Consider the following 57,671-nt stretch of genomic DNA (forward strand, 5'->3'; position numbering starts at 1 on the left):
GCTGAACGCCGTTACCAGCAGTCCCTGACCATCGACGAGGAGTTGGGCGACCGGGCGGGCGTGGCCACCAGCTACGGTCAGCTCGGCATGCTCGCCGAGCTTCGGGGCGACTACGTCGAGGCTGAACGCCGTTACCAGCAGTCCCTGACCATCGACGAGGAGTTGGGCGACCGGGCGGGCGTGGCCACCAGCTACGGTCAGCTCGGCATGCTCGCCCAGTATCGGGGCGACTACGTCGAGGCTGAACGCCGCTACCAGCAAGCCTTGACCATCAACGAGGAGCTGGGCAGCCGTGCCGGCGTGGCCACCTCAATCAGCCAGCTCGGGGCGCTGAGTAGCGAAACAGGTGAACCCGCCGAGGCGGTGGCCTTCCACTGCCAGGCCCTCGTGATACGGCTCGAGATCGGCGTTCCCCAAGCCGGTTTCGATATCGCTCGACTCCGTGACCTCCTCGGGAAACTCGGCGAACACAGATTTTGCGACGCAGTCGCCACCGTCCTCGATGAACAATCGGTGCAGGCGCTGACCGCTCTACTCGATCAGGCAGAAAGTCCTGAACAAGAAGGCGGCTCATAGAGTCCCGTCCGACGCGGCAAACCCACGAACCGCAGTCTGTGCACTGATCCGGCTCCCCTTTGGAGGCTGGCAGCGACCGAGGCTGCGATCCCGGAGAGCGCACACGGTGCAGTGTCAGCCTTCACCTGAGCCCGTGCCCGATGCAGCGGCGAACACGCCGACCAGCGAAGGTCCAACTGCGGATGCCGCGACGAGGGGCGTGGGCGTAGGGTGCGGTTGATGGTCGGCGATGCGTGGAGGGCTCGGTCTTCGTCTCCCTCATCGCTGTTGGTCGGGCTTGCGAGAAACCCGGCAGCGCCGATCGACGTGCTGCTGCGGCTGGTGGAGTTGTGGCCGGAACAGGCATGCGAGGGGCTGCGGCGCCGCCGCGAGCTGCCGCCGCCGGTGCGGGACGTGATGCTGCGTCATCCCTCACCCACGATCCGCGGCGCGCTCGCCAGCCACCCGCAGGTCGACCCCCTGGCGCGTGCTCACCTGCTGGCCGATCCGGCGTGGCGGGTGAGACATCGCGCGTTCGGCCGACCCGGTCAGGCACCGCTGCCGGACGACGTGCTGGTCAGGTTGTTGACCGAACTCGACGATCCCCCCTCCGACGTGCCGTTCAGCCGCGAGGAGTTGATCGACGAGTTGTTCGGCGCGATGGGGTACGACCGACGTCTGTTCCGGTTGGCCGCCGCGCACCCTCGGCCGGGCGTGCGCCGGTTCGCGGCCGGCTCCGCGATCTGGCTGGACGAGCGGTCGCGCCGGGCACTGCTGGAGGATGAGGTGCCCGAGGTGCGGGCGGCCGCCGTGGCGTCCGACGCGCGCCGCCACCAGGTGATGGAGCCTGCGGATCTGCCGGACCAGCACTGTCACGGATTCTGGTCCGTGCTTCAGCGTCCACTGTCCCCGGCGCTTGTCGATCAGGTGCTCGCCAGCGGCGACGCGGCCGCGCTGCGGGTGATGGCCGAGAACCCGAGCGTCCCACCGGACGTGGTCGAGATGCTGCTGCGCCACCCCGACCCGTCGGTCCGGCAGGGAGTCGCCGGCCGCGTCGACCTGAGCGGCGACCAGCTTGTCAGGCTCTCCACCGACCCGGCGGTCGAGGTCCGAACCGCGGTATCCACCCATCCCGGCCTCAGCGAACCGCAGCGGGCCAGCATCGACATCGACGTGACCACTGTGCCGGACGACGGCCACTTTGGGTCCGCGGACGTGCGTTGCCGCGAGATCCCTATCCCGACGGCACCGCGCCGGAATTCAGCGATGTGCTGCGCTGGGCACGCTCGGTCAACCCGCTGCTACGCCGCCGAGCGGCCCGTAACGCCGAGTTGCCGGGGGAACTCGTCACCGTCCTCGCCGAGGATCCCGACCTGGGCGTACGGGTCCTGCTCGACCAGCACCACCCGCGCTGCTGCTGCGCTGCTTCCTCGAGTACCACTGCTGCGGCCGGGGCCGGTTGAGCGAGCTCCCGCAGTTTCCCACCAACGGGTTGGCCCGTTTCTCCGACGACCCCCGACCCAACGATACGACGGCTCGTCGCCCTCGATCCGCACGCCGACCCGGAAGTCGTCGATCGATTGACCACCGACCCGAGCGCCCCCGTGCGGCAGGTGATGGTCAGCAGCCCACGGCTCCCGGCACCGCGGATCGTCGCGCTTCTCGATGATCCTGAACTGGCCGAGGCCGCTGCGGCCAACCCGGCCCTGCCGGTCGATCAGATGCAGCGCATCCTGGACGGGATGCCCGTGGGCTGACACGAGGCGACCGACGCGTACGCCGGCCCGGCCCCGACCACACGTTCATGCCGAGTGCTGATCCCATCAGCGGGACGGTCAGCTGTGTTTCAGGCCAGCGAAGATGACCGCGAGCGTACGGGCCTGCAGAGGCTCGTCCCACCCGCCGTGCAGGGCACCTTGGCAAACGCTCGCGAGGAGTGCCATCACTTCGGGTAGCCGTACCGGGGCGGCGACGGTGCCGGCGGCCTGGGCCTGTTCCAGCAGCCGGGCCACCGCCTCCTCGAGGTGACCGACCGCGTCGGGCAGCCGGATGTTCACTCCGGACCCGGCGAGCAGGTCGACGACTGTCTTCTTCGCCGCGGCCTGGGCCACCAGGTGGGCGAAGAAGGCGAACAGGTCCCGCTGGGCGGCGTCTTCGACGAGCTGTGCGAGCAGTCGCTTCATGATCGCGGCGAGCAGGTCGTCCTTGGTGGGGAAGTGGCGGAAGACCGTACCGATGGCGACGCCGGCCCGCCGGGCCACCTCCTCGGTGGAGGCTCGGGCGCCGAACTCGGCGAAGACCGCCTCCGCGGCGTCCAGGATGCGTGCGCGGTTGCGCTGCGCGTCGACGCGCAACGACGGACCCTCTACCAAAATGAGTCTCCACTCACTATTATCGGCACAAGTCGAGTGCTGACTCATTATCGGGGAGGACGACCGTGACACCAAGAGCGATCTTCGACAGCATGCGCGCCCAGTGGCTCGCGAACCAGCCCACCTTCGAGGCCGACCTGCTCGCCGACGACGTGGTGATCGAGACACCGTTCGCCGCGCCCGGGCACCCTACGCGTACCGAGGGGAAGCAGCGGGTGCTCGAGTACACACAAGGGAGCCAGGCGGTGTTCCCGGTCCGGTTCGACGACTGCCGCGACGTGGTCGTGCACGAGACCGCTGACCCCGAGGTGATCGTGGTCGAGTACGAACTGGTCGGCACTCACACAGTGACCGGGATAACCGCCTCGGCGCCGTTCATCGGGGTGCTGCGGACCCGGGACGGCAAACTGGCCCACTGGCGCGAGTACCAGCACACCCTCGCCATCGCTCAGGCCGTCGGTCAGGCATAGGCCCGGATCGACGACGATAAACCAGATGCACCCGGCGCCTCAAGGATGGCTGCCGGGCATGGTGGTCGTGGCGTGGCGGTGGCCGCTGCTGGCCGCCGTGGTCTCGCTGGCGGGGATTGGACGTGGCTCGTCGCGCCTGGTAGGCAGGCGGGTGTGCGCATCGTCTCCCTGCTGCCGGCGGCCACGGACATCGTGGCCATGCTTGGCCTGACCGGGCGTCTGGTCGGGCGTACCCACGAGTGTGACTGGCCGCCGGGGACCCTGGCCGATGTCCCGGCGGTGACGGCGACCTCCCTGCCGGAGGCCCTGACGAGCCGGGAGATCTCGGCGGCGATCACCGGTGACGCGCACCGGGGATCATCGCTGTACCAGCTCGACGTCGCCATGCTGGAGGCCCTGAAACCGGATCTGATCCTGACCCAGGATCTGTGCGATGTTTGCGCGGTCTCCTATGAGCGGGTCAACGACGCGGTTCGCCTGATCGATTTCGACACCACTGTGGTGTCCCTGGAGGCGCGGACCATCGCCGGGATCCTGGACACGGTTGATGCCGTGGCCGCGCTGACCGACACCGAGGGCAGGGCGGCGGAGATCCGAGCCGACGCCGGGCGTCGCCTCGCCGCGTTGCCGGGGTCGGTGGCCGGCGCGCCGACGGTGCTGTTCGTCGAGTGGCTCGACCCGTTGATGCCCGGCGGGCACTGGGTGCCGGAGCAGATCGCCTATGCGGGTGGGCGGTCGCTGCTGCTCGGGCCGGGCGCGCACAGCACCCCGCAGCGGTGGTCGGTGGTCGCCGACCTGGCTCCCGAGGTGGTGGTGTTCGGGCCGTGCGGGTTCACGCCCGAGCGGACCTTCGACGAGCTGTCGGTGGCGGCCGCGCAACCCGGCTGGGCGGACCTGCCCGCGGTTCGTCAGGGGCAGGTGTGGGTGGTCGACGGGCCTGCCTACTTCAACCGCCCCGGCCCGAGGGTGGTCGACGGCGCGGAGATCCTCGCCGGCATCCTCGCTGGCCGTCCCGACTCCCGCGCTCGACAGGTCCCCCTCGACGTCGGTTGACACTGCCGCGCCCGACCGGCACGGCGTCGACGGGGGTGCCGTCGATGCTGACCCGGCCGAGGACGTCAGTGCCCCGGGAGGTCGTCGTCAACACCGAGCAGCACGACCTCCAGTCGGCGCGGGCCGTGCACTCCCTCGACCCGGTTCAGCTCGATGTCGCTTGTCGCGGACGGGCCGGAGATCCAGGTCTGGGGCGCGCGTGGGTCCAGCCGGGTCAGCGCCTCCGGCAGCAGGCCGACGACCTGGTCGGCGCGGACGACACAGATGTGCCGGTCGGGCACCAGGGTGAGCGCTCGTCGCCCCTGCGTCGGGCCGGCGTCGAGGATGATGGTGCCCGTGTCGGCGACCGCCACGGCACAACCGGTCAGGACCGCGTCCATGGCGTCAAGCTCGGCCGGTGCGAGTGGGGGAGCGTCGCGCCGCACCTGTCCGGCAAAGCCGGCCAACCAGTCGGCGGGCACATCGGTGGGGACGGCGAGCCGGTCCACCTCGGCCAGCAGCCCGGCCAGGGCGCCGAGGCCCCGGTGGACCGTCGCCCGGTAGTCCTCCAGCCGGTCGACGAAAACCTCGACCAGGTCGGGGCGGTCGTCGGCCCGACGGTATCGGCGGGGCACCCGTACCGGTGGCGGGTTGTCGGCCAGGGCCGTCCGGAGCCGCGCCAGGATCTCGTCGCGCGCGTTCACTGCTGCTCCCACCACTCCCGAAAGGTCTGCGGTGCGGGCAGCGGCAGGTCCCGCGAACGGGTCCACGCCGAGGCGGGCCAGGGCAGCCGGCGCAGCGTCCGCGCGCCGGTGCGTCGTTCGCGGTACGCGCCGAGTGGACCCGCGCCCGTGCGGGCCAGCCGCAGGGCGGCGGCCCAGCGTCGAGGGTTGCGCATCACCCAGGCCAGGACGCGCATGGCGGCCCGTTCGGCGAGTGGGTGCGGCGCCTGCTGGCGGAGGTGGACCAGGATCTCCGGAATGTTGATCTTCACGGGGCACACGTCGTAACAGGCGCCGCAGAGCGTCGACGCGTACGGCAGGGACGCGTTGTCGGCCACCCCGGTCAACTGGGGCGACAGGATCGCGCCGATCGGCCCCGGATACACCGAGCCGTACGCGTGCCCGCCGGCCCGCTCGTACACCGGGCAGACGTTGAGGCACGCGGAGCAGCGGATGCAGGACAGCGCCGGCCGCCCGACCGGGTCGGCCAGCACCGCGGACCGGCCATTGTCGACAAGGACGACGTGCACGGCCTGCGGGCCGTCGCCGGGGGCGACGCCCGTCCACATCGAGGTATACGGGTTCATCCGCTCACCGGTCGAGGACCGCGGCAGCAGTTGCAGGAAGACCTCCAGGTCGGTGAAGGTCGGCAGCAGCTTCTCGACGCCCACGACGCTGATCAGTGTCTCCGGGAGGGTGAGGCACATCCGCCCGTTGCCCTCGGACTCCACCACCACGAGCGTGCCGGTGTCGGCGATGGCGAAGTTGGCGCCGGACACGGCGACCCGGGCCGACAGGAACCGTCGTCGCAGGTGGGCGCGGGCCACCTCGGCCAGGGCGGCCGGCTCGTCGCTGAGGTCGACCGGCGCGTCGGGCATGCGACGCTGGAAGATCTCCCGGATCTGTGTCCGGTTGTAGTGGATCGCCGGCACCAGGATGTGCGAGGGGGTGTCGTCGCCGAGCTGCACGATCAGCTCCGCCAGGTCGGTCTCGTACGCGGCGATCCCGGCCGCCTCCAGGGCCTCGTTGAGTTCGATCTCCTGGGTGGCCATCGACTTGACCTTCACGACCTCGTCGGCCCCGGTGGCCCGGGTCAGCTCGACCACGATCCGGCAGGCCTCGGCCGCGTCCCGGGCCCAGTGGACGGTGGCGCCGGCGGCGGTGGCGGACGCCTCGAACTGCTCCAGCAGCTCCGGCAACCGCCGTTGGACGTCCGCCTTGATCGCGGCGCCGGCGTCGCGCAGAGCCTCCCAGTCGGGCACCTCGTCGACGACCCGGGCGCGCTTGCCGCGGATTGTGCGGGTGGCCCGGTGCAGGTTGGCCCGCAGTTGCGTGTCGGCGACGGCCGGCTTCGCCGCGGTGGGGAAGGGCAGCGGCGTGCGGATCCGCCCGCCTCCGGTGGCCGGTGCGACCGGCCTGTTCACGAGGCGGCTCCCGTCGCGGCGAGGATCTCGGCGTAGTGCAGGGCGCGTACGCCGCAGCGGTGGCGGTCGAGGCCGCCGCCGATGTGCGCCAGGCAGGAGTTGTCGGCGGCGGCGAGCACCCGTGCCCCGGTCTCGCCGACCCGGGCGCACTTGTCGGTGAGCATCGCGGTGGACACGTCCGGGTTCTTCAGGGCGAAGGTGCCGCCGAAGCCGCAGCACTCCTCGGCGTCGGCCAGCTCGACCAGCCGGATCCCGCGCACCTCGCGCAGCAGTCGCAGCGGCCGGTCGCCCAGTCGGAGCAGTCGCAGGCCGTGGCAGGTGGGGTGGTACGTCACCGTCTCCGGGAACTCGGCGCCGACGTCGGTGACGCCGAGGACGTCGACGAGCAGCTCGGACAGCTCGTAGGTGCGGGCGGCCACCGACGTGGCGGGCGGGTGCAGCCGCGGGTACTGGTCGCGGATCATCGCGGTGCACGAACCGGACGGCACGACGACGGCGTCGTACGCGTCGAAGACGTCGACGTAGTTGCGGACCATCGGCATCGCCTCGGCCCGGTAGCCCGTGTTGGCGTGCATCTGCCCGCAACAGCTCTGGCCCGTCGGGAAGTCGACGGTGTGGCCGAGCCGGCGCAGGATGCGGGTGACCGCGATGCCGGTGGCGGGATAGGCGATGTCGTTGACGCAGGTGATGAAAAGAGCTATCCGCATGGCGGTGTCGACCCGCCTTGACTGTGTTGGTGTGAGCGAGTACACACTGGCGAGCAAGATCCTATCGGAAACGGCTCTGCCGCCACCAGGCACCGGAGGATGGTTCGTGAGATTCATGCGCGTCGGGCCCGTCGGGCGGGAACGCCCTGTCCTGTACGTCGACGGGCGGCACCTCGACCTCTCGTCGCTGACCGCCGACATCGACGCGCAGTTCCTCGGCGGCGGCGGCATCCGGCGCGTCCGCGAGGCCACCGACCTGCCCGAGATCGACGTCTCCGGTCAGCGGGTCGGCGCGCCGGTCGCCCGTCCCGGTGTGGTCCTCTGCGTCGGCCAGAACTACGCCGCGCACGCCGCCGAGTCGGGTGCCGAGCCACCCACCGACCCGATCATCTTCTACAAGGCGCCCAACACGGTCGTCGGCCCCCACGACGACGTCCTGATTCCGCGTGGTTCGACGAAGACCGACTGGGAGGTGGAGTTGGCGGTGGTGATCGGTCGGCAGGCCCGCTACCTCGCCTCGCCGGCCGACGCTCTCGGGCACATCGCCGGGTACGTGCTGTCCAACGACGTCTCCGAGCGGGACTTCCAGCTCGCCGTCTCGGGTGGTCAGTGGTCGAAGGGCAAGTCCTGCGAGACGTTCCAACCGCTCGGCCCGTGGCTGGTCACCGCCGACGAGATCGACGACCCGCAGGCGTTGCGGCTGCGCTCCTGGGTCAACGGTGAGCTCCGCCAGGACTCCAGCACGAAGGACATGATCTTCGACGTGGCGTACCTGATCTGGCACCTGTCCCAGTACACGGTCCTGGACCCGGGCGACGTCATCAACACCGGCACCCCGCAGGGCGTGGCGCTCTCCGGCCGGTTCCCGTACCTGGCCGACGGCGACGTGATGGAGGTCGAGATCGAGAGCCTCGGCCGGCAGCGCAGCACGCTGAGAGCTGCCTGATGGCGGTGTCTGTCGACGCGCAGGACTACTCGGGAGGGGAGAGCGGCATGCGGTGTGACGGTCTGGTGGCGGTGGTGACCGGAGGTGGCTCGGGGATCGGCCACGCCTGCGTGCGGGCGTTCCTGGCCGCCGGCGCCCGGGTGGGCGTACTGGATCTGGACCTGTCGGGTCTCCCCGAGGACCCTCGCGTCCACGGCGTCCGCGCGGACGTGGCCGACCGGTCCTCCCTCGATGCGGCCGTCGCCTCGGTCGCCGACACCTTCGGCGGCATCGACATCCTGGTCAACAACGCCGCCATCTCCGCCGTGGGCACGGTGGAGGACAACGACGACGAGCTGTGGAGCAGGGTGCTCGACGTCAACGTCGCCGGCGTGGCCCGGATGAGCGCCGTCGCGCTGCCGTACCTGCGCCGGTCGTCGGCCGCGGCGATCGTCAACATCTCCTCGATCGCGGCGACCGTCGGCCTGCCCCAACGCGCCCTGTACTCGGCGTCGAAGGGCGCCGTGCACGCCCTCACCCTCGCCATGGCCGCCGACCTGGTGACCGAGGGGGTCCGGGTCAACTGTGTCGCCCCCGGCACCGTGGACACGCCCTGGGTGGCCCGCCTGCTCGCCGGCGCGGCCGACCCGACGGCGGAGAAACGGCACCTCGCGTCCCGCCAGCCAACGGGGCGGCTGGTGACCGCCGACGAGGTGGCCGCCGCCGTCGTCTACCTCGCGTCGCCGGCGACCGGGTCGGTGACCGGGTCGTCGCTCCCGGTGGATGGCGGCATGTCCGGCCTGCGACTACCCGCTCGGGTCACCTCCGCGCCCGCCCCCGGGGGACCGGGCGCGGTCGGCTCCTGAGGGGTCCGGGGGCGCGTGACATGATTGCGCCATGGGGAAACAGCAGGACGTCGGCGAGCCCGACCGTCACAGCGGGTCCGACGTCGCCGACCACCGTCCGATCGGTGGCAGCGCGGACGCACGGCTCGCCCTCGCTCAGGACCCCAACACGCCACAGATGACGCTTATCGACCTGGCGTCCGATCCGTCGGCCGTGGTCCGTAAGGCGGTCGCCGCTCGGGCCGACGCGCCCGCACAGGCCCTGCGGCCGCTGACCCGGGACCATGATCGTCAGGTGCGGGAGGCTGTGGCGAGCAACCCCTCGGCCTCGATCGCCAACCTCATGCGTCTGGTCAAGGACGCCGACCGGTGGATCCGCTGGGCGGTCGCCGGCAACCCCGCGTGTGACGAGTCGATCCGCCGGGTCATGTCCGAGGCATCGGACAAGGAGCTTCGCGGTCTCCTCGCGGAGCGCCGGGACCTGGAGCCGGAGCTGGCCGCCAAGCTTGCCGACGACGTCTCACCCGAGGTGCGGGAGCGACTTGCCAGCCACACCCACGACCCGGACGTGATCACCCTTCTGCTGGCCGATCGCACCGCACGCGTACGCAAGGGGTTGGCCCGCAACCCGCGGACCACCGCCGCGCAGCGCAGCGCGCTCGCCGCGGACCCGGTGGTCGACGTCCGCGTCGCGCTGTTACGTGCGGTCGAGCTGGGTGAGGCGGACCTGGCGCTGCTGCTCGACGACCGCTCGGTCCAGGTCCGCCTGGCCATGGCCACGAGCGAGCTCGTGCCGGCGCACATCCGGCAGGCACTCGCCCGCGATCCCGACGAGATGGTGGCCAGCGCGGCCCGGGACTTTCGCCCGGGGTCCGGCACCTCCTCGGCGGTCCGGGCTCCCCGCATCGCGCACCGGCCCTCCACCGCCGGCGCGGGCCGTCGCGGCGGCACGTCGCGGTAGGGCGGCGCCGGCCTCGCAGAGTGCAGCACCTGTACTCAGGATGGTCTCCAAACATTCACAACTGTCGTCCCGATCCTCTCTAGGCTGCGAATGTCCAGTTTTGGGCGTATGTCGGCAGGAGAGGACCAGCGGTGCGTATCAGAAGACTCAGGTCAAGGTTCGTGGCGATGGCCGCGACGGTGGCCCTCGCCGTGGCGGGTGAACCACTCGTCGGCGGTACGGCACACGCCGCCGAGCCCTCCCAGTTCAACGTCGTGGGCGGTGCGATCCGACCGGCGACCGGCACCCCCGTGCCCGCCTCCGGAACGCACGCGTCGCTGTGGAGCAACTCCCATTACGCCACCACGAGCGTCAACGGCTCCGGGCGGGTGCTGATCGGGGCCATCGGTGACAACTGCCAGGGCTGGCCGACCGTACGGGTGAGCGTCGACGGCGTCAGTGTCGGCCAGACCACAATCGTCAGCGCGACGAGTTACGGCACGTACCCGGTCGGCGCGGCGGTCGGCGCCGGCCAGCACACCGTGCAGATCCAGTTCGTCAACGACTTCCGGGACGACGCCTGCGACCGCAACGTCCACATCGCGTACGCGCGGATGGAGACCGCCGGCGCCACCGACACGACGTTCAGCTTCGCCGTCCTGCCGGACACCCAGCAGGAGGTGCTCAACAGCGGCGACACCCGCTTTCTCAACCGCACGAACTGGCTGGTGCAGAACCGGTCCGCGCTGGACCTCCGCTTCGTGACCTCCTCCGGTGACGTGGTCAACTGGGACACCCCCGACCACTCGCAGTACGTCATCGCCCGCACCGCGATGCGGCCGATCGAGAACGCCGCCATCCCGTACGCGCTGGCGCTGGGCAACCACGACACCCAGGCCCCCGGTCCCGGCGGCTCCGCCCGCGACCCCGCCCGCACCCGCGAACTCATCCGCGACACCAGCGTGTTCAACAGGTACTTCACGGTCAGCCAGTACCGGGCGGTCCGGGGACAGTTCGAGGCTGGCAAGGTCGACAACTCGTACTCGACCTTCGAGGCCGGTGGCGTGCAGTGGATGGTGCTGACCCTGGAGCTGTGGCCCCGGGTCGCCGCCGTGAACTGGGCCAGGAGCGTCGTCGCCGCCAATCCCCGGCACAACGTCATCGTCGTCACCCACGACTACATCGACGGCAACGGCAATATCGAGCAGAGCGCCGGCTACGGCGAGACCAGCCCGCAGTATCTCTTCGACAACCTGGTCAAGCAGTACGCCAACATCCGGTTCGTCTTCTCCGGTCACACCGGCATCGCCGGCAACCGGGTCGACACCGGAGTCCACGGCAACAAGGTCTACTCGTTCCTCCAGACGTTCCACTCCAACAGCACCAACCCGGTCCGCCTGGTCGAGATCGACACCGCCGCCAACTCGCTGCGGACCTGGATCTACGCGCCGCACAACAACCGGTCGTTCACCGCGTACGACAGGTCGTTCACCGGCATCGGGGTGGTCCGCTGACCCGTACCCCGTTCTGTGCTGTGGCCTTGGCGGTTGGCGGCGGAGCAGCCGCCTCAACCGCCGAGGCCCGGCAGCCGCATGGTGAAGTGCGTGGCCCGGAGCGGCCCGGACCATCCGGTAAGCCCACGGTGATGACGTGTTAGGTTAGCCTGCCCTAATCCGCCGTCCCGGAGTTGCCCATGACCGCATCGACCCGACAGCGGGACAGCCGCCAGTGACAGCGACCGAGATCACCGGTGGCGTGGTGCTCCGTCGCGCGCTCCGTCGACAGCGCCGTCGGGTCGTTCTCGGCGTCGCGCTGCTGTGCACACACCAGGCCGCCGAGGCCCTCGTCCCGGTCGCCATCGGCGTCGTCATCGATCGTGCGGTCGCCACCGGGGACGGCGGCGCGCTGCTGCTCTCGCTCGCCGGCCTGGCCGGCCTGTTCACCGTCCTCGCCTTTGCCTACCGCACCGGCGCCCGGCTGGCGTACGCCGCGGTCGAACACGAGGCGCACGCCACGCGGGTCGACATCGTCCGCAGCGCCCTCGACCCGCGCGGACACGGTTCCGGCATGCGCGACGGAGAGCTGCTCTCCGTCACGGCCTCCGATGCCGAGCTGAGCGCGCTTGTCGTCCGGGTCGCCGGGCTCACCGCAGCGGCGTTCACCGCCATCGTGGTCGCGGCCGTCGCGCTGCTCGTCGTCGACATCCCACTCGGGCTCGGGGTGCTCGTCGGCGTACCCCTGCTGGTCGTCGCCCTGCACCGGATGGCGCCGCTGCTCACCCGGCGCAGCACCGCGCAGCAGGAAGCCCTCGCGGCCACCACCGCGCTCGCCGTCGACCTCGTCACCGGCCTGCGCGTGCTGCGCGGCATCGGCGCGCAGGACCATGCCGCACGCCGGTACGCGGGCGCCAGCCGCCACGCGCTCGACGTCACCCTGCGTGCCGCGACCACCAAGGGACTGCACCTGGGGCTCACCACCTTGGTCAACGGTCTCTTCCTCGCGGCGGTCGCCGGTGTCGCGGGCTGGCTCGCGCTCCAGGGCCGGCTCACCATCGGCGAACTCGTCGCCGTCGTCGGGCTGGCCCAGTTCATCGCCGAACCGGTGCAGACGCTCGGGTACTGCGTGCAGTTGTTCGCCATGGCCCGCGCCTCCGCCGGTCGGGTCGCCCGGGTGCTCGGTGCCGCGCCGGCCACCCGCCCGGGTAGCGCCGGGCCGCCGGCCCCGAGCCCGTCGCGGCTGGCCCTCGACGGGGTCCGCTACGCCGGCCTGCACGACGTCAGCCTGCACGTCCGCTCCGGTGAGGTTCTCGGCGTGCTCGCCTACGATCCGGGCGACGCCGAGGCGCTTGTCACGCTCCTGTCCGGCGGTGTGCCCCGCCCGGACTACCGGGGCTCGCTGTGCGTCGACGGCGTGCCCGCCGACGAACTGCACATCGACGCCGTACGCGCCGCCGTCCTGGTCGAGCAGCACGACGTGGCACTGTTCGAGGGGACGCTGCGCGCCAACCTCAGCGCCGGGGCACACGTCGATGACACGCTTCTGTGGTCGGCTGTGCGTGCCGCCGCCGCCGAGGACGTGCTCGCCGCGCACCCGCACGGGCTCGACCGCCTGCTCACCGAACGGGGGGCGAACCTGTCCGGCGGGCAGCGGCAACGGATCGGGCTGGCCAGGGCACTCGTCGCCGATCCGCCGGTGCTGGTGCTGCACAACCCCACCACGGCCGTCGACGCGGTGACCGAGGGGCTGCTCGCCGAGGGACTGGCCGCGGCTCGCGGCGCGGCGGACCGCGGCACCGTGCTGATCACCACCAGTCCGGCGCTGCTGCGCGCCACGCACCGGGTCGCGGTGCTCGACCGGGGGCGGATCGTCGCCGAGGGTCCGCACGAGAGGCTGCTCGCCACCGACACCCGCTACCGCGAGGAGGTCCTACGGTGACCGAGGCGTCAATCGAAAGCCGGCAACTGCTGCCGACGGCCACCGCTCGGCAGACCTGGGTCGCCCTCCGTAGCGAGGCGGGCCGCCTGCCGCGGCTCAGCGTCACCGCCGGCACGTTGCTGGTCGCCGCCGCCGCGACCGGGCTCGTCGCCCCCTGGGTGCTCGGTCGCCTCGTCGACGACGTCATCGCCGGATCCGACACACCGCGGATCGTCGCCTGGGCGGGTGTGATCGCGGGCGCGGCGGTGCTCGCGGGGCTCCTCACCGCGGTCGGAGCGGCGGTCGCCGCCCGACTCGGCGAGACCGTGCTGGCCCGGCTGCGGGAACGGGTGCTCGACCGTGCCCTGCACCTGCCGTCGGCCACCCTGGAACGGGCCGGGACCGGGGACCTGGTGGCACGTGCCGGCGACGACGTGGCCGTCGTGACGAACGTGATCGCCACCAGCGGTCCCGCCTTCCTCGGCGCGCTGCTGTCCGTCGTGCTGACCGCGTTGGGGCTCTTCGCCCTCGACTGGCGACTCGGCATCGCCGGGCTGGTCGCCGCCCCGGCGTACGCGGTGGCGCTGCGCTGGTACCTGAAGCGGTCGATCCCGTACTACGCCCGGGAGCGGGTGGCGACGGGCGAGCGCGCACAGGCGACGGCCGAGGCGCTGCGCGGCTCGGCGACCGTGCGCGCCTACCGGATGGAGGACGCCCACGTCGCACGGATCGCGGGCCGCTCCGCCGTGGCCCGTGACCTGTCGCTGGAGATCTTCGGACTGTTCACGCGGTTCGGGCTGCGCATCAACCGGTCGGAGTTCGTGGGGCTCGCCGCCGTGCTGCTCGCCGGGTTCCTCCTGGTCCGCGACGACCTCGTCTCGGTGGGTGCCGCCACCACCGCCGCGCTCTACTTCCACCGCCTCTTCAACCCCATCGGGCTGCTGCTGTTCGAGTCGGACTCCGTCCTGCAGGCCGGGGCGAGCCTCGCCCGCCTCGTCGGCGTCACCACCCTGCCGGCCACCGCGTCTCCCGAGCGTCCCGAGCGCGCCGGACCCGAGCCGGCAGCGCTGGAGGTGGTCGTCGGGCAGCACCGATACGACGACGGACCCGTCGTACTGCGCGACATCACCCTGCGGCTGGCACCCGGTGAGCGCGTCGCCCTCGTCGGCGCGAGCGGGGCGGGCAAGAGCACGCTCGCCGGCATCATTGCCGGCATCATCGCGCCGACTTACGGTGCGGTGCGCCTCCGCGGCGTGCCGCTGGCGGACCTCGGTGAGCACCGCCTTCGCCGCGAGATCGCGCTGATCAGCCAGGAGGTGCACGTCTTCGCCGGGCCGCTCGCCGACGACCTGCGGCTGGCCGATCCGGACGCCACCGACGCGGAGCTGACCGCCGCACTCGACCGGGTCGGTGTCACCGACTGGCTGCGTGCCCTCCCGGAGAGCCTCGCCACCGCGGTGGGGGAGGGCGGACGGCGCCTCACCTCGGCCCAGGCCCAGCAGCTCGCATTGGCCCGCCTCGTCCTCGCCGACCCCGCCGTCGCGATCCTCGACGAGGCCACCGCGGAGGCGGGCAGCGCGGGCGCACGCGACCTCGACCGCGCCGCCGTCGCGGCCACCGAGGGCCGGACCACGCTCATCGTCGCCCACCGGCTCAGCCAGGCGGCCACCGCGGACCGCATCGTCGTCCTGGACCACGGCCGGATCGCCGAACAGGGTACGCACGCCGAGTTGCTCCAGGCCGGGGGCGGGTACAGCCGGCTCTGGCGTTCCTGGAGCATGCCCCACCTCGTGCCGCGCGGGCGGGAGAGCACCGAGCAGACCCGGGACCAGCCGGTCCGAGGCTGAGCGGCCGACGGGGGCGCGCGTCGGCCGGCCGTGACCCCGCCCGCGGAGGGGGCGGCGGTGTCAGCCGAACGGGGAGTTCCGGGAACTTTCCGGGACCGGCCGCCGACCACCAGAGTGCGCGGCTCAGCGGCGCGATCCGACGACGGCTTTCGGCATGGAGGAGCGCCCGTGGCACCCAGGACGGTGGTCTGTGCGCAACGGCGGCGCTGACGACGATCAGGTGACCCGCTGGGCGCAGGAGGCGGGCCGCGGCGACCGGCAGGCCGCCACGGCGTTCGTCCGGGCACTGCACGACCAGGTCTGGCGGTTCCTGTCACACCTGGCCGGGCCGGGTGAGGCCGACGATCTGACCCAGGAGACGTTCCTGCGCGCATTTCGCAACCTGCCCGGCTTCGCCGGCCGCTCCTCGGCGCGTACCTGGGTGTTCACCATCGCGCGGCGCGTTGCCGTGGATCACGTCCGGGCGGCGGTCGCCCGGCCACGGTTGGCCTCGGTGCCGGACTGGCAGGCGGCGGCCGAGGCCGCCGGTGCGATCACGGCCGGCGCCGACGAGGGTGTCACCCTCCAGCAGGTGATCTCCGGTCTGAGCCGGGAGCGGCGCGAGGCGTTCGTCGCCACCCAGGTGCTCGGCCTGTCCTACGCCGAGGCGGCAGAAGTCTGCCAGTGCCCGGTCGGCACCATCCGCTCCCGCGTCGCGCGGGCACGCGAGGATCTCGCCGCGGCCTGGCAGATCGACAGTGGCCAGACCAGCGGGAAACGAACCGGCTGAGCTGTTCGGCGCAGGTGGCACCGTCGCTCAAATCTGGGCGTAGCGGGTGCCCGTCCAGCGATAGGTGCGATCCACCGGCACCTCGGGCTCGGCGTACTTCTTGAACGAGGAGATGACCAGTCGACCGCCGGTGACCCGCACGTCGTTGCCCGCCTCGGCCACCGGCCCGACCCAACTGCCGACCAGCTGACCGGTGCGCCCGGTGACGACCAGGACCTGACCGGAGGCGTCCTCGTCGCCGGCGCCGGACAGACAGGACCCGTACAAGACCGCCTCGTCGCGGCCGTCGCCGTTCAGGTCGCCGAACGTCGCGGCGCCCTCGTCGTATGCGGACGAGATCGAGATGTGCGGACCGTCGCCCGGCTGGCCGCCCCTGCCGTCGACGAAGCGGATCCTGCCGGTCAGGCACTCGTCGCCCGTCGACGCCGTCATGGTGATCGTGGCGTTCGCCCAGTCGACGCCGCGCATGCTCAGCGGCGTCGGAGCGCTGCCGGTCGCGCTCGGTGTGCCGATCGGTGATGACGACCGCGACGGGGTCCGTCGGTCGGGTGGTGGTGTCGAGGGCGACGTCGTCGCCGGTGTGGGCGGTGGCGCCGGCGTGGGGGAGACGCTCACCGACGGTGTCGGGGTGGGCCCGATGATCGGTGGGTCCCGGTCTGGATCGGGACCGAGTCGGGTGATCGTCGCGATGCTCCCGGCGGCGACCGCCACCACCGCGGCGAAGGACAGCGCGACCTTCGTCCTGGTACGACGCCGGGCCCGGCGCACGATCACGTCGGCCGAGGGCGCGGCGAACGACAGGTGGCCGCTGTCGGCGTACGACCGCAGCATGAAACCGGCGACGGCGTCTCGACCGGGATCCGGCTCCGGGGGTGTCACGACGTGACCGCCTCTCCGCTCGACGTTTCGCTCAGATGCTCCGCCAGTTTCGCCCGGCCGCGGTGCAGCCACGACACCACCGTGCCCTGCGGTACGCCGAGGCTGGCGGCAATCTCGGCGGTCGGCAGGTCGGCGATGTAGTGCAGCACGATCACCCGGCGCTGCCGCTCGGGCAGCGTACGCAGGGCGGTGACAAGCGCCACGTGGTCCGGCTGGACCGCCGGCACGGGCGGCACGACGGGCTGGCGGCGTAACGCGCGGGCCGCGACGGTGAGCCGGCGCAGCCGGTTGGTGGCGAGGTTCCAGGCCACCCGGCGCACCCAGGCCACCGGATCGTCGTACAAGGAGATGTCGCGCCACTTCTGCCAGGCCCGCAGGAACGCCTCCTGGCTCACGTCCTCGGCCTCGGCCCGGTCGCCGAGGTACGCGTGGATCTGCGCGCTGATCCGGCCGTAGCAGGTCTGGAAGAACCGGTCGAAGGCGGCACGGTCGTCCGGCTGGTCGCCTCGCACGGCACCTCCTGTGGTCGCGGGTCCTCCACCACAGACACACCCGGGGCCGGCCGCCGATTGCACCTGACCCGGATGCAATCGGCGAGACCACAGTGGCGTGTCCAAGGTAGAGCATTCCCACCGACCGCCCCGGAGGAACTCGTGTCACGTACCGGCCTGATCACGACCGTCACCGCACTCACGCTCGGCGCATCGGCGTGCGCGGCGCCGGCGCAGGACGTCCCCGGCGCGCCCGCCGCGAACCCGACGGTGCCGCCGTCGTCGCCGTCGAGCCCGTCGGCGTCACCGTCCGCGGCGGAGGCGTCGCCGTCGGGCGACGGCGTCTTCTCGGGTACGCGGAAGGTCGCCATCGCGATGGAGTCGGGTCCACCGGCGTACCTCGTGGTCGGGGCGGACGGGAAGGTCGTCGGTAACGTGCGGCTGACCGAACGCAGCGTCTTCGTCCCCGTCCCGGCCGGTGCCCGTCACCAGATCAGGACCGCCTTCGCCGACAACTCGTGCGTGGGGGTACGCCGCGACGCGGGCCGGCCGCCGACCCTCGTGGTCGCCGTCTGTGCCCCCGAGGCGGAGGGGCAACTCTTCCGCTTCGTTGCGACCGACCAACGGGACAGCGAGGGCCGCCGCACCTACCGGATCGAGAGCGCGTCCGGTCCCGTCACCTTCGACTCGCGCGACGGGCTGCACGTCCAGGACCCCGCCAACGACGCCCGCGTCACCGGGTTCGCGGTGCTCGACCGGGGACCAGCCTGATCAGGCCGGTCCCCGGTCGGCGCCACCCGTGGCGTCATCCCAGACGGGCCTCGATGGCCTCGATGATGCGCGGACGCAGTTCGGCGGCGCGGACGACGGCGTCCACCGAGCCGACCTCGACGGCGCGCTGGATGTTGTGCACCCGGTCGAACTCCGTGGCCACCTCGCCGAGCTTCTCCGCGCGCACCGACGAGCGCAGCTCGTCGAGTTCCGCGGTCAGCGCGGCGCGTTCGGTGCCGGCCACGGCGGCGGCGCGCGCCTCCAGGTCCCGCACCCGGGGGTCGGCCGCCGTGCGGGCGTTGACGTCGGCGGCGAACACCACCGCGGCGGCGGGTGCGCCACCGAGCACCGACGCGAACGAACCCTCCAGGGCGAGCACTGTCATGTTCGGGTTCAGTGCCTTCGAGAACACCACGAACGCGCCGCCGTGGTAGCGCGAGATCACACAGAAGACGATCGGCCCCTGGAAGTTGACGATCGCCCGGCCGATCTCGGCGCCGTACTCCAGTTGCAGCTTGCGCATCGACTCCGGTGAGCCGTCGAAGCCGGACAGGTTCGCCAGCACCACGAGGGGTCGGTTGCCGCTGGCCGCGTTGATCGCCCGCGCCGCCTTCTTCGACGAGCGGGGGAACAGCGTGCCCGCCGTGTAGGTGTCCGGGCCGTCGGTGGGCGGGAAGCCGTGCCGAGGCACCGACCGGGACTCGATGCCGAGCAGGCACACCGGGATGCCACCGAGGTGGATGTCCGTCACGACAGCGGTGTCCGCGTCGGCCATGCCCGCCCACCGTTCCAGCGCCGGGTGGTCCTGGTCGGCGAGGGCGCGCATCACCGTACGGATGTCGAACGGCTTCTTGCGGTCCGGGTTGTGCTCGACGGAGAAGATCTCCCCGACGGTGCGGAAGGCACTGCCCGCCACGTCGTGGGGGAAGTCGGAGATGTCGCGGTCGGTCGGGTCGGTGGTGGCTGCCCGTCGGGGCGCGTCCTCACCGGGCGCGACGTACGTGTGGTCGTAGTGCGACATCACCACGTCCCGCGCGGCCGTCAGGTTCGGCGCCCAGTACTGCGCCTGCCCGTTCGGCCCCATCACCCGGTCGTAGCCGCCGATGCCGAAGTTGTCCTCGGCGGACACGCCACCGGAGAAGTCGAGCGACTGCTTGCCGGTGAGCACCATCGCCGAGTCGGGCGTCATCACCAGGATGCCCTTGGTGTGCATGAGCATCGTCGCCTCGGCGTTCCAGTACGGCTGGGCGCCGACGTTGATGCCCGCGACCACGATGTTGATCTCACCGCCGGCCTGGGTGAACTCGACGATCCGCTTCAGGGCCGCGGCCACCCAGTCCATGTTCTCCGTACCGGTGGTCATCGAGATGCGCGCCCCGGCGGACAGCGCCCACCACTCCAGGGGCACGTTCATCCGCTCCGCGAGGTCCAGTGCGGCGATCACGCGCCGGCACTCCGGCTCGGACAGGGCGCCCAGCGCCTTGGTCGGGTCGCCGAGCAGGACCACCCGGGTGACGCCCTGCGGGTGCCGCTCGGTCGGCGTGGTGACCACCCCGGCGACGATGGCGGCGCTGTTGCGCCCCTTCGGCCGGTCCACCGGCACCAACACGTGCTCGTCGTCGAGGTCGTGCTCGACGAAGTCACCGAGTCGACCGGTCAACTCGTACGGGTACACGGTGTTACGGCTGCTCGCCCGCAGCACCTTCAGCCGGTACTCGTCGATCGGCTCGATCGGCTCGACCGGCGGCTCACCGACGGCCAGCTCGGCACCGCCCGCGGCGTCGAACGAGATCCGTACGGCGATCTTGCTCAGCTCGCCGGTCCGGCGGTCACGCTGCCGCGCGACGAACAGGATCTCCTCCAGGCCGGCGCCGACGGTCGTCGGGCGGACGCGCCCGGCGATCATCTCCATCTCCTCGCGGGTCAGCTCGCTCGGCGGCCAGACGTAGACCACGATCCGGTTGGTGTTGAAGCGGGTCTTCGACGGTCGCAGCGACTGGGCGCGGCGGATCGAGTCGAGGCACGCGGCGATGGCGTCCTCGGCCGTCGGCAGCGCCACCAGGCGGCCGTCCTGCTCGCGAAGCTCGGTCAGGTCACGGACCTGCGCGAACGCGACGAGGCGTTCGTCCGCCCGGTTGTCCCGCGCCACGCACTGGAAGAGGTAGACCTCCTCGTCGGACGACGGCAGCCGGGTCAGGTCGAACTTGTGCAGCCGCTGCAGATGCATCCGCTGCGCGATGTAGGGGTGCAGGCCCCGGATCAACCGGTCCTCGACCATCGCGTCGTCCGACGGGCGGAAGGTGAAGTGGTGGTGCATGACCGCCCCGCCGCGACCCGCGACGGTGGTGGTCACCCGACGGACCTGCGGCGGCAGCGGGTGCGCGGCGACGATCTCGGCCAGCGCGGCCGCCATCGCGTCGAAGTCCTCCGGCTGGTTCTCCCAGCCGAGGTAGATGTCGGCGTCGACGGAGTCCTCGTCGCTGGCCAGCTCGGCCAGGCCGCGCAGCGCGCCGCCGAGCGCGTCGAAGCGCACCGCGGCGGAGACGACGCTCGAATCGGCGCGCTCGGCCACCACGAACGTGCAGCCCGCAACCTCCTGGGTACGCACACTGGTGAGAGTCCGGTTGCCGTAGTACCGCCGGGTCAGCACCTCCAGCATGACCGCGTTGTCGAGGTGGTCGCGGACGAGCCGCTGGCCGAGCAGCCGGACCAGTGGTTCGGTGCTGCGTACCATCTCGGCGATGCGCTCGGCGCGGTTCGGCGCGTCCGGGTGGGCGTCCAGGTGCCGCAGGTGCCCCCGGACCCCGGCGTAGACGCGGGCGCGGTTGCGACGCAGCAACGGCTGGGCGAACCAGGCGAACACCACGCCCCGGGCGAGGTCGGCGATCGCGGGGAAGCGGACCTGGGTGGCGGCGATCAGCCGTTCCAGCGCGAGGCCGACGGGCTCGCGAAGCGCCTCGTTCGGCGGGGTTTCCGCCAGCCAGGCGCGGAGCAGCGTTGCGACGACCGTGGCGTCGGCGGACGCCCGCTGCTGGGCGAGGAAGATCCGGAAGACGGCGGCCTCGAGGGCGGGGGAGCGCTCCAGATCGGTGACACCGTAGTGGCCGAGCGCCTTGGCGAGCCTGGTCTGGAAGGCGTCCGGCAGCCCGGCCCGCTCGACGTCGAGGCTCTGCAGGTAGGTGTGGAAGTACTCCCGGGCGCTGTGCACGTGCGCGGCGCCGCCGTCCTCGCCCGTCGGCCGGTTACGGCTCAACTCGGCGAGGTCGGCGAACACCTCGATGAGATCGAGTTCCGCGGCCAGCGGCCGCGTACCGGCCTCGGCGGCGGCCCGGCGGGCCGTCAGGTAGTCGTCGAGCACCCGACGGTCGTCGTGCGGGTCGACGTCGAAGCCGAGGAGCAGGCCCCGGAGGTCCTCCTGGCCGCGCCTGCTGCGCGCGGACGCCGGAACGTCCTCGGCGGCGGTGGGCAGGTCCAGCTCGACGGCCTGGCCTGTCGGGTCGGCCGGGGTGTCGTCGGCCTCGTCCGCGAGCGGCTCCAGGCGCAGCAGCGGCGCACCCGCCTCCACCTGGTTGCCCACCGAGACGGCGCACTCCTTCAACCGCGCCTTGAACGGCGCCCGCAGCACCGTCTCCATCTTCATGGCTTCCAGCACCAGCACCGGTGCGCCCGCCTCGACCTCGGCGCCGACCTCCAGCGGCGTGGCGACGACGAGCGCCGGCATCGGGGAGCGCAGGACGCCGCCCTCGTCGCGGCTGATCCGGTGCGTCACACCGTCCACCTCGACCAGGTGGGTCGGCCCGTGGGTGCCGGTGAGCAGGCGGTACCGGATGCCGTTGACGACGATTCGACCGGTGTGCCGGTCGAAGCGGTCCAGCTCGACGTCGGCGGTGCGCACGGCGGTGCCCGCCTCGATGCCGACCCGGAACCGGTGCGCACCGACCCGCGCCACGCGCGTGCGGTAGCCGACGCCACGCAGTTTGAGGTCCAACGGCCGGCCGCTCGCGTGCTGCACCTGCGGGCGCCCACCGGACGCCGTCGACAGCAGACGCTGCCGCTCGACGCGCTCCTCCTCCTCGTACGACTCGATGGCGGCTGCCGCCAGCGCGACCGCGGAGTGGCGGTGCGTGACCAGCCGGCCCTCACCGCGGACGCGGTCGATCCAGCCGGTGTCCGCGCTGGCGTCGATCACCTCGGGCTGGTCGAGCAGGTCGAGCACGAAGCTCTTGTTCGTCGCGCCGCCCTCGATGATCACCGTAGTTCTCGCCATCGCCCGACGCAGCCTGCCGAGCGCCTCGTCGCGGTCACGGCCGTACGCGATGATCTTCGCGATCATCGAGTCGAAGTCGGCCGGGATGGTGTCGCCCTCGCTGACCCCGGTGTCCACCCGGATGCCCGGGCCGCTGGGCAGGTCCAGCCGTGCGATGCGGCCGGGCGACGGCGCGAAGTCACGGTCGGGATCCTCGGCGTTCAGCCGCGCCTCGATGGCGTGCCCGCGCTCGGCCGGCGGCGTGCCGTCGAGGCGCCCACCGGAGGCGACGTGCAGTTGCGCCTTGACCAGGTCGAACCCGCAGGTCAACTCGGTGATCGGGTGCTCGACCTGGAGTCGGGTGTTGACCTCGAGGAACGCGAACAGTCGATCGCCGGGGTGGTACAGGAACTCGACGGTCGCCGCGCCCCGGTAACCGACCGCGATGGCCAGTCGCTCGGCCGATGACTTGAGCTCGGCCGCCTGTGCCGCGTCGAGCACGGGCGAGGCCGACTCCTCGATGACCTTCTGGTTGCGTCGCTGCACCGAGCAGTCGCGGACACCGAGCGCCCATGCCGTGCCCTGCCCATCGGCGATCACCTGGACCTCGACGTGCCGGGCTCCGGTGACCAGGCGCTCCAGGAACACGATGCCGCTGCCGAACGCCCGCGCCGCTTCCTGGCTGGTGCGCTCGTACGCGTCGTCGAGTTCGGCCTCGTTGCGGATCACGCGGATGCCGCGTCCACCGCCGCCCGCGGTCGCCTTCAGCATCAGCGGGTAGCCGACCTTGGCCGCCGAGGCGCGTGCGGCGTCCAGGGTCTCGACGGCTCCACGGCTCCACGGCGCGACCGGCACACCGACCTTCTCCGCGATCAGCTTCGAGCCGATCTTGTCGCCGAGCTGGCGCATCGCGTCCGCGCTCGGCCCGACGAACGTGACACCGATCTTCTCGCACAGCTCCGCGAAGGCCGGATCCTCGGCGACGAAACCCCAGCCGACCCAGGCGGCGTCGGCCCCGGTCTCGATCAGCGCGCGCTCGAGCACCGCCAGGTTGAGGTACGGGCGGGCGGATGCCGGACCGAGATCGTAGGCGATGTCCGCTTCGCGGACGAAGGTAGCGGTACGGTCGACGTCGGTGTAAAAAGCAACGGTTTCGAGCCGTCTGCCGGTTTCCGCAGCCAGCTCGCGGACCGCGTGGATGAGCCGCATGGCGGCTTCACCTCGGTTGACGATGGCGACACGGTTGAACACCCGACTGACCCCTTAGCTAGACCTCGAACCGGGTGCCGCGAGACGACGGCTCCCAGTAGTGATCACCCTTCCGGCTGGCGGCGGCCAGCGCTATGGCGCAACCACCGAACCCACCGTCGCTCAGTTGTAGGAAGTGCACAAAAGTTTTTGGCGCCCCGAGCCGGCGCCCCGCAGTTGATCAAGGCGGGGTGCCGGGTTCACGTCGCCCGCCTCCGCTGTTCACCCTCGTCTGACCGGCTGGTCGAGACGATCATCGCCGGTCCGGTCAAGCGCCGGTCCGGCCCGACCATCCCGGAATCGGGATCTTCGTGGGCAAGCACTGATCGGTGCCCCTCGAGTTCGCCCGCCCGGTGCGCGATTCGCCACGGCCTGGCGTGCGGGCGGTCAGCCTGCGGACCCGACCGCGCCAGCGGAGCCCTCGATCAACGAAGTTCGTCGATATTGACGTTCGTCGTCGGCTGCGACAGGATCTCGGCACCACCACCCCCGTGATCCCTCTGGGAGGCGTCATGACCCGTCCCCGCCTGCCCCGCCTGCGGGTAGCCACCCGGCTGGCCGCACTCACCCTGGCCGCCGCCGGCGTGCTGCTCACCGTCGCCACACCCGCCAGCGCCGCCGTCCCCGCCGGCCGGTATGTCGCGCTCGGCGACTCGTACACCTCAGGTCCGCTCATCCCCACCCAGGTCGACCTGAACTGTCTGCGCTCCAACCGCAACTACCCGTCTCTGGTGGCCGCCGCCGCGGGCTCGTCGTCGTTCGCCGACGTGAGCTGCTCCGGCGCCACCACCGACGACATCCTCTACGGGGGCAGCGGCGCGTTGGGCGGCACGCTGCCACCGCAGCTCAGCGCGGTCACCTCCACCACGGCCCTGGTGACGGTGCAGATCGGCGGCAACGACATCGGCTTCTCCGGCATCATCGGCGAATGCGCGCAGGCGAGCCTCAGCAGCCCTCTCGGGTCACCCTGCAAGAACCGCTACACCGCCGGCGGCGTCGACCAGTTGCAGGCACGGATCGCCGCCGCCACGCCGAAGGTGACGACCGTGTTGCAGGCGGTCCGGCAGGCCGCGCCGAACGCGCGGGTCGTGGTCCTCGGGTACCCGGCGATTCTGCCGGACAGCGGTTACGGCTGCTGGCCGGTCGTCCCGATCGCCTACCAGGACGTGCCGTACCTGCGCGGTGTCGAGAAGTCGCTGAACGCGACGCTGGCGAGCGCGGCGACCGCCAACGGCGCCACCTACGCCGACGTCTACGCCCCGTCCGTCGGGCGCGACGCGTGCAAGAGCAGCGGCACCCGGTGGATCGAGGGGCTGGTGCCACAGAACTCGGCCGCCCCCTTCCACCCGAACGCCCGGGGTGAACAGGGCATGGCAACCGCGCTGCTCAGCCGGCTCAACAGCTGAGCGGCTCGAAACCGGGCGACCCGGCCCCGTCGCGCCGCGACGGGGCCGGCGTCGGCGATCGAGTGCTTGGGATCGGCGGATCCGGGGTACCGGAGGTCTCATGCCGGATATGGGGCAACTCGTCGGAGACCGTTACCGCCTGGTCGAGAGCATCGCCAGCGGCGGTATGGGGGACGTCTGGCGGGCCGTCGACGAAACCCTGGACCGCTGTGTGGCGGTCAAGATGCTGCAGGCCCGGTTGGTCAGCGACGCCGGCTTCGGCGAGCGGTTCCGCCGCGAGGCGCGCGCGATGGCGGCCCTGCGTCACCCCGGTGTCGCCCAGGTCTACGACTACGGCGAGGTGTCCCGGTCCGGAGAGCCGGTCCTCGCCTACATCGTGATGGAGTGTGTGCAGGGGCAACCTCTGTCGGAGCGGATCGCCGAGGTCGGCCGGCTGGATGTGGCCGAGACGATGTCGATCGTCGCGCAGACCGCCCGTGCCCTCCAAGCCGCCCATGACGCCGGGGTCGTCCATCGCGACGTCAAACCCAACAACCTGATCATCGAGCCGGACGGGCACGTCGTACTCGTTGATTTCGGGGTTGCCGTGACCTCGGAGGCGGCGAGCCTGACCGGCACGAACCAGGTCGTCGGCACCGCCCTGTACATGGCACCGGAGCAGGTCTCGAAGAACGAGACGACGCCGGCGATCGACATCTACGCGCTGGGGGCGGTCGCCTACCACTGCCTCGCCGGTCGACCCCCGCACCAGGGTGAGAACGCCGTCGCGGTGGCACTGCGGCACCTGGAGGAGGAACCCGCGCCGCTGCCCGACGGCATCCCGGCGGCGGTCCGCCGGTTGGTGGCGACCGCGATGGCCAAGGAGCCCTCCCGCCGATTCCCGTCGGCGGCGGACCTGGCCATCGCGGCGCAGCCCTTCGCGGGCGCCTCCGAGGAGGTGCTCCGGGCCGCCACCGAGGTGACGCCGATCCAGGCGGGTGTGGCGCACCCGGCCGCGCGGCGGCCCGGTGCCGCGGCGAGTCGGGCGACGGGCACTGGACCTCGGGCGCTCGCGGTGCTGCTCGGCGCGTTGGCCGCCGGGGCTGCCGTACTGGTGCTCGCCGATCCCACCGGGATGATGTCCGGACCGACCGGGCGACCCTCGACGCCTCCCGCGGTGCCACCCGCGGTGGCGCCGCAGGGGGACCCCGGCCCCGGTGGCGGCGGTGGCCAACCTGCCACGCACAGTTCCGTCGGCGTGCCGGTTCGCGCCTCCGGATCCCCGACCCCGACGGCCACCCGTCCCGCTAGCGAGGGGGCGGCAGGGCAGTCCGCACCGTCAGCCGGCAGCGGCGTGGATGCCTCCGGCCCCGCCGCGTCCCAGAGCGCCGACGCAGATCCGACGGACGGACCGACGGCGGCACCGACGAAGGAGTCGACGGACGGACCGACGGCGGCACCGACGAGGGAGTCGACGGGCAAGCCAACAGAGGAGTCGACCGGCGGGCCGGCGGAGGGGCCGACGGAGGACCCGTCCGGGGAAGCCGGGGAGGACCCGTCCGAGGGACCGACGGTGGGGGAGTCGGCAGCCGGCGGCACCACGGCGCCGCAGCGCTGACCGGCGACGGCCATCGATCCCGCCGCCCGGCCCCACCTGGGTACCCGGACGCGGACTGGCGTGGCGGCCGGAGCCGCCACGCCAGTGGTGTGCTGTCAGACGCTGATCAGGCTCAACTGGTACGGCAGGTGACCGTCGGCCAGTTCCAGTTGCCGTTGGCCATGACCGTTATCCCGAAGTTGTTGCCGTTGCCGTTCGGTGTCGCGGTGACGGTGCCGCTGGTGCCGCTGACCGAGGCGTTCCAGCTGTTCTGGATGCTCTGGCCGCCGCCCAGGCCGAGGCTGACGACCCAGTTGTTGGTGCCGCTGACCGCGACGTTGAGGTTGAACCGGTCACCCCACTGCTGACCGGCGGAGATCGTCGCGTTGCAGTTGCCGGTCCCCGGGTTGCCGGTGGTGGGTCCCGAGGTCGGGTTGCTGCCCCCGCCCTCCCGGACGGTGATGTCGGAACTGCCGCTGCTCTGGTAGCCCTCGGTGGCCATGACCTGGTAGCTGTGGTTGGTGCCGAGGTTCAGGCCGGCGCGGGCCCAGGCGTCGAAGTGGTTGGCGGTGGTGATGGTGCCACTCGAGCGCTTCTGCTGGCGGACGCTCCAGAACTGGTAGAACGTCTGGTTGCCGTCGATCGATGGGGCGTTGACCCGCTGGCTGCGCAGGATGTCGTACGTGCCGCCGTCAGTGGTGACCGTGCCCATCCGGGTGGCACCGCTGCTCGGGTTGTAGGTGCCGAAGTTCTCCACCACGTAGTACTCGATGAGCGGGTTGCGCGTCCATCCGTACAGGGCGAGGTAGGTGTTGTTGTTGCCCGGGTTGTAGGTGCCCGAGTAGCTGACCGTCCGTCGGTTGCCGGTGGCCCAACCTTTGCCGCCGACCCAGTTGTTGGTACTCCGGTCCCAATTGCTGGAGTATCGGCCGTCGGCGCGCAGCGTCATGCTGGCGTTGCCGCTGTCCTTCCAGAACGAGAAGTAGTACCCGTTGTGGGTGCCGGTGAGGCTCGAGGTGAGGGTCCGGTCGGCCTCGGCGTACGCGTTGGTGGCCGTCATCGTGCCGGTGACGGCCAGGACGACGGAGCACGCGGCGCCGAGAAGCAGCCGCATGCGGCCGCGCCTTCTCGGTGTGGTGTGGCTGGTGTCGGTCATGTAACTGTGCCTCCTGGTGACGGCTGGCGGGGGCCAGCAGTGCGGTACGGCCCGCGGGGTGTGTCGGTGGCCTGGGACGGCCCTCTACGTCGTACCGCGTGGTGGGGCCGGTCGTCCTGCGCGACGACCGGAGGAGTGGGTCGCGGTGACTGTGCTGACGGCGATTGAGGCCCGTCGATGGCGACCGTATTAACCAGGCCGTCGACTTGTCAACAATTTTCGGAAACACAGCCGCAACCTCGCGGTCACCGAAGGTCTGCTGCGGACCGATGTCTAACCAGGTCAGTAATTGATCAGAAGCCCTGGTTTCCAAGGCTAAGTGGCCCTGACCGAAGAGGCTGCCGGAAGCCGTGTGCGGAAACTTCCGGAGACTTTCCGGACCCCAATCGGTCCGGCGGTCGACGGGTGCCGAGCCGTCCGGGCACCCGGTCAGCCCCGGCGGGCGTTGAGCCGGGCGGCCTGGCGGGTCAGGTGGTCGCGCTCGGGCAGGTTGGACGCCTTCCGGGCCGCCTCGGCGTACAACCGCGCGGCCGTCGCCACACTGCCGTCGCGTTCGTGCAGGTACGCCGCGACCGCCGTGAAGCGGGGCAGTGCGTCGTCCAGCGCCGCGAGCGCCGCGAGACCGGCGCGCGGCCCGTCGGCCTCACCGACGGCCACCGCGCGATTGAGCCGGACGATCGGGCTGTCGGTCAGCCGCGCGAGTTCGTCGTACCACTCGACGATCTGCACCCAGTCGGTCTCCTCGGCGGTGGGCGCGTCGGCGTGCAGGGCGGCGACGGCGGCCTGGGCCTGGAACTCGCCCAGTCGGTCGCGGGCGAGGGCCGCCTGAAGGATCTCGACGCCCTCGGCGATCGACGCGGTGTTCCACCGACCGCGGTCCTGCTCGGCCAGCGGCACCAGGTTGCCGTCGGGCCCCTTGCGGGCGGCGCGTCGGGCGTGGTGCAGCAGCATGAGGGCGAGCAGCCCCGCCACCTCGGGGTGATCGATGGCGGCGGCGAGCTGCCGGGTGAGCCGGATCGCCTCGGCGGCGAGGTCGACGTCGCCGGAGTAGCCCTCGTTGAAGACCAGGTAGAGGACGCGCAGCACGGTGGCGACGTCGCCGGGCTGGTCGAAGCGCGCCCCGGAGACGGTGCGTTTGGCCCGGCTGATGCGCTGCGCCATGGTCGCCTCCGGCACGAGGTAGGCCTGGGCGATCTGGCGGGTGGTCAGCCCGCCCACGGCGCGCAGCGTGAGCGCGACCGCGGCCGCCGGGGTCAGCGACGGGTGGGCGCACAGGAAGTAGAGCTGGAGCGTGTCGTCCACCGCCGGGGTGGGGCCGGGTGGGGGCTCCTCGTCGACGAGGTCCTCACGCCGACGGCGGGCCGCGTCCGCCCGGGTCGCGTCGAGGAACCGGCGCCAGGCCACGGTGACCAACCAGCCCTTCGGGTCCCGGGGCGGGTCGACCGCCCAGACGCGGACCGCTTCCACCAGCGCGTCCTGGACGGCGTCCTCGGCCGCCGCGAAGTCGGCTCCGCGGCGGACGAGGACCCCGAGCACGCTCGGCGTGAGGCTCCGGATCAGTGCCTCGTTCACTCCGTGATGGTGGGCGGCTCGGTCAGGAACGGGCGCAGCTCGAGCCACTCGTGGATCGGCCTGCCGTCCTTGCCGGGGGCGGCGGACAGCTCCCCGGCAAGCTCGACGGCGCGTTCGTAGCTGTCGACGTCGATCGTCATCCAGCCAGCGATGAGGTCCTTGGTCTCGGCGAAGGGGCCGTCGGTGACCGGCGGGCGACCCTCGCCGTCGTAGCGAACCCAGGCGCCCTCGGGGGCGAGGGCCTGGCCGTCGACGAACTCGCCGGTCTGCTCGAGCCGTGCCGCGAAGTCGTTCATGTACGCGATGTGCGCCGAGATCTCCTGCGGCGTCCACTGGTCCATGGGTGCGTCGTTGACCGCCGCCGGGGCGCCGCGGTAGTGCTTGAGCAGCAGGTACTTCGCCATCGTCTTCTCCTTGGTGCGGGTGTAGGCCCTTCGTGGCCGGCTTCACCCCAGGGACGGAGCTGGTCGCCGGTTCTCGACATTGCCGTCCGGATTATTTTTACCCTGGCTCCGCGGCGCGGGTGGAACCGATCGACACGGCGGCGCGGAAACCGGCCGAAACTTGATTGGTTCCAGAATAGTGAGCTAGTGTTCGCCGGGTGATGGTCGACTTCGAGGCGCAACTGCGGGCCGCCTCGCTGCGCGTCACCCGGCCCCGACTGGCGGTGCTCGCGGCGTTGCGCGATCACCCGCACATCGGCACGGACGCGGTGATCGCGCTGGTGCGGGCGGATCAGCCCACGGTCTCCCACCAAGCGGTGTACGACGTGCTGCGCGTGCTCACCGACGCTGGTCTGGTACGGCGCATCCAGCCCGCCGGCGCGACCGCCCGCTACGAGTCCCGGGTCGCGGACAACCACCACCATGTCGTGTGCCGCTCCTGCGGCGCGATCGCCGACGTCGAGTGCGCCGTCGGTCACGCCCCCTGTCTCACCGCCTCGGTCGACCACGGTTTCGTGATCGACGAGGCGGAGGTCGTCTACTGGGGCATCTGTCCCGACTGCGCGACCGAACGCACGCCACAGAGATCCGCAAGCTCGGAAGGAAGTACATGAGCGACACCCAGGACAACGGCCCCACCAGTGCGCAGGGCGTGGACCAGAAGGCAGCCGCGGGTTGCCCGGTCGCGCACGACTCGGTGACCGCGCACGGCAGCGAGAGCGAGAACCCGGCGATCGACTCGCCGACTCCGAAGACCGGCGGTCGTCCGCGCACCAACCGGGATTGGTGGCCCAACCAGCTCGACCTCTCGGTGTTGCACGCCCACTCGTCCAAGGGCAACCCGCTGGGGGAGAACTTCAGCTACGCCAGGGAGTTCGCCAAGCTCGACGTCGAGGCCCTCAAGCGCGACATCACCGAGGTCCTCACCACCTCGCAGGAGTGGTGGCCGGCTGACTTCGGCCACTACGGCGGCCTGATGATCCGGATGAGCTGGCACGCCGCCGGCACGTACCGCATCGAGGACGGCCGCGGTGGAGCCGGCGACGGTGGGCAGCGTTTCGCGCCGCTGAACAGTTGGCCGGACAACGCCAACCTGGACAAGGCCCGGCGCCTGCTGTGGCCGGTCAAGCAGAAGTACGGCCAGCAGATCTCCTGGGCCGACCTGCTCGTACTCGCCGGCAACGTGGCCCTGGAGTCGATGGGCTTCAAGACCTTCGGCTTCGGCTTCGGTCGTGAGGACGTCTGGGAGCCCGAGGAGATCTTCTGGGGTCCGGAGGACACCTGGCTGGGCGACGAGCGCTACGCCTCCGAGAAGGAGATGACGGCCGGCGTCGGCTCGACCGAGATGGGTCTGATCTACGTCAACCCGGAGGGCCCGCGCGGTAACGCCGACCCGCTTGCGGCAGCACACTTCATCCGCGAGACCTTCGGCCGGATGGCCATGAACGACGAGGAGACCGTCGCTCTCATCGCCGGTGGTCACACCTTCGGCAAGACCCACGGTGCCGCCGTCGCGGACAACCACGTCGGCCCGGAGCCCGAGGGCGCCCCGCTGGAGTCGCAGGGCCTGGGCTGGCTGAGCACCCACGGCAGCGGCAAGGGCGCCGACACGATCACCAGCGGTCTCGAGGTGACGTGGACCGACGTGCCCACGCAGTGGAGCAACCGCTTCTTCGAGATCCTGTTCGGCTACGAGTGGGAGCTCACCACCAGCCCGGGTGGCGCGAAGCAGTGGGTCGCCAAGGACGCCGAGGCGATCATCCCGGATCCGTTCGACCCGGCGAGGAAGCACCGGCCGACGATGCTCACGACCGACCTGTCGCTGCGCGTCGACCCGGCGTACGAGAAGATCTCGCGTCACTTCCTGGAGAACCCGGACCAGTTCGCGCTGGCCTTCGCCAAGGCGTGGTACAAGCTGTTGCACCGCGACATGGGTCCGATCGAGCGTTTCCTCGGGCCGTGGGTGGCCGAGCCGCAGCTCTGGCAGGACCCGGTGCCGGCCGTCGACCACGAGCTCGTGGGTGACGCCGACGTTTCCGCGCTCAAGGCGAAGGTCCTGGACTCCGGTCTGACCACCGCTCAGCTGGTCTCCACCGCCTGGGCGTCCGCCGCGAGCTTCCGCCACACCGACAAGCGCGGCGGCGCCAACGGCGCGCGGATCCGTCTCGAGCCGCAGCGCAGCTGGGAGGTCAACCAGCCGGAGCAGCTCGCGACCGTCCTGACCACCCTGGAGGGCATCCAGCGGGACTTCAACGCCGCCGGCGGCGCGAAGATCTCGCTCGCCGACCTGATCGTGCTGGCCGGTTCGGCAGCCGTCGAGAAGGCGGCCCGGGACGCCGGTGTCGAGGTGACCGTGCCGTTCCGGCCGGGCCGCACCGACGCCACCCAGGAGCAGACCGACACCGAGTCGTTCCGGGTCCTCGAGCCCCGGGCCGACGGCTTCCGCAACTACCTGCGGTCGGGCGAGAAGACCCAGCCGGAGGTGCTCCTCATCGACCGTGCCTACATGCTCAACCTGACCGCGCCGGAGATGACGGTCCTCGTCGGCGGTCTGCGGTCGCTCGGTGCCAACACCGGTGGCAGCCAGCTCGGTGTCCTCACCGACCGGCCGGGTGTGCTCACAGGCGACTTCTTCGCCAACCTGCTCTCGCCGGGCACCCGGTGGAGCGCGTCGAAGTCCGACGAGCACGTGTACGAGATCCGCGACCTGGCCACCGACGAGGTGAAGTGGACCGCCAGCGCGGTCGACCTCATCTTCGGCTCCAACTCGCAGTTGCGGGCCCTCGCGGAGGTCTACGCCAGCCAGGACGCGCGCGACAGGTTCGTGGCCGACTTCGTGACCGCCTGGACCAAGGTCATGGAGCTGGACCGGTTCGACATCGCCTGACAGTCGGACATCGACGAGCCCCGGCCGATCGCCATCGGCCGGGGCTCGTCGGCGTTCGCGCCACAGCCGTGCGCTGCGGCTACGGCACGCTGCAGAAGTAGAGCACCGCCGTCAGCATGCCGACCGAGCCGGTGACCTCCGTCGACGTCCAGCCGCCGGGGCCATTCGCGGACAGGCGGAAGGTGGCGCTGCCGAGGTCCAGCAACGCGCCCGGGATGGTGATCGCGGTGGCGGTGGGACCGAGCGTTCCGCCGCCGGAGAAGCCGCCGGTCAGGGACCAGGTGAAGCCACTGCGGGTCAGACCGCCGACCGGCAGGGCCCAGGTGAAGGTCGGTGGGGTGAGCAGACCCGCGCTGCATTGCAGGTTGGTCGGTGGGTTGACCGTGCCGGCCTGGAGCGAACCGTTGCCGTACTCGCTGTCGGTCCAGAAGGCCAGCGTCGACGGTGGCGGTGGGAGCGCGACGACTGTGCCGGCGAGCACCAGGGCGAGGGCACTCGCGATCCACCGCCGCCGACCGTGGCCGCTCTGCTCCCGAACTGACCGAGGCGGGATCCGCAGCCGCCTCACGTCTGCGTCACCCTGGTCCGGTGCCGTCGCGTGGTGAGGATGAGCAGCAGGCCGCAGAGCAGCGCGCCGGCACCGGCGAGCACCGGTGTCCGCAGGTTGGCTCCGGTACGGGGGAGCGGGCCGACCTCGCCGTTCGCCGATGCCCGGTCGCCGAACCCGGTCGCCGTGACGACCACGTCCGCTGACTCCGAGGCGGTGGAGTTGGCGAGCAGGTTCGCGCTGACGAGTACCCAACGCTGCTGGTCGGCGGGCATCGAGGCGACGGTGACCGGGCGCGCTGCCAGCCTGGTTGCGGGACCGTCGGCGAGAACCTGCTCTGCCCGGCCGTCAGGGCAGGCACCCCGCACCCAGCGCCTGGCGCAGACGGCGGCCATGACCTGAAGTCCGTCCGGATCGACCGCGAGGGGGCCTCGCGCCGACAGCGAGATGGTCACCGTGCCGGGCTGCTCGGCCGGTGCCGAAACCCCCACCTGCCAGGGCACCGGCTCGTTCGGTGCCAGATTCGTCGGTGCAGCGGTGGGTGCCTCCGTGCGGGCCATGGCTCGGCACTCGACGGGCGTCCGGCGCGACAGCTACCCTTTGGCCCCTGACTCATCGATGTGAGGAGATGCGATGGCGCGCCGCACCGGCCGGCCCTCCTACCTGTCCGACGACCCCGACGTGCGTCGTCGCCGCACCACCCGGGTCGTGGCGGTCACCGGGGCGATCGCACTGGTCACCGCCCTGGTGGGTGGACTGATCGGCTACCAGGTGGGCCGTCCGGACGCCACCGAGGCGTCCATCGCCTCCATCAAGGAGGCCGACGCCAAGCGGGACGCTCAGCAGATCGTGGAGCTGACGGAGACGGCCCGCAAGGTCAGCGCCCAGGTAGCTCCCATCCTGACCGCCCTCAAGACGGACACGTCAGCCGGCCGCGCACCGGATCCGGAGCAGGCCAAGCGGTGGCAGGAGAGCATGCGGGAAGCCGCCAAGCCGTTCGCCGACCCGCCGTCGGGGTCCACCGCCACGAACGTGGCGCGAGGTGGGTTGCGCGGAGCGGTCCAGCAGGCGGCCCTGGCCGTCGACTCCTACGCGCTGGCCGCCAGCGCGCCGGCGGCACAGCGTCCCGCCCTGTTGGACCTCACCGGGCGCCAGGCGGGCGAGGCCGTGACGATCTGGTCGGTCGCCGCGACCCAGCTCGACCAGGTCAGCATCGACGCCGGCCACGGGCATCAACACGTGTTTCTCACCACAGACCCCGAAGGGTCGGCCTTCACCCCGGACGGAGAGGCCGAGGGCACCGGCGGTTGAGGGTTCGTTGCTGCTCAAGTGTCGGGTTTCCAGTCGGCTGGCGCCGGCCCACCGGCCGAACGAACCGGCGCGATCTGGGCCTGACTCGCCGAATCAGGTACCGTCGCCTGTCTCAAGTCTCAGCACCAACCTGGCTTCCGGTGACCGGCGAGCCGAACCGGAGGAACACAGCCGTGAGGTTCCAGAGCGCTGTTCGGCAGGCCGGACTCGTCGTGGCGGTCGCCGCCCTCGCCGTGACCGCGGGATGCGCCAAGAAGGACGACAGTGAGGTCCAGGCGAGCGGGGTCAAGCTGGTCGAGGCGGGCAAGCTGACCGTCTGCACCCACCTGCCGTACCCGCCGTTCCAGTCCAAGGACGCCAGCGGCACGGTGACCGGCTTCGACGTCGAGATCATGGACCTGGTGGCCAAGGACCTGGGCGTGCAGCAGACGATCATCGACACCCCGTTCGAGGGGATCAAGTCCGGTCAGGACCTGAACACCGGCAAGTGCGACGCGGCGGCCGCCGGCATGACGATCACCGCGGAGCGGCAGAAGGTGATGAACTTCTCCGACCCGTACTTCGACGCCACCCAGGCGATGCTGGTGAAGACCGGCAAGACCTACAAGACGCTCGACGACCTCAGGGGCAAGAAGCTCGGCGTCCAGGCGGCCACCACCGGTCGGGACTACGCCAAGAAGTTCGAGGCGGAGAAGGGTCTCAAGCTCGTCGAGTTCGAGGACCTCGCCGCCGAGCAGCAGGCCGTCGCCAACGGCCAGGTCGAGGCGGCCATCAACGACCTGCCGGTCTGGAGCGAGTACCTCAAGAAGAACCCGGGCGGGTTCCAGGTGGCCGCCGAGTTCGACACCGGTGAGCAGTACGGCTTCTCGGTGAAGAAGGACGGCAACCCGGAGCTGCTCAAGAAGATCAACGAGGCACTGGCCAAGGCCAAGCAGGACGGCACCTACGGCACGATCTACGAGAAGTGGATCGGCAAGCGGCCGAGCGCCTGATCGAAGCTCCCCAGCAGGGCAAGCGATCCGCGTGCCCTGCGCGTCGGTAAACCTCCGGGAAGGCAACGAGCGAACGTGAAGCTGCGACGCCGCCAGCGGGAGCGGTTGTCCCTCGGGCTCCAGTACCTGGTCTTCATCGCCGTCATCGCCGCGGTGCTCTTCGCCGCGGACTGGGACAGGTTGGCCGACGCGTTCTTCCGCGTCGACATCATCAAGTCGATGTTCCCGACGATCATCACCGTCGCGCTGCGCAACACCATCCTCTACACGCTTGGCGCGTTCGCCTTCGGCCTCGTCTTCGGCACCGTCCTCGCGCTGATGCGGCTGTCCCGGGTCGCGCCGTACCGCTGGGTGGCGACGGCGTACATCGAGCTTTTCCGGGGTCTGCCCGCGCTGCTGGTGCTCTTCCTCGTCGGGTACGGCATCCCGATCGCCTTTCCCGAGCGGGAGATCCCGGGCGGGGTGTTCGGCTCGATCGCGATCGGTCTCGGCCTGACCGCCGCGGCGTACATGGCGGAGACCATCCGGGCCGGCATCCAGGCGGTCCCCAAGGGGCAGATGGAGGCGGCCCGTACCCTCGGCATGTCGCACTTCACCGCCATGCGCACGATCGTCATCCCGCAGGCGTTCCGGATCGTGATCCCGCCGCTGACCAACGAACTCATCCTCCTCACCAAGGACTCGTCGCTGGCCTACGTGTTGGGCGTGACGGCGCAGACCATCGAGATCACGAAGTTCGGTCGGGACATGCTCAACGACCGGGTGAACGCGACCCCACTGCTGGTGGCCGGTCTCGCCTACCTGATCATCACCCTGCCGCTGTCCCAGGTGGTACGCCGCCTCGAACTCCGCTACGCCAAGGCCCGGTGACCCGCATGACGAGCACTGCACCCCGCCCGGCCGTCGAGATCCGCGACCTGCACAAGTCCTTCGGGCCGCTGAAGGTACTCAAGGGCATCGACTTCGAGGTGGGCCAGGGCGAGGTGGTCTGCGTGATCGGGCCGTCCGGGTCCGGCAAGTCGACGCTGCTGCGCTGCGTCGACCTCCTCGAAGAGCCCACGGCCGGCAAGATCTGGGTCAACGGGGTCGAGATGACCGACCCGGACGTCGAAATCGACGCGGTACGCCGGGGCATCGGCATGGTCTTCCAGTCGTTCAACCTGTTTCCGCACCTGACCGTGCTGAACAACCTCACCATCGCCCAACGGCGCGTGCTGCGGCGCGGTCGCGCCGAGGCCGAGCGCGTCGCGCGGGCCAACCTGGAGCGCGTCGGGTTGACCGACAAGGCCGACGCGTTCCCGGCACAGCTCTCCGGCGGTCAGCAGCAGCGGGCCGCGATCGCCCGGTCGCTGTCGATGGAACCGAAGCTGATGCTCTTCGACGAGCCGACCTCCGCGCTCGACCCGGAGCTGGTCGGCGACGTGCTCACCGTCATGCGCAAGCTGGCCGAGGACGGCATGACGATGATGGTGGTGACGCACGAGATGGCGTTCGCCCGCGACGTCGCCGACCGGGTCGTGTTCATGGACGGGGGCGTCGTGGTAGAGCAGGGGTCGCCGCAGGAGGTGCTCGGCAACCCGAAGCACGAACGGACCCGCGCGTTCCTCGCCCGGGTCCTCGACCCGACCCGTGTCGCGCAGCTCGGTCAGCCCGACCAGGCGCCGGAGCCGCCGCAGGCATCGGGCCTGCCGGCCGACGACCGCCGTCAGCTCTGACGATCCCTCCCGTACGTCTGTCCGCCGGGCCGCCTCATCGCTGAGGCGGCCCGGCGTCGGTTTGGGTGCCCGCCGGGTGGGCGGCGTCCCGGGTGAGCTGGCCAGGAAGACCTGGTCGGGCCGGCCGACGAACTGCGTGTCAGGATCATGTCAATCGAAGGACGTCGTAATGTCAAGGTAATCTTTTTGCAATCAGACCTGGACTTTCGTCGATGGACTACATAAGTTGCAGACATCCACCGAAAGCTCTGAGTCTTCCGAGCAAAGTCCGCGACGAGCCTCACCTCAGTCGTGCTGCCGCCCCGTGCTCGGCGGTCGTTGCACCCTGCCCTCGTCGCGTCTTCGCCCGGTCGGGAACGGAGACCCATGGACGACCATGCCGTTGGCTCCCAACGTCATCTGTCCCGCAGATCCCTCATCGCCACCGGAGCCCTCGCCGCCGGAGCGCTGGGCGCGTCCGCGCCCGTCGGCACCGCGTTCGGCCCCAGCCCCGCACGGGCCGCCGCCGGCGTCACGAAGAAGGTCACCATCTACGCCGAGCAGTTGCCCGGCGGCCTGTTCGGCTACGGCCTGGCGCCCGGCCAGGCCACCGTGCCAGGTCCACTCCTGGAGATGTACGAGGGTGACACCCTGGAGATCACCCTGGTCAACACCACGAACCAGCGGCTCTCCATCCACCCGCACGGGGTGGACTACAGCACCGAGTCGGACGGCAGCCCGTTGAACGCCTCGTTCAACAACCCGGGCGAGACGCGGACGTACGTCTGGCGCTCGCGGGAGATGTTCGCCGCGGCGGGCCGCCGGTTCATGCCGGGCAGCGCCGGCTACTGGCACTACCACGACCACGCCATGGGCACCGACCACGGCACCGCGGGCGTGGCCAAGGGGCTGTACGGCGCGCTCATCGTCCGCCGACGGGGCGACATCCTGCCGGAGAAGCAGTTCACCGTCGTGTTCCACGACATGACGATCAACAACCGGATGGCACCGGAGACGCCCATGTTCGAGGCGAACCTGGGCCAGCGGGTGGAGTGGATCGCCATCGGGCACGGCAACCTGTTCCACACCTTCCACCTGCATGCCCACCGCTGGGCGGACAACCGCACCGGAATGCTGGAGGGGCCGAGCGACCCGAGCCTCGTCATCGACAACAAGGACCTCAATCCGGGCAGCTCATTCGGCTTCCAGGTGCTGGCGGGGGAGGGCGTCGGCCCGGGGGCGTGGATGTACCACTGCCACGTGCAGAACCACTCGGACGGTGGCATGGCCGGGATCTTCCTGGTGCGCAACGCCGACGGCAGCATGCCGCCGGGCGCCGAGGAGGCGATCCACCGGTTCCAGGGCCACACCCACACGCACGGAAGCTGACCCAACCGAAAGTGGGGACGGGGATGACCAGACAACCACGACGAGTCCTTGCCGCGTTAGCGGCCTTCACGGCTCTGATCCCGGCATCGACGGCGGCAGCCGCACCGGGAGCGGCGGCCGCGCCACGACCGGCAGCCGCCCCGCAGGCGGCACAGCGGACAGCGGTCCTCGTGTTTCACGGCTTGGCGGCCGCGCAGCAGGACCCGGTGGCGCGCGCGGTGGACACCATCAAACAGCTTGGTGCCGGCAATGACATCGATGTCACGGCCACCACGGACCCCGGTGTCTTCACCACGGCCGGGCTGTCGGCGTACCGCAGCGTGGTCTTTCTCTCCGCGACGGGCGCCGCGCTCAACCGCGACCAGGAGTCGGCGCTACAGAGCTACCTGAGGGCCGGCGGCGGGTTCGTCGGCATCGCCGACGCCGCCCGCGCCCAGGTCGACTCGGCCTGGTTCACCGGCCTGATCGGCACCCGTCCGGCGGGCGCCATCGGAGTCGCCGAGCCGGTGGCCGCGGTGACCGCCAGCGGCGAGAACCCGCCGACCGAGACCAAGGAGAAGCTGACCGACGGCGACGCCAACACCAAGTGGCTGGTCCGCACCCCGACGGCCTGGGTGGCGTACCAGCTGGCCGCGCCCAAGCGGATCACCGGGTACGCGTTGACGTCGGCCAACGACTTCGTCGGGCGGGACCCGAAGGACTGGACCCTGCAGGGTTCCACCGACGGGCAGAGCTGGTCCGATCTGGACCGACGCACCGGGCAGACCTTCGGGGACCGGTTACAGACCCGCCGGTTCGACATCGCCACGCCGCAGGAGTTCAGCCGCTACCGGTTGAACATCACCGCGAACAGCGGTGAGCCGCTGATTCAGCTCGCCGATCTGCGCCTGTTCACCGGCAGCACCACCACGCCCGAGCCGCCCGCGGTGAACCGCGCGGTGGTCGACATCCTGGACCGGAAACACCCGGCCACGGCGTCACTGCCGTTGACCGTCACCCGCTCCGACCGCTGGGAGAACTGGGACCCGAACCCGATCGGCACGGTGCACACGCTCGCCCAGGTCGAGGAGCGGCACTACAACCCGGGGCCGGCCGCCAACGGCGCCTTCCACCCGGTGTCCTGGTGCCGGGACTACGACGGTGGCCGGTCGTTCTACACCGGCATGGGCCACACCGAGGGCAGCTACGGTGAGGAGGCGTTCCGCGCCCACCTCGCCGGGGCGCTCAACTGGACCACCGGCCGCGTACGCGGCGACTGCCAGGCCACCATCGCCGCGAACTACAAGGTGGAGCGACTCACCGCGGCCAACCAGACCGGGCAACTGGACCAGATCGGCGAGCCGCACGGGCTCACCATCGCGCCGGACGGGACGGCCTTCTACGTCGGCAAGGCGGCGTGCCCGAGCGGCCCGATCGCGGACTGGAACGACCCGAAGGTCGGCCTGGGCTGCGGCACCATCCACTCCTGGGACCCGCGGACCAAGCAGGCCAAACTGCTCACCACCCTGGAGGTGATGGGCAACCGGGGCAGCGGCTCCGAGCTGGTGAAGAACGAGGAGGGCCTGCTCGGCATCGTGCCCGACCCCGCGTTCGCCGAGAACGGCTGGCTCTACGTCTACTGGATGCCGCACGAGTCGATCGACCGGGTCAAGCGGGTCGGGCAGCGGACCGTCTCCCGGTTCACCTACGACCGGCAGGCGCAGACCATCGACCAGGCGACCCGCAAGGATCTGTTGCAGTTCCCCGTGCAGATCCACAGCTGCTGCCACGCCGGCGGCGGGATGGCGTTCGACGCGAAGGGCAACCTCTACGTCGGCTCCGGCGACAACAACTCCTCCGAGGGATCCCAGGGCTACTCCGGCAACAACTGGACCCAGGAGTACCAGAGCATCTCCTTCCAGGACGCCCGCCGTACCTCGGGCAACACCAACGACCTCGCTGGCAAGATCATCCGGATCCACCCGGAGGCCGACGGCACGTACACCATCCCGGAGGGCAACCTCTTCCCGCCGGGCACCGAGAAGACCCGCCCGGAGATCTACGTGATGGGCGTGCGCAACATCGCCCGCCTGCAGATCGACCCGGAGCACCAGTGGCTGACCGCCGGCTGGGTCGGCCCGGACGCCTCGTCGCCCAGCCCCACACTCGGCCCGGCCAAGTACGAGACCGCCACCATCATCACCTCGGCCGGCAACCAGGGCTGGCCCTACTGCATGGGCAACCGGCAGCCGTACCGGGACCGCAGCAGCACCGACGCGAGTGTGCTGACCGGCTGGTACGACTGCGACAACCTGAAGAACGATTCCCCGCGTAACACCGGCCTGGTGGACATCCCGGCGGCCCGGGACAACATGATCTGGTATTCGCCGGACGGCGGCGGCCCGGTCTTCCCGAAGCGCACCGACGGCAGCGGCCTGCCCACCTACGTCGCTGCCGACGCCACCTACACGCAGCCGTACCTGCGCGGCGGCGGGCAGGCCATCATGTCCGGCCCGACCTACCACCGCGACCGGGTCGACCCGAACAGCACGGTGGCGTGGCCGGCGTACTGGGACGAGAAGTGGTTCATCGGCGACCAGTCGAACGCCGCCAACCGGGTCGCGGTGACCGTCGATGAGGCCGGCGTGCCGACGGCCACGCCACCGGTCTACGCCGAGACGCTGCGCGCCATCATCCCGAGCGGTAACGGCGACACCCGGCTGCAGAGCTGGATGGACGCCAAGTTCGGCCCGGACGGCGCGCTCTACCTGCTGGACTACGGAGGCGGTTTCTTCAGCCTGCACCCCAACCAGAAGCTGATCCGGATCACCTACACCGGCGGCGCGCCCACCCCGGCACCCGCGGCGACCTCGGTGGCCGTGCAGAACAAGCCCCTGACCATCGCCTTCGACGGCGCGCGCTCCGGCGGCGTCAGCCACCGGTGGGAGTTCGGCGACGGCGCCACGTCCACCGAGGTGAACCCCCGGCACACGTACGCCAAGGTCGGCACCTACACCGCGAAGCTCACCGTCACGTACGCCGACGGGGAGACGGCGACGGTGCAGACCACGGTCACGGTGGGCTGCGCGGTGCCGGACGACCGGCAGAACGTGTGGCTCGGCGACACGGACACCGGGGTGGAAAGCCGCACGGTCGGGCAGGGTTGCACGGTCAACGACCTGATCGACGACGAGAGCACCTGGGCCGACCACAACAGTTTCGTCCGCCACGTGACCACGGTGACCCGCGCGCTGCAGGACGACGGTCTGCTCAACGCCCGCGAGAGTGGCACGTTGACCCGGCTGGCCGCCGCGTCCGAGATCGGGCGCACCGGACACACCGGGTACGAGCCGCTCTTCGACGGTACCGCCGAGTCGCTGCGCGGCTGGCAGCAGGCGCCGACGGGATCGTTCAGCATCCAGCCGGACGGGTCGCTGCGCTCCAGCGGCGGGCTGGGCATGCTCTGGCACACCAAGGAGCTGGGCGACTTCTCGCTGAGGCTGCAGTTCCGGGACATCGCGCCGGGCACCGGCCGGGCCAACACCGGCGTCTTCATCCGCTTCCCGGACCTGCGAACCCCGCTCGACCAGCGGCCGGAGGGAAGCTGCGGCACGGTCGGGTCGGCCCGGACCTCGCCGGCCTGGATGGCGATCTACTGCGGACACGAGATCCAGATCTACGACGGGGAGACCGGTGAGCCGCAGAAGACCGGTTCGGTCTACAACTTCGACCCGGTGCCGCTCGCTCAGGCCGGCGTCACTCCGAAGAACGTGTGGAACGACTACGAGATCCGCGTGGTCGGCCAGCACTACACGATGATCCGCAACGGCGTGGTGATCAACGAGTTCGACAACACGCCGGGCAAGCAGTCCTCCCGTGCCGGCGATCCGCCGACCGATCTGCGGCAGTTCCTGCGTGGCTTCATCGGTCTGCAGAACCACGGTGACAACGACCTGGCCGAGTTCCGCAACATCCGCGCGCGGGAACTCTAGGAGAAACGATGACCCGACGACTCACGGCCGCGCTGTCGGCGCTGCTGCTCACGGTGATCCCGTTGGCCGCGACGCCCGCCAGCGCCGCCCCGCGCGTCGCCGCGGACCAGGTGTTGACCTGGACCGCCGACGACGACATCACCCGCTACAAGTCCGCGCCCGTCCAGGCGGTCGCCGGCGCGACAACCATCATCTGGGAGAACAGCGCGGCCACCGGCAACACCACCGGGATGCCGCACACGCTCACCTTCGACACCAGCAGCGAGGGCTACAACCACGACGTCACGCTCAACATCCTGGCCAGCCCGTTCGACGCCAACGACGGCCGCCACCAGGCGACGGTGAATCTGACCCCGGGCCGGTACCGCTACTTCTGCTCGATCCCGGGCCACAGTCAGATGGTCGGCGAACTGGTGGTCACCGACGGCGGAGGTGGCGGCGACACCACGGCGCCGACCGTCGACGCCGTCGTCTCGGGCGACCGTGACGGTGACGGCAACTACCTCGGCGCGGCCACGGTGACCGTCACGGCCACCGACGCCGACTCCGGTGTGGACACCATCGAGTACCAGATCGACGACACCAGCTTCCAGCCGTACACGCAGCCGGTGCGGGTGACCGCGGTCGGCGACCACTCGGTGCAGTTCCGGGCCACCGACCAGGCCGGCAACGCCAGCGCGGTCGGCTCGGTGTCGTTCCGGATCGTCGAGCCGACCGAGGAGGACACCACCGCGCCGGTGGTCACGGCCACGCCGGGCGGCGAGCAGGACGGCGACGGCAACTACCTCGGTACGGCCACCATCACGCTGACCGCCACCGATGCCGGGTCCGGCGTCGCCACCATCGAGTACGCGCTGGACGGGGGCGCCTTCACCGCGTACACGGCCCCGTTCGTCGTGACCACGGTGGGCATGCACATGCTGCACTACCGGGCGACCGACGTCGCGGGGAACACGTCGGCCGAGCAGATGGCCCACTTCACCGTCGTGGAGCCGCAGGCCGAGGACACCACCGGACCCACGGTCGCCGCCACGGTGGCCGGGGACCGGAACGACGACGGCGCGTACGTCGGCGGTGCGACAGTCACCGTCACCGCCACCGATGACGGCTCGGGGGTGGCGTCGATCGAGTACGCCCTCGACGGCGGTGGCTGGGCCGCGTACGCCAGCCCGGTCGTCGTCCGGACCGTCGGAGCGCACACCCTGCGGTACCGGGCGACCGACACCGCGGGGAACGCCGCCGCCGAGCAGTCCACCACGTTCACGGTGGTGGCCGACGGCAGCGACGGCTGTCCCGCCTCGGACACCCGGGCCACCGTGATCATCGACGGTGACGACACCGGAGTGGCGAACGTCGACACCGGCGACGGCTGCACCATCAACGATCTGATCGACGAACACGCCGACTACCCCGGTCACGCCGACTTCGTCCGGCACGTCGAAGCGGTCACCACCGCGCTCGTGACCGGCGGCACGCTCAACCGGCGACAGCAGGGCGCCATCGTCCGGGCCGCGGCCCGATCGGACGTCGGCGCATGAGTCCTCGAACCTCATCGACAGGGAGTACCACGATGCCCGGACGTACCATCGCCAAGCTGGCCACCGTGAGCGCCGTCATCGCCGCCTCGGTGCTTGCGGTGGCGCCCACCGCACACGCCGACCTGGTCACCCACTGCATCGGCACCGGCGGTGCCGTGACCGTGCCCAACGACCTGCTCGTGCCGGCCGGCGAGTCCTGCGCCCTGACCGGCACCACGATCACCGGCAACGTCACCGTCGCGGCCGGCGCCAACCTGGTGGTTGCCGGCGGCCGGGTCAGCGGTGAGGTACGCGTCGCCGCGGACGGCTACCTCGACGCCACCGCGACGACGATCGACGGTCAGGTGGTCCTGGCCGCCGGCGGGTACGGCGTCTTCCTCTCCGATGCCAGCAGCGGCAACGTGACGGTGCGGCCGAAGGGCACCGCGACCGTGGACAGCTTCCTGTTCGTGGAGGAGTCGACGATCGTCGGGACGGTCACCGCCGGCGCGGGTGAGGTCCGGCTCGACCGGGGCACGCAGGTGCAGCGCAACGTCAGCAGCACCGGCACCTACTACACCGACGTGCACGACTCGTTCGTCGACGGCACCCTCTCGGTGCTGAACAGCGCCACCGGCAGTGTGGTGTGCGGCAGCGCGGTGCGCGGTCGGGCCACCTTCGCCGGCAACCTGGGTGGTGTACAGCTCGGCCCGAACGGCACCCTCGACAGTTGCGCCTCCGGCGGCTACTGGGGCACGGACGTCAGCGTCACCAGCACCACCGGCGGTGTCACCGTCGACGACAACATCATCAACGGTCAGTTGACGGTGACGGGCAACGACCCGGTGGCCCAGGTGGCCGCGAACAACCGGATCCGCGGCGGCGTGACCGGTGACCAGGCGGCGAGCAGCAACCGGGCGGCCCGGGTGGCCGTTCCGGATCGCGAGGAGGCCGGTGACGAGCGGGCTGAGCTTCGCCGTACCTCGGCGGTGCGGGAGGCCACCGAGGCTGGCGCCGCGAGGCTCTAGCTAGCTGATCGATGCGACAACGGCCGGTCACCCCCGAACCCCGGAGGTGACCGGCCGCAGCCTGGCAACGCTGTTTCGGCATGATCCACTCGGTTCCCTGGACATCGGGGTGTCTGGGGCGGTCTGACACCGCGGCTTCCTGGAAGCCGAGTCGATCAGTGCCTCGTCGGCTAGAAGTTACCTGCCGAGTTGCACTTCACGCCCTGGTCGAGGCAGTTGCGCACCCGTGCGGCGAGCGCCTCGTCCTTCCAGGCGTTGAAGAAGTCCGCGTGCATGGAGAACGACGTGCCGGACGCGAGGGTGATGCCGTCCGTGTTCGCGCTCAACGGGTACGAGATCACGAACGACACCGAGGGGACCGGCACCGGGTGGCTCGTCGGGCAGGCCCCGGTGTGGTCACCGTTGGCCATGTGCGCCTTGTGGTCGGGGCTGTCCAGGTGCTTGCCGTCCCAGCAGTCCGGGAAGGTGATCTGCCGGACGATGTTCGCGGTCTTGGCGCAGACCGGGAAGGTCTTGTCGGCGCTGCGGCCGATCTCACCGCCGATGCCGGCGCACCAGAAGTGATTGCCCTGCCTGTCCGGGGTGTCGACCTGATTCTTGGCATTACCGGTGATCATGCGCAGGCCGAACGGGAAGGGCTGGGTCCTGCTCGGGTCCTTCAGACGCGATCCGTAGTAGACGGTCACCTCCGTCGGGTCCACGACCTTGCCGTTCTGGTACATGGTGGGCACCCAGTAGGCGGACTGGTCGTCCGGCGAGTTGCAGGTGGTCGCCTTCGACGCCCGCAGCGACTCGGCGGTCGAGTTGGCGTCGGTCGACCTGTTGCCCCAGAAGGTGTGGTTGTGCGAGCCGTTGACCAGTTTCGGCAGCACGATCGGGTCGTCGCTGTTGTGGTGGCTGGTCGTGCAGCCGACGTTGAACTCGGGCACCTTGACCGGGTTGCCGGTCACCGGCTTGGGTTTGCGCGCGAAGAACGCGCTCGTCGCGGCGGCCTGCGCGGCGGGGTCGATGGTGATCCAGCCACCGGCCACCGTCGGCGGGGTGGCGCTTGTCGACGGGGTCACCGGCTGTGCCGAAGTGGACGGGGTAGCCGAAGCGCTCGGTGCGCTCGGTGCGCCCGGCGCGCTCGCCGTGGCGGAGGCGTCGCCGGGGACGTCGGACGTCGGTGCCTCCGGGCCGGACGAGCCGATGCCGGTGTCGCTCGATGGACCGGACGCACCGGGGGTGCCCGGAGCCTCCTTGCATCCGCCGGCCAGCGCCACGCTCAGCAGCAACACGGCGGTGACGGAACGGCGCTGTCCAACGGTGGGTCGCAGATTAATCAACGGGGGTGCACCTTTCTTCCGAGCACGAAGAATACGAGCGCACCCCCGAACCACTTCCCACCGCGACGATTAATTCTCCCTTAAATATCGTTCCGCGATTGCCCGAGCGGATTTGCGCAACGGCCGGGCTGTCGGATCGATCTCATTTCCCGGATTCTTCTTCAAAAACTGTAATCGGCGACTCCGCTGTCACTCGGCAGGCTGCTCCGCTGCGGGCTAGGGCTGCCCGGCGGCGTCGTGGAAGGCGCTCGGGTCGTTGGCCAGGGACGCCTTGACGTACGCGCTCCACTCGTCGGCGAGGACTTCGATCCGATCGGCCTCGATGCCGTCCAGGGCGACGCGTACGACGTCCCGTCGTAGCTGGCCGTCAGGTCGGTGTCCGCCATGCCCAGGTGCAGGCCGGTCACGAGGGTTGCCTGCTTCGCCAGTTCCAGCCGAATTCCGTTGGTCAGGCTCCATTCGGCTGCCTTCGCCGCGGCGTAGCCGTTGGCGTTGGTGTTGGCCCCGTCAAAGGAGAACCAGGACAGCGCCGACAGGACGTTGAGGATCCCGCCGCCACCATTGGCGCCGAGCGCGATCGAACCGGTGATCTGGATGATTGGTTGCCTCCTGGCAGGTTCAACGACGAGCCGTACGCGAGCTACGCTAAAACCTGACGCTGACGCGAGAGACAAGGTTGTGTGGCTGGTGTCACCGACCGGGGGAGGGGCCGTGCGCATCGGTGAGCTGGCCGCGCAGACCGGGGTGTCCGTGCGAGCCCTGCGCTACTACGAGGAGCAGGGCCTCCTGACGGCCGCACGCAGCGGCGGCGGCCAACGCCACTACCTGCACCACGCGGTCGACCGGGTCCACCTGATCCAGACGCTGTACGCCGCCGGCCTGGCCAGCCGTACCATCCTGGATCTGCTGCCCTGCGTCGACGCGAACGTCAACACCCCGGAGTCCCGGGCCATGCTGCGCGCCGAACGCGACCGCATCGATCAGCAGGTCGCCCGGCTCCGGCAGGCCAGGGACCGGCTCGAAGCGGTCATCACTCTCAGCGAGGACCCGGCGAGTGGCTGCACCCGGACGGAGGTCGACACCCTCGTGTCCGCGACGGGTCACCACCACTGAGTAACCGGCGGCAGCCGTTCCCCGCCGCGACGCGGGTGCCGTCGCACGCTCAGGTCTGGGCCAGCTCGGGGATGCCGTAGTGCTCATCGAGGACCTGCATGGCGGCGCCCGCGGCGATGGCGTCCGCGCCGAGCCTGGACAGGCTCACCCGGGTCCGGAGCCAGTCCACACGTCGCGCGTCCGCCTGGACGGCCTCGGTGACGGCCGCGAGATAGGTCTCCGCGTGCCGGAGGAGATCCGCGCCCGCCAGCACCACGTGCGCGAGGTCGAGGGTCTGAAGCAGGTTGACGACGCCCACCGCCACGACGCGGGCGGCACGTGCCAGGTCGCCGGCCTCGGTGGCGTGGCGGTGCACGATCTCCAGGCAGCCGTGCCGGCCGCAGACGCAGCGAGGACCGTCTAGGTCGACGACCGTGTGGCCGAACTCTCCCGCGTTGGTGTGCGCGCCCCGGTGGGCCGCGCCGCCCAGCCAGAAGCCCCCGCCGATCCCAGACTCGATCATGATGAGCGCCGCGTCGCCGAACGTCGCGCCGTGTCGCCAGGCTTCGGCCGTGATCCCCGCGGTGACGTCCTTGTCGAGGTGGACGGGTAGGTCCAGGTGCTTCTCGGCGATCTCGCGCAGCGGTACGTCGTGCCAGTGCCGCAAACCGTGGGCGCCGCGGACCAGGCCGTGGGCGTGGTCCAGTGGGCCGATCATGCCGATGCCCACGCCGGTGAGTCGGCTCCCGACGTCGGTGCTGCCGATCATCGTGTCGATGCCGGAGCGCAGGGCGTCGAGCAGGTGCCGCGGTGTGAAGTCGCCGGGCAGCGGGCTGACCGCCGAGTGGCGCACGGTGCCGGCAAGGTCGACCAGGACCAGCCGCAGCGTGCGCCGGGCGACGTGGGCGCCGATCGCGTACCGGCTGTCGGGGACGAGTTCGTAGACGATGGCGGGCTTGCCGACGCCCGGCCGGCGGGCACCGGTGGGACGGATCAGGCCGTCGGCGCCGAGGCGGGCGATGACCTTGGAGACCGCCTGGGGGGTCAGGCCGGTGGCCTGGACCACTGTCGAGCGCTCGAAGCGTCGAGCGCTACGACCCACACCCAGCACCAGTGCCTGGTTGTAGCCGCGCAGGAACCTGACGTCCGCAGTGATGCGAGTCATCTCGACACTCTATTACGCAACGCTGTTGCTAAATTTTCTCAGTGATCGAGTTGAGCAGAGGTCGACGGGTGGCGGCGCTTGTCGCCCTGGCACTGGGTGGCGTCGCGATCGGCCTGACCGAGTTCGTGGCGATGGGCCTGCTGCCCGACATCGCGCGCGGTCTGCTCTCGCGGGAGTACGCCCAGTCATCGTCCGGGGCGGTTGCCCGAGCGGGTTGGATGATCACCGCGTACGCGCTCGGCGTGGTCGTGGGCGCGCCCCTGATCGCCGCGCTGAGCGCACGCCTGCCCCGCAAGAAGCTCGTGCTCGGGCTGCTCGTCCTCTTCGCCGTGGGCACTGTCGGTTCCGCGCTCGCCCCCACCTTCGACCTGGTGCTGGTGGCGCGGTTCGCGGCGGCGCTTCCGCACGGCGCGTACTTCGGCGCGGCCGGCCTGCTCGCGGCGTCGCTGATGGGCCCCGGTAACGAGGCCCGGGGCTTCGCCACCGTGCTCAGCGGCCTGACCGTGAGCAACGTGGTCGGCGTACCCCTCATCACGCGGCTCGGGCAGGCGACCAGCTGGCGCGTCGCGTACCTGGTCATCGCCGGTGTCTTCGTGCTCACCCTGCTGGCGGTGCTGGCGGTCGTCCCGGAGGTCGCCGCGGCGGCCGACGGCTCGCCGGCCGCCGAGTTGCGGTCGCTGCGCACCTCGCAGGTCTGGCTGGTCGCCGCCACGGGCGCGGTCGGGTTCGCCGGGTTCTTCGCGGTGGACAGCTACATCGCACCGGTCACCACCGACGTCGCCGGGCTCTCCGCCGCGACGGTGCCGTGGGCGCTTGTCGCGGTGGGTCTCGGCATGACCGTCGGCAATGCCCTCGGTGGGTGGTTCGCGGACCGTGACCTGCGGCGCAGCATGGTCATCGGGTTCGTCGCGATGATCGTGAGCATCGCCGCGTTCAGTCTCGTCGCGTCAAATCCGGTCGGTCTGTTCGTGGGCGCGTTCCTGGTCGGTGCGACGAGCCTCTATCTCGGCCCGGTCCTGCAGGCGCGCCTGATCACCGTCGCCCCGGGCGCGCAGCTGATGGGTGCGGCGGTCAACCAGTCGGCCATGAACATCGCGAACAGCCTGGGCGCCGCCCTGGGCAGCGTCGCCATCGCCGCGGGGCTCGGGTATCTCGCGCCCGCCCGGGTGGGCGCGGTCCTCGCGGTCCTCGGGTTGGTCCTGGGGCTGGTCAGCTTCGCCGTCGGCCGGCGGACCCGCGAGCGGGTCCCGGCCACCGTCTGAGGTGGCCGGGCACCCGCGGCGGGCGGTTCAGAAGTCGTCGACGTTCACCGTCACCCGATGGGCGCTCGACCTCCAGTTGGGCACGTTGACCACCGCGTAACCGCCGCCGCGTTGCCGCACGGTGATCCCGACGAGGCCGAGGTGCGCCGGGGCGGCCGGGATGAACACGTCCACGCCGGTGATGAACGTCTGGCTGAAGAACTCCGGCAGCGGAGCGGTCAGGTCGGTCACGCCGTCGCTGTGGTCGTCGAAGGCGAAGATGGCGATCGTCCTCTTGACGCGTGGCGTGTTCGCCGCGTTCAGGACATCCCTGCCGTTGATCCACAGGCGGTCGCCGGCGTCGCCCTGGTCGCCCCACCACTCCTTCTGGCGCTGGATCGTCAGCGCGGTGTGCCGGTCGCTGGTGTCGACGAGTGCGCTGAGGCCCTCGCCCGGCACGCTTGTCGTCAGGCGCAGCAACGAGTCCGAGCGGCGGAACGGCTGGACGTAGAAGTGGTGCGTCGCCGCGCCCGGGCGCACGACCGCGAACTCGTAGCGGGCCGTGGCGAGGACCGGGACGGGACCGAACGAGCCGTCGCCGCCCAGCGGCACCCGGTGCGCGGGCCGCTGCGACAGTCGACCGCCGGTCAGCGGGCTGACCGGGTAGACCTCCAGGGTCGCGTCCGTGACGCCCACGTTGCTCGGGAAGAGCACCGCGCGACCGGACACCCGGGCGGTGCCGAAGAGTTGCGGCACGATCCGGGTCGTGTGCGGCGCTCGACCACGCAGAAATCGGAAGATCTCGTCGAACGACTCCGGCGACGACACGGTCTGGGTGTGCGACTGGTCGGGCAGGTGCACGTTCGTCGCGCCGACGATGGCGCGGGCCGGGTCGCCCTCACCCCAGATCGCGAGGGTGGGCACCCCGCCGGGAGGGGTCGTCGCAGTGCGTCCGTCCAGGTTGACGTAGTGCGCCACCCGGGCGGCGCGCGCCGGTGAGCTGGTGAGATAGCCCTGCATGACGAAGGTGCCCAGGGAGTGCGCGAGCAGGTCGACCTGATCCGCGCCGGTCGCGGCCAGCAGGCGGGAGATCCGTGCGTCGAGACCGGCGTACACCTGGGGCAGGATCGTGGCGATGTTCGGTGAGTCGTACTCGTGGGCCTCGATGATGTCGATCGGGTAGCCGTTGCTGGTCAGACGTTTGGCCTGGGACTGGAACTGCGCGGCCGACCCGGCGCTGCCGTGCACGAAGACCACCGGACGGTACGCCGGAGGGGGCGCGGCCTCGGCGGCTCGCGGGACGGGGGCGACGGACAGGCTGGCGGCGAGCGTGACCCCGGCCACCGTGGCGAGCAATCTCCGGCGAGACGTGTGCATCGTTCCTCCACCGTTACGAGACGAAGTATTTGCACTGTTAGCGCAAGTATCGTGTCAGGGTGGGGTTCGGCGGTCCATACCTTCGGCCCGTGGTCAGCTGACCTCTCTGGCGAGCAGGTCGCCGACCGCGGCCCGGACCGGATCCGGATTGGCCCAACTCCAGTTGGGGTGCGCGCGGTTGGTGAGCAGGGCGAGGACGAGTTTGCGGCCGGGGTCGACCAGGAGCGAGGGGCCGGCGAAGCCGGTGTGGCCGAAGGTCCGGGCCGAGGCGAGTCGGCCCATGAACCAGCTCTGGTTGAGGACGACGCCGAGGCCGTGCGCGGCGGTCCGGTTGGGTCGCTCCGGGTCGACGGCGGGTTTCCCGGCGTTCTGGTTGGTGAGCATCCGGCGCACGGTCGCCGCGGCGAGGATCCGCCTGCCCTGGTGGGTGCCCCCGTTGAGGAGCAGTTGGCCGATAACCGCGAGATCGGTGGCAGTCGCGAAGATGCCGGCGTGGCCGGCGATGCCGCCGAGGTGGTTGGCGACGTCGTCGTGGACGGTGCCCCGGAGCAGGCCCCGCGACGAGCGGGCGTCGGTGGCCACGAGCCGACCGGCCTTCGCGGTGCCCGACAACCAGGTGTTGGGGTTGAAGCCGGTGTCGCGTAGGCCCAGGGGGCCGGTGAGGTTGCTCTTGAGCGCCTGGTCGAGCCGCTGACCGGTGACCTTCTCGACGATCCGGCCGGCGACCATGAGCCCGACGCTGGAATAGCGGAACGTGTCCCCGGGCACGGCGCCGGAGACCAACCCGGTGGTGAGCACGGCGTTCCAGCGGGCGGCACTGTCGGCAAGGCCGGTGACCTTGGCGCCGACCGGCAGGCCGCTGGTGTGGGTCAGCAGCATCTCGACGGTGACGCGTTCGGTGCCGGCTCCGGTGAAGCCCGGCAGGTAGCCGCGGACGGGTGCGCCCAGGTCGACGCGGCCCTTGTCGACCTGCTGGAGCAGCAGGATGGCCGTGTAGACCTTGGTCACCGAGGCGAGGTCGAAGATGGAGTCGGGACGCATCACGACCCGCTGGCTCGCCGGAAGAAGCTTCGGGCCCGCGTCGTAGCGCAGCGCCTCCCCGACGGCGGTGTGCACGGTCGTCTTCCCATCAACCAGGACAACGGCGACCGCGCCGGGGAAGCCCTTGTGCGCAACGGTCTGCGATGTGGCGGGGAGGTGCTTGCGGAGCAGCGCCGTCACGCCCTGCGCGTACCGGGCCTGGCCGGCTGACACGGCACCGCCACTCGGCGACGCGGCGGCGCTCGGCGAGCCGGACGGGGCGGTGGTGCCACCGGCCGAGCCGAAGCCCACCCGGTTTCCGGCGGCGTCCGTCGCGGTCACCGCGCCGCCGGGACCGCCCGGACCGGGCTTCGGCGCGCCGTCGTCACCGCAGCCGGCGAGGGCGGAGGTCGCGACGGCCAGACCGGCCCCGAGCAGAGTACGACGCGCGATGGGCATGCCGGGAATCGTGACAGTTGACATCGACGTGCGCCAACCGAGCCCTCCAACCTCGGTCACGCCTCACCACCGGTCAACACATGGTCACCATGCGGACACGTTCGGTAAATGTGCGGTGGTTGTGCAACGATCGGCGGGCGCCACACCGACCGACCATCCCCTTGGAGAGCACGATGCCCCTCTCCCGCGCCCGGATCTTCGCCGAGCTGAACGCGGTGCGGCCTCCCGATCAGCCGTCCCCGGTACTGGGCGCGGCAGTCGTGGTCGGCGGCAGCGTCGCCGGCCTGCTGGCCGCCCGCGTGCTCTCCGACTACGCCGACAGCGTCGTCATCATCGACCGGGACGACCCGCAGGTGAGCGGCGCGCGTCCGGGCGTACCCCAGGGGACGCAGCTGCACGCGCTGCTGCCCGGCGGCTTGCTCCAGTTCGAGCGGCTGTTTCCGGGCTTCCGCGAGGAGGCTCTGGCCCGCGGGGCCGTCGAGGCGCCGCCCGCGTCCCGGCGCAACTACCTCGACGGTCGCCTGCGGGTCGTCGTCCCCGACGACGCCGACAGCCTGGCTGGCAGCCGGCCGCTCCTGGAGGGACTGATCCGCCAGCAGGTGCTGCGACTGCCGAACGTCAAGACGGTCACCGCCCGTGCCACGGGTCTCGTGTTCGACGGCACCGTGGTCACCGGGGTCCGTTGCGACGTCGGCGGGGTGCCCGGCGTGGAGAGCGGTGACCTCGTGGTGGACGCCATGGGACGGTCGAGCAAGCTGTCGGCCTGGCTGGAGCAGGCCGGCTGGGAGCGGCCGGCCACCCGGCGGGTGAGGGTGCACCTCAACTACGCGACGGCCCTGTTCCGGCGCCCGCCGACGGCCCCGGCCCCGCCCGTCGCCCTGGCGCTGAACACTCCGAGGACGGCCTCGGACGTCGCCGGCGCCGCGTTCTTCGCCATCGAGGACGGTCGGTGGATGGCCATGATGGCCGGCTACGGTGACAACCGCCCCGGCAGCACGGCTGAGGACTTCGTCCGCCGACTGCGGGAGCAGTTTCCCCCCGAGTTCGGCGACGTCGCCGACCAGGAGATGATCGGCGACGTCCAGACCTACCACCACGCCGACAGTCGACGGCGCGAATTCGCCGCGCTGCGGCGCTTCCCGGGCGGGCTCGTCAGCGTGGGCGACGCCGTCGCCTCGTTCAACCCGGTGTACGGGCAGGGCATGACGGCGGCGGCCCTGCATGCGGCCTGCCTGGCGACGTACCTGCGTGGTCGCCCGGAGCTGACCGCCCCCGCCCGGGAGTACCTCGCGTTGCAGAAGGTCGTGGTCGACGCCGCGTGGTCGACGTCGACCTCGGCCGACCTCGCGCTGCCCCACGTCGACGGGCCCTACCCGCGCGGACACCGGATCACCAGCTGGGCCAGCCGGCAGATCATCACCGCGACCGTCACCGACGTGGCGATCGCGCGACGGTTCAACGAGGTCGTCTCCATGCGGCTACACCCACTCACGCTGGCCCGGCCCGGTGTGCTCCTCGGTGCCCTGCGGGCCAACCAGCGCGCACGCTGACCAGCGGGCCAACCAGCGCGCACGCTGACCAGCGGGCCAACCAGCGCGCACGCTGACCAGCGGGCCAACCAGCGCGCACGCTGACTAGCGGGGCAGCCTGCGCAGGATGTCGACGACGAACCGGTGGTCCTCCAGCTGCGGGAGCCCGGACACGCCGACCCAGCCCACCACGCCGGTGCCGCGTACGCGCAGCGGCACCGCACCGCCGGCCGCCGCGTACCGGGAGGCCGGCAGACCGAACCTCTCGGTAAGCGTCACCTGCTTGTCCTGACACAACCGCGCCAGGTAGAGCGAGGAGTGCTCGAACCGCATCACCACCCGACCCTTGCGGCGCAACCACCCGTCGTTGTCCGCCGTCGACCCGGGCAGGCCGCAGTGGAACAGCTGGCGACCGGCCCGCCACACCCCCACCGAGACGGGCAACCGCTGGTCCCGGGCGGCGGCGACGGCGAGCTGCCCCAGCTCGTACGCGTCGGTCTCGGACAGACCCGCGAGCTCCAGCTCGGCCTCCTCGCGGAGCAGTTCGTCGAGCGTCGGCCACGATTCATGATCGGCTGTCATGACTCTCCTTCTCGTCGCACCGGGTGGTCACCAGGCGCAGGGCGCGTAGTCCTTCAGGAAACAGCCGTACAGGTCCTCGCCCAGCTCGCCACGGACGATCGGGTCGTACACCCGGGCCGCGCCGTCCGCCAGGTCCAACGGGGCGTGGAAGCCCTCGTCGGCCAGCCGCATCTTCGTCGGGTGCGGGCGTTCGTCGGTGATCCAGCCGGTGTCGACGCTCGTCATCAGGATGCCGTCGGTCAGCATCTCCTGCGCACTGGTACGGGTCAGCATGTTCAGTGCGGCCTTGGCCATGTTGGTGTGCGGGTGCCCCGGCCCCTTGTAGCCGCGGCCGAACTGGCCCTCCATCGCCGACACGTTCACCACGTACTTGCGCCGGGCCGACGCGGCCGCCATCACCGGGCGCAACCGGCTGACCAGCACGAACGGCGCGGTGACGTTGCACAGCTGCACTTCGAGCAGCTCCACCGGGTCCACCTCCTGCACCCGCTGGACCCAGCTGTTGACCGAGTCGAGGTCGGGCACGAGACCCCCGGCGTCGATGGCCGTGGACGCGGCGATCCGCTCCGGCGAGGCGGAGCCGCTGGTGAGCGCCAGCGCGGTGAGCGCGTGCGGGGTGAGCGCCGTCGACTGTGGCCCGGCGGTCAGGCTGCCCACCGGGCCACCCGGACCGTCCGGCTTGGCGAACGTGATCAGCTCCGGCAGCGGGCCGTCCGGCAGGGCCGCGGCCTCGGCGGCGATGAGCTGCGCGTACGCCCCGGGGGACCGCCGGACGGTCTGCGCCGCGTTGTTGATCAGGATGTCGAGCGGACCCTGGCTGCTGACGTCGTCGGCGAGGGCGATCACCTGGGCGGGGTCGCGCAGGTCGATGCCGACGATGCGCAGACGGTGCAGCCAGTCCCCGCTGTCGGGCATGGCGGCGAACCGGCGCACCGCGTCGTGCGGGAACCGGGTGGTCACCGTCGTGTGCGCGCCGTCGCGCAGCAGCCGCAGCGCGATGTACATACCGATCTTCGCCCGGCCGCCGGTGAGCAGCGCGCGCCGGCCGGTCAGGTCGGTACGGGCGTCGCGGCGCTCCCGGTTGAGCGCGGCGCAGGACGGGCAGAGCTGGTGGTAGAAGGCGTCCACCTCGCGGTAGCGCTGCTTGCACACGTAGCAGCCGCGGGCGTTGTGCAGGAAACCCGCCGTCTCGCCCGCGGCGGAGGACGCGAGCGGGATGCCCTGGGTCTCGTCGTCGATCCGCCCGGGGGCGCCGGTGGCGGTGGCCTCCGTCACCGCGCGGTCGGCGGCGAGGATGGCGTCGCGCCGCTCCTCCCGCCGCCGCTGCTTGATCACCTTGTAGAGCCGGGCGGTGGCCCGCTGCACCCGCACCACGTCCGGGTGGTCGGAGGGCAGCTCCTCCAACGCCTCGAAGACGCTGAGGCAGGCCTCCAGCCGGCTTCGGTCAATGCCCTCTTGACCGTTTTCGGTAATGTTGTCCACCGTCATGCGTCTCTGTCTCGTCCCATATCCCGTGCCGGCTCCAGCCGGTCCGCCCCAAGTCCGACCCGAAACGGTAGCGCCTTGCGGCATTCGACGCACCTGGCGGCTGCCCGGCGTGGTGCGCCTCGCGGCGCGGTCAGTCCGCGTCGACGTGGCCGAGCCGCCAGTAGCCCATGAAGGCCACCGCCCGCCGGTCCAGACCCCGCTCGGCGACCAGGTGCCGGCGCAGGTGACGGATCACGCCCGCCTCCCCGGCCAGCCACGCGTAGAGCGGTGCCGAGGCCACCTCCTCGGGCACCTCCCAGAGGATCTCGGTGTCCAGGTTCACGTCCGGCACGGGCTGGGCGGCCGCCGAGGCGTCGGGGGCCAGCAGCTCCCCGGCCGCGGCGACGACGGCGGGCACCAACCGGCTGCCGTACCCGTCGGCGCCCCGGGCCAGCCAACGCACCTCGATGCCGGGGGGCGTCACCAGCGGCAACACGTCGGCGGCGTCGGGCACCTCCAGCACGACAGTGCCCCGGGCGTCGAGGGGTAGCCGCTCGCAGATGCCGCTGATCGCCGGCACCGCGGTCTCGTCCCCGGCCAGCAGCAGGGCGCCGCCGGTCGACTGTCGAAACTCGACCCCGCCGTGGGTTCCGTCGAAGCCGGCGTCCGGCCCGACCAGGGCGATCTCGTCGCCGACGCTGGCCCGCCGAGCCCAGCGCGTCGCCGGGCCACTGTCGCCGTGCAGCACCAGGTCGACGTCGACCTCGGCCAGGTGCGGTCGGACCGCCCGCACGGTGTAGGTACGGATCGGGTTGCGCAGGTGGTCCGGCAGCGCCCGCCAGGTGGCGTACCAGTCCGCGCCGTCCGGCAGGCTCGCCCGGCGCTGACCGGGCAGCGGCAGCGCCAGTTTGATCCGCTGGTCGTAACCGTTGTCCGCGAACCGGTCGAGGTCCGCCCCGGTGAAGGTCACCCGGGTGAAGGACGGGCTGAGTCGGCGTACCGAGCGGACGCTGACGGTGAACACGCGCCAGGGCGCGATGGGCAGGGTCTCGGTCATGGTGCCTCTCCGGGCTAGGGCCGGCATCTACCGGGGGTTGTTCGCCACGGCGCGGGAGCGCCACAGCAGCCAGACGAAGTACGGGGCGCCGATCATGGCGGTGACCAGGCCGGCGGGGACCTGGGCCGGAGCGATGACCGTCCGGCCGAGGGTGTCGGCGACGCTGACCAGCGCCGCGCCGAGCAGGGCGGCCACCGGAAGCACCCGGGAG

48 protein-coding genes and 1 pseudogene (1 of these 49 only partly in view) are annotated in these 57,671 nt (G+C 71.2%); 28 read left to right on the plus strand and 21 right to left on the minus strand.

Features of this window, described 5'->3' with window-relative positions; all coding sequences use genetic code 11:
* The 3 genes from ACFYPM_RS24995 to ACFYPM_RS25005 form a co-directional block, all read left to right on the plus strand.
* On the plus strand, positions 1 to 576 hold a 576-nt coding region (locus ACFYPM_RS24995; RefSeq protein WP_387201426.1), incomplete at its 5' end, for a tetratricopeptide repeat protein.
* Positions 577 to 882: 306 nt separating this feature from the next.
* Complete coding sequence (locus ACFYPM_RS25000) at positions 883 to 2,139, plus strand: hypothetical protein (protein ID WP_387201429.1); 1,257 nt, start codon at positions 883 to 885, stop codon at positions 2,137 to 2,139.
* Complete coding sequence (locus ACFYPM_RS25005; protein WP_387201431.1) at positions 2,136 to 2,312, plus strand: hypothetical protein; 177 nt, start codon at positions 2,136 to 2,138, stop codon at positions 2,310 to 2,312. Before ACFYPM_RS25000 ends, ACFYPM_RS25005 begins: the two co-directional genes overlap by 4 nt.
* A 78-nt stretch (positions 2,313 to 2,390) precedes the next feature.
* On the opposite strand, the gene ACFYPM_RS25010 is transcribed toward ACFYPM_RS25005, so the two are convergent.
* Positions 2,391 to 2,909 carry a TetR family transcriptional regulator gene (locus tag ACFYPM_RS25010; RefSeq protein ID WP_387201434.1) on the minus strand — a complete coding sequence of 173 codons (519 nt, stop codon included), beginning with the start codon at positions 2,907 to 2,909 and terminating at the stop codon, positions 2,391 to 2,393.
* An 83-nt stretch (positions 2,910 to 2,992) separates the two neighbouring features.
* Between ACFYPM_RS25010 and ACFYPM_RS25015 the strand changes: the two genes are divergently transcribed.
* Both ACFYPM_RS25015 and ACFYPM_RS25020 read left to right on the plus strand, forming a co-directional pair.
* Entirely contained in the window at positions 2,993 to 3,397 is a 405-nt protein-coding gene (locus tag ACFYPM_RS25015) for a nuclear transport factor 2 family protein (protein ID WP_387201437.1), read from the plus strand.
* 153 nt (positions 3,398 to 3,550) lie between these two features.
* The gene (locus ACFYPM_RS25020; protein ID WP_387201440.1) at positions 3,551 to 4,450 is read left to right on the plus strand and encodes an ABC transporter substrate-binding protein; all 900 of its coding nucleotides are present in this window, start codon (positions 3,551 to 3,553) and stop codon (positions 4,448 to 4,450) included.
* 65 nt (positions 4,451 to 4,515) lie between these two features.
* Here ACFYPM_RS25020 and ACFYPM_RS25025 read toward each other — a convergent pair whose 3' ends face one another.
* From ACFYPM_RS25025 to ACFYPM_RS25035, 3 genes are read right to left on the minus strand one after another with little or no spacing between them, the layout of a single operon-like run.
* Positions 4,516 to 5,133, minus strand: a complete 618-nt coding sequence (locus ACFYPM_RS25025) for a lactate utilization protein C (RefSeq protein WP_387201443.1) — start codon at positions 5,131 to 5,133, stop codon at positions 4,516 to 4,518.
* Entirely contained in the window at positions 5,130 to 6,575 is a 1,446-nt protein-coding gene (locus ACFYPM_RS25030; RefSeq protein ID WP_387201446.1) for a LutB/LldF family L-lactate oxidation iron-sulfur protein, read from the minus strand. The genes ACFYPM_RS25025 and ACFYPM_RS25030 overlap by 4 nt, the downstream gene beginning before the upstream one ends.
* On the minus strand, positions 6,572 to 7,282 hold the full coding sequence (locus ACFYPM_RS25035) for a (Fe-S)-binding protein (RefSeq protein WP_387201449.1): 711 nt from the start codon (positions 7,280 to 7,282) through the stop codon (positions 6,572 to 6,574). The genes ACFYPM_RS25030 and ACFYPM_RS25035 overlap by 4 nt, the downstream gene beginning before the upstream one ends.
* A gap of 106 nt (positions 7,283 to 7,388) precedes the next feature.
* On the opposite strand from ACFYPM_RS25035, the gene ACFYPM_RS25040 reads away from it, so the two are divergent.
* The 7 genes from ACFYPM_RS25040 (at position 7,389) to ACFYPM_RS25070 (ending at position 16,022) form a co-directional block, all read left to right on the plus strand.
* Positions 7,389 to 8,228, plus strand: coding sequence for a fumarylacetoacetate hydrolase family protein (locus ACFYPM_RS25040; RefSeq protein ID WP_387201452.1), 840 nt, complete (start codon positions 7,389 to 7,391; stop codon positions 8,226 to 8,228).
* On the plus strand, positions 8,228 to 9,073 hold the full coding sequence (locus tag ACFYPM_RS25045; RefSeq protein WP_387201455.1) for an SDR family NAD(P)-dependent oxidoreductase: 846 nt from the start codon (positions 8,228 to 8,230) through the stop codon (positions 9,071 to 9,073). The genes ACFYPM_RS25040 and ACFYPM_RS25045 overlap by 1 nt, the downstream gene beginning before the upstream one ends.
* Before the next feature lie 31 nt (positions 9,074 to 9,104).
* Positions 9,105 to 10,013, plus strand: a complete 909-nt coding sequence (locus tag ACFYPM_RS25050) for a hypothetical protein (RefSeq protein WP_387201458.1) — start codon at positions 9,105 to 9,107, stop codon at positions 10,011 to 10,013.
* Positions 10,014 to 10,180: 167 nt separating this feature from the next.
* On the plus strand, positions 10,181 to 11,506 hold the full coding sequence (locus tag ACFYPM_RS25055) for a carbohydrate-binding domain-containing protein (protein ID WP_387201460.1): 1,326 nt from the start codon (positions 10,181 to 10,183) through the stop codon (positions 11,504 to 11,506).
* A gap of 214 nt (positions 11,507 to 11,720) precedes the next feature.
* Positions 11,721 to 13,427 carry an ABC transporter transmembrane domain-containing protein gene (locus ACFYPM_RS25060; protein WP_387201463.1) on the plus strand — a complete coding sequence of 569 codons (1,707 nt, stop codon included), beginning with the start codon at positions 11,721 to 11,723 and terminating at the stop codon, positions 13,425 to 13,427.
* Entirely contained in the window at positions 13,424 to 15,253 is a 1,830-nt protein-coding gene (locus tag ACFYPM_RS25065; protein WP_387201466.1) for an ABC transporter ATP-binding protein, read from the plus strand. The genes ACFYPM_RS25060 and ACFYPM_RS25065 overlap by 4 nt, the downstream gene beginning before the upstream one ends.
* A gap of 154 nt (positions 15,254 to 15,407) precedes the next feature.
* Complete coding sequence (locus tag ACFYPM_RS25070) at positions 15,408 to 16,022, plus strand: sigma-70 family RNA polymerase sigma factor (protein ID WP_387201469.1); 615 nt, start codon at positions 15,408 to 15,410, stop codon at positions 16,020 to 16,022.
* A gap of 27 nt (positions 16,023 to 16,049) precedes the next feature.
* Here the strand turns inward: ACFYPM_RS25070 and ACFYPM_RS25075 are convergent, their stop codons facing one another.
* Together ACFYPM_RS25075 and ACFYPM_RS25080 are read right to left on the minus strand one after the other, a co-directional pair.
* A complete protein-coding gene (locus tag ACFYPM_RS25075) occupies positions 16,050 to 16,901 on the minus strand; it encodes a hypothetical protein (protein WP_387201472.1) in 852 nt (283 codons plus the stop codon).
* Positions 16,898 to 17,413 (minus strand): RNA polymerase sigma factor, encoded by a 516-nt coding sequence (locus tag ACFYPM_RS25080; protein ID WP_387201474.1) that lies wholly within the window; start codon positions 17,411 to 17,413, stop codon positions 16,898 to 16,900. The genes ACFYPM_RS25075 and ACFYPM_RS25080 overlap by 4 nt, the downstream gene beginning before the upstream one ends.
* A 141-nt stretch (positions 17,414 to 17,554) precedes the next feature.
* Between ACFYPM_RS25080 and ACFYPM_RS25085 the strand changes: the two genes are divergently transcribed.
* Positions 17,555 to 18,163 carry a hypothetical protein gene (locus tag ACFYPM_RS25085; protein ID WP_387201476.1) on the plus strand — a complete coding sequence of 203 codons (609 nt, stop codon included), beginning with the start codon at positions 17,555 to 17,557 and terminating at the stop codon, positions 18,161 to 18,163.
* Between the two features lie 34 nt (positions 18,164 to 18,197).
* On the opposite strand, the gene ACFYPM_RS25090 is transcribed toward ACFYPM_RS25085, so the two are convergent.
* Entirely contained in the window at positions 18,198 to 23,660 is a 5,463-nt protein-coding gene (locus ACFYPM_RS25090) for a carboxyl transferase domain-containing protein (protein WP_387201479.1), read from the minus strand.
* A gap of 509 nt (positions 23,661 to 24,169) precedes the next feature.
* Here ACFYPM_RS25090 and ACFYPM_RS25095 point away from each other — a divergent pair.
* The gene (locus tag ACFYPM_RS25095) at positions 24,170 to 25,063 is read left to right on the plus strand and encodes an SGNH/GDSL hydrolase family protein (RefSeq protein ID WP_387201482.1); all 894 of its coding nucleotides are present in this window, start codon (positions 24,170 to 24,172) and stop codon (positions 25,061 to 25,063) included.
* Between the two features lie 100 nt (positions 25,064 to 25,163).
* Positions 25,164 to 26,660 (plus strand): protein kinase, encoded by a 1,497-nt coding sequence (locus tag ACFYPM_RS25100; RefSeq protein WP_387201485.1) that lies wholly within the window; start codon positions 25,164 to 25,166, stop codon positions 26,658 to 26,660.
* A gap of 112 nt (positions 26,661 to 26,772) precedes the next feature.
* On the opposite strand, the gene ACFYPM_RS25105 is transcribed toward ACFYPM_RS25100, so the two are convergent.
* From ACFYPM_RS25105 to ACFYPM_RS25115, 3 genes are all read right to left on the minus strand, one after another.
* Positions 26,773 to 27,753, minus strand: a complete 981-nt coding sequence (locus ACFYPM_RS25105) for a glycoside hydrolase family 11 protein (protein WP_387201488.1) — start codon at positions 27,751 to 27,753, stop codon at positions 26,773 to 26,775.
* Positions 27,754 to 28,224: 471 nt separating this feature from the next.
* Entirely contained in the window at positions 28,225 to 29,367 is a 1,143-nt protein-coding gene (locus tag ACFYPM_RS25110) for an RNA polymerase sigma factor (protein WP_387201491.1), read from the minus strand.
* Positions 29,364 to 29,771, minus strand: a complete 408-nt coding sequence (locus tag ACFYPM_RS25115) for a YciI family protein (protein WP_387201494.1) — start codon at positions 29,769 to 29,771, stop codon at positions 29,364 to 29,366. Before ACFYPM_RS25115 ends, ACFYPM_RS25110 begins: the two co-directional genes overlap by 4 nt.
* Before the next feature lie 197 nt (positions 29,772 to 29,968).
* Here ACFYPM_RS25115 and ACFYPM_RS25120 point away from each other — a divergent pair, with 197 nt between their 5' ends.
* Together ACFYPM_RS25120 and katG are read left to right on the plus strand one after the other, a co-directional pair.
* Positions 29,969 to 30,424, plus strand: coding sequence for a Fur family transcriptional regulator (locus ACFYPM_RS25120; RefSeq protein WP_387201497.1), 456 nt, complete (start codon positions 29,969 to 29,971; stop codon positions 30,422 to 30,424).
* Complete coding sequence (gene katG / locus ACFYPM_RS25125; RefSeq protein WP_387201500.1) at positions 30,421 to 32,697, plus strand: catalase/peroxidase HPI; 2,277 nt, start codon at positions 30,421 to 30,423, stop codon at positions 32,695 to 32,697. Before ACFYPM_RS25120 ends, katG begins: the two co-directional genes overlap by 4 nt.
* Before the next feature lie 79 nt (positions 32,698 to 32,776).
* Here katG and ACFYPM_RS25130 read toward each other — a convergent pair whose 3' ends face one another.
* Both ACFYPM_RS25130 and ACFYPM_RS25135 read right to left on the minus strand, forming a co-directional pair.
* A complete protein-coding gene (locus tag ACFYPM_RS25130; protein WP_387201503.1) occupies positions 32,777 to 33,265 on the minus strand; it encodes a hypothetical protein in 489 nt (162 codons plus the stop codon).
* Entirely contained in the window at positions 33,262 to 33,804 is a 543-nt protein-coding gene (locus tag ACFYPM_RS25135; RefSeq protein ID WP_387201506.1) for an LPXTG cell wall anchor domain-containing protein, read from the minus strand. The genes ACFYPM_RS25130 and ACFYPM_RS25135 overlap by 4 nt, the downstream gene beginning before the upstream one ends.
* Before the next feature lie 73 nt (positions 33,805 to 33,877).
* Between ACFYPM_RS25135 and ACFYPM_RS25140 the strand changes: the two genes are divergently transcribed.
* The 8 genes and pseudogenes from ACFYPM_RS25140 to ACFYPM_RS25175 all read left to right on the plus strand — a co-directional run bounded on the left by ACFYPM_RS25140 (position 33,878) and on the right by ACFYPM_RS25175 (position 45,146).
* Positions 33,878 to 34,555 carry a hypothetical protein gene (locus tag ACFYPM_RS25140; protein WP_387201509.1) on the plus strand — a complete coding sequence of 226 codons (678 nt, stop codon included), beginning with the start codon at positions 33,878 to 33,880 and terminating at the stop codon, positions 34,553 to 34,555.
* Between the two features lie 173 nt (positions 34,556 to 34,728).
* Positions 34,729 to 35,547, plus strand: coding sequence for a basic amino acid ABC transporter substrate-binding protein (locus ACFYPM_RS25145; RefSeq protein ID WP_387201512.1), 819 nt, complete (start codon positions 34,729 to 34,731; stop codon positions 35,545 to 35,547).
* Positions 35,548 to 35,622: 75 nt separating this feature from the next.
* Positions 35,623 to 36,417 (plus strand): amino acid ABC transporter permease, encoded by a 795-nt coding sequence (locus ACFYPM_RS25150; RefSeq protein ID WP_357371747.1) that lies wholly within the window; start codon positions 35,623 to 35,625, stop codon positions 36,415 to 36,417.
* Positions 36,418 to 36,422: 5 nt separating this feature from the next.
* Positions 36,423 to 37,262 (plus strand): amino acid ABC transporter ATP-binding protein, encoded by an 840-nt coding sequence (locus tag ACFYPM_RS25155; RefSeq protein WP_387201515.1) that lies wholly within the window; start codon positions 36,423 to 36,425, stop codon positions 37,260 to 37,262.
* Positions 37,263 to 37,628: 366 nt separating this feature from the next.
* Positions 37,629 to 38,630 (plus strand): multicopper oxidase domain-containing protein, encoded by a 1,002-nt coding sequence (locus tag ACFYPM_RS25160; RefSeq protein ID WP_387201517.1) that lies wholly within the window; start codon positions 37,629 to 37,631, stop codon positions 38,628 to 38,630.
* Between the two features lie 170 nt (positions 38,631 to 38,800).
* The gene (locus ACFYPM_RS25165; RefSeq protein WP_387201520.1) at positions 38,801 to 42,601 is read left to right on the plus strand and encodes a ThuA domain-containing protein; all 3,801 of its coding nucleotides are present in this window, start codon (positions 38,801 to 38,803) and stop codon (positions 42,599 to 42,601) included.
* Positions 42,602 to 42,747: 146 nt separating this feature from the next.
* A pseudogene (locus tag ACFYPM_RS25170) lies at positions 42,748 to 44,049 on the plus strand (OmpL47-type beta-barrel domain-containing protein); the annotation flags it as partial.
* Positions 44,050 to 44,171: 122 nt separating this feature from the next.
* Entirely contained in the window at positions 44,172 to 45,146 is a 975-nt protein-coding gene (locus ACFYPM_RS25175) for a hypothetical protein (protein WP_387201522.1), read from the plus strand.
* 170 nt (positions 45,147 to 45,316) lie between these two features.
* Here ACFYPM_RS25175 and ACFYPM_RS25180 read toward each other — a convergent pair whose 3' ends face one another.
* Positions 45,317 to 46,471, minus strand: coding sequence for a DUF1996 domain-containing protein (locus ACFYPM_RS25180; RefSeq protein WP_387201525.1), 1,155 nt, complete (start codon positions 46,469 to 46,471; stop codon positions 45,317 to 45,319).
* 161 nt (positions 46,472 to 46,632) lie between these two features.
* Complete coding sequence (locus ACFYPM_RS25185) at positions 46,633 to 47,145, minus strand: hypothetical protein (protein WP_387201528.1); 513 nt, start codon at positions 47,143 to 47,145, stop codon at positions 46,633 to 46,635.
* A gap of 37 nt (positions 47,146 to 47,182) precedes the next feature.
* Here ACFYPM_RS25185 and ACFYPM_RS25190 point away from each other — a divergent pair, with 37 nt between their 5' ends.
* Positions 47,183 to 47,584 carry a MerR family transcriptional regulator gene (locus ACFYPM_RS25190; RefSeq protein WP_387201531.1) on the plus strand — a complete coding sequence of 134 codons (402 nt, stop codon included), beginning with the start codon at positions 47,183 to 47,185 and terminating at the stop codon, positions 47,582 to 47,584.
* A 49-nt stretch (positions 47,585 to 47,633) separates the two neighbouring features.
* On the opposite strand, the gene ACFYPM_RS25195 is transcribed toward ACFYPM_RS25190, so the two are convergent.
* Positions 47,634 to 48,728, minus strand: coding sequence for an ROK family protein (locus tag ACFYPM_RS25195; protein WP_387201534.1), 1,095 nt, complete (start codon positions 48,726 to 48,728; stop codon positions 47,634 to 47,636).
* A gap of 41 nt (positions 48,729 to 48,769) precedes the next feature.
* Between ACFYPM_RS25195 and ACFYPM_RS25200 the strand changes: the two genes are divergently transcribed.
* Positions 48,770 to 49,990, plus strand: a complete 1,221-nt coding sequence (locus ACFYPM_RS25200; RefSeq protein ID WP_387201537.1) for an MFS transporter — start codon at positions 48,770 to 48,772, stop codon at positions 49,988 to 49,990.
* Between the two features lie 27 nt (positions 49,991 to 50,017).
* On the opposite strand, the gene ACFYPM_RS25205 is transcribed toward ACFYPM_RS25200, so the two are convergent.
* Both ACFYPM_RS25205 and ACFYPM_RS25210 read right to left on the minus strand, forming a co-directional pair.
* Complete coding sequence (locus ACFYPM_RS25205; protein WP_387201540.1) at positions 50,018 to 51,346, minus strand: alpha/beta hydrolase; 1,329 nt, start codon at positions 51,344 to 51,346, stop codon at positions 50,018 to 50,020.
* 93 nt (positions 51,347 to 51,439) lie between these two features.
* The gene (locus ACFYPM_RS25210; RefSeq protein WP_387201542.1) at positions 51,440 to 52,825 is read right to left on the minus strand and encodes a serine hydrolase domain-containing protein; all 1,386 of its coding nucleotides are present in this window, start codon (positions 52,823 to 52,825) and stop codon (positions 51,440 to 51,442) included.
* 173 nt (positions 52,826 to 52,998) lie between these two features.
* On the opposite strand from ACFYPM_RS25210, the gene ACFYPM_RS25215 reads away from it, so the two are divergent.
* Entirely contained in the window at positions 52,999 to 54,375 is a 1,377-nt protein-coding gene (locus tag ACFYPM_RS25215; protein ID WP_387201545.1) for an FAD-dependent oxidoreductase, read from the plus strand.
* An 84-nt stretch (positions 54,376 to 54,459) separates the two neighbouring features.
* Here ACFYPM_RS25215 and ACFYPM_RS25220 read toward each other — a convergent pair whose 3' ends face one another.
* The 4 genes from ACFYPM_RS25220 to ACFYPM_RS25235 form a co-directional block, all read right to left on the minus strand.
* Complete coding sequence (locus tag ACFYPM_RS25220; RefSeq protein WP_387201548.1) at positions 54,460 to 54,936, minus strand: heme-degrading domain-containing protein; 477 nt, start codon at positions 54,934 to 54,936, stop codon at positions 54,460 to 54,462.
* Between the two features lie 27 nt (positions 54,937 to 54,963).
* Positions 54,964 to 56,424 carry an SDR family NAD(P)-dependent oxidoreductase gene (locus tag ACFYPM_RS25225; protein WP_387201551.1) on the minus strand — a complete coding sequence of 487 codons (1,461 nt, stop codon included), beginning with the start codon at positions 56,422 to 56,424 and terminating at the stop codon, positions 54,964 to 54,966.
* Positions 56,425 to 56,554: 130 nt separating this feature from the next.
* Positions 56,555 to 57,460, minus strand: coding sequence for a siderophore-interacting protein (locus ACFYPM_RS25230; RefSeq protein WP_387201554.1), 906 nt, complete (start codon positions 57,458 to 57,460; stop codon positions 56,555 to 56,557).
* A 27-nt stretch (positions 57,461 to 57,487) separates the two neighbouring features.
* Positions 57,488 to 57,671, minus strand: partial view of an iron ABC transporter permease gene (locus ACFYPM_RS25235; protein WP_387201557.1) — the end only. The gene runs 1,925 nt beyond the window's last position; 184 of the gene's 2,109 nt are visible here — the last part of the coding sequence; the start codon falls outside the window, past its right edge — the gene reads right to left on this strand; its stop codon occupies positions 57,488 to 57,490.

The organism is Micromonospora sp. NPDC005203 (assembly GCF_042872705.1).
GTDB lineage: Bacteria > Actinomycetota > Actinomycetes > Mycobacteriales > Micromonosporaceae > Micromonospora.

Bases quoted from the DNA above. Each gene is read 5' to 3' on its own strand.
- ACFYPM_RS25210 (WP_387201542.1), bottom strand. From the start codon at position 52,825: ATGCCCATCGCGCGTCGTACTCTGCTCGGGGCCGGTCTGGCCGTCGCG.
- ACFYPM_RS25045 (WP_387201455.1), top strand. From the start codon at position 8,228: ATGGCGGTGTCTGTCGACGCGCAGGACTACTCGGGAGGGGAGAGCGGC.
- ACFYPM_RS25070 (WP_387201469.1), top strand. From the start codon at position 15,408: ATGGAGGAGCGCCCGTGGCACCCAGGACGGTGGTCTGTGCGCAACGGC.
- ACFYPM_RS25055 (WP_387201460.1), top strand. From the start codon at position 10,181: ATGGCCGCGACGGTGGCCCTCGCCGTGGCGGGTGAACCACTCGTCGGC.
- ACFYPM_RS25225 (WP_387201551.1), bottom strand. From the start codon at position 56,424: ATGACGGTGGACAACATTACCGAAAACGGTCAAGAGGGCATTGACCGA.
- ACFYPM_RS25160 (WP_387201517.1), top strand. From the start codon at position 37,629: ATGGACGACCATGCCGTTGGCTCCCAACGTCATCTGTCCCGCAGATCC.
- ACFYPM_RS25135 (WP_387201506.1), bottom strand. From the start codon at position 33,804: ATGGCCCGCACGGAGGCACCCACCGCTGCACCGACGAATCTGGCACCG.
- ACFYPM_RS25175 (WP_387201522.1), top strand. From the start codon at position 44,172: ATGCCCGGACGTACCATCGCCAAGCTGGCCACCGTGAGCGCCGTCATC.
- ACFYPM_RS25140 (WP_387201509.1), top strand. From the start codon at position 33,878: ATGGCGCGCCGCACCGGCCGGCCCTCCTACCTGTCCGACGACCCCGAC.
- ACFYPM_RS25220 (WP_387201548.1), bottom strand. From the start codon at position 54,936: ATGACAGCCGATCATGAATCGTGGCCGACGCTCGACGAACTGCTCCGC.
- ACFYPM_RS25050 (WP_387201458.1), top strand. From the start codon at position 9,105: ATGGGGAAACAGCAGGACGTCGGCGAGCCCGACCGTCACAGCGGGTCC.
- ACFYPM_RS25095 (WP_387201482.1), top strand. From the start codon at position 24,170: ATGACCCGTCCCCGCCTGCCCCGCCTGCGGGTAGCCACCCGGCTGGCC.
- katG (WP_387201500.1), top strand. From the start codon at position 30,421: ATGAGCGACACCCAGGACAACGGCCCCACCAGTGCGCAGGGCGTGGAC.
- ACFYPM_RS25105 (WP_387201488.1), bottom strand. From the start codon at position 27,753: ATGCGGCTGCTTCTCGGCGCCGCGTGCTCCGTCGTCCTGGCCGTCACC.
- ACFYPM_RS25205 (WP_387201540.1), bottom strand. From the start codon at position 51,346: ATGCACACGTCTCGCCGGAGATTGCTCGCCACGGTGGCCGGGGTCACG.
- ACFYPM_RS25195 (WP_387201534.1), bottom strand. From the start codon at position 48,728: ATGACTCGCATCACTGCGGACGTCAGGTTCCTGCGCGGCTACAACCAG.
- ACFYPM_RS25155 (WP_387201515.1), top strand. From the start codon at position 36,423: ATGACGAGCACTGCACCCCGCCCGGCCGTCGAGATCCGCGACCTGCAC.
- ACFYPM_RS25035 (WP_387201449.1), bottom strand. From the start codon at position 7,282: ATGCGGATAGCTCTTTTCATCACCTGCGTCAACGACATCGCCTATCCC.
- ACFYPM_RS25230 (WP_387201554.1), bottom strand. From the start codon at position 57,460: ATGACCGAGACCCTGCCCATCGCGCCCTGGCGCGTGTTCACCGTCAGC.
- ACFYPM_RS25100 (WP_387201485.1), top strand. From the start codon at position 25,164: ATGCCGGATATGGGGCAACTCGTCGGAGACCGTTACCGCCTGGTCGAG.
- ACFYPM_RS25115 (WP_387201494.1), bottom strand. From the start codon at position 29,771: ATGGCGAAGTACCTGCTGCTCAAGCACTACCGCGGCGCCCCGGCGGCG.
- ACFYPM_RS25215 (WP_387201545.1), top strand. From the start codon at position 52,999: ATGCCCCTCTCCCGCGCCCGGATCTTCGCCGAGCTGAACGCGGTGCGG.